The following is a 54,272-nucleotide window of genomic DNA, read 5'->3' as shown; positions in this document are numbered from 1 at the left end:
GACCAAGCTGACCTTCATCGCCCATGACGGCACCCGTTTCGATGTCGAAGCCGAAAATGGTTCGACCGTCATGGAAAGCGCCATCCGCAATTCCGTGCCGGGCATTGAAGCTGAATGCGGCGGCGCGTGCGCCTGCGCCACCTGCCATGTTTATGTCGACGAGGAATGGACGGATATCGTCGGCGAACCAGAGGCGATGGAAGAAGACATGCTGGACTTCGCCTATGATGTCCGCCCGACCTCGCGCCTCTCCTGTCAGATCAGGGTCCGGGACGAACTCGACGGTCTCGTCGTATCGGTCCCGGAACGCCAAGGTTAGAGCATCGGGGACCGAAAAGCGGACGCGGTTTTCGGATTATTCCGACAGTATGCACGGCGCTCCAGTTTCTCACTCCGGCATGATCGGGGCTTTCGCAGCATCGTACCCGCGCAAAGGCTTCTGCGGCATGAAGGCGAAGGTCAAAAGCGCGGCGGTGATCATCACGCCTGTGGCGATGAATATTGTCGAGAAAGATCCGTGCGTTCCGGCCATTTCGGCAGTCATCGCGCCTTCGCCCGCAAGTGGAAGGTCGTTGCCGAGCGCGATGGCGCCCAGAGCGGCGACCCCCATCGCGCCGCCCAGAGACCGCAGGAAGGTCAGCAGCCCCGTCGCGATGCCGAGATCCTTCTTGTCGACGGCGTTTTGCACGGCGACGGTCGAAACCGGAAAAATCGTGCCGATGCCGATGCCGATGACGGTGGTGGCGAGTTCGACCTCCATAATGTGTGCCTGATCGGCAATGTAAGCCAGCACGCCAAGGCCCAAAATGGCGCAAGCGAGGCCGACATGCGCTATGCGCTTGTAATTCACCATACGCGGAACAAGCCGGCCGCTCAGGCCAGCGCCGGCCGTCATGCCCAGCAGGAGGCCGAGCATCGCAAGGCCCGTATCGCCCGGAGACAGGCCCAGTGTGGCCTGCATATAGACCGGAAGGTAGACGGCTAGCCCGATACTGCCGCCCTGCAGCAGAAACATGGTGACGGTGCCGGTCAGCACGATGCGATTGCCCAGCACCTCCAGAGACACCAAGGGCTCGTCGGCAAGGCGCAGTCGCAGCCCGAAGAGGAACCAGAATGCGGCCGAACCCGCCAGAAGCCCCACGATTTGCGGGTCGCTCCACGCGTAGTTGTTACCGCCCCAGTTGACGGCAAGCAGCAGCAGGGAGGTTGCGGTGATGAGCAGCAGCGCGCCCCAGCCGTCGATGTTGTGCCTGGCGCCGGCTATGGCGAGTTTCTTCAGCGGATTGCTGATGAAGGCTATGGCGATGAGCCCGAGCGGCAGGTTGATCCAGAAAATCAGCGACCAGTGCAGATGCTCCGCGAACCCGCCGCCGAGCAGCGGGCCGGCGACGCTGGCGATTGCCCATGTGCCGGAAATCCAGGCGGCATAGCGCGCGCGTTCGAGCGGCGGCACCAGATCGCCGATCACCGTCTGCGTCAGCGCAAACAAGCCGCCGCCGCCGAGCCCTTGCACGGCGCGGCCGGCTATCAGAACCAGCATATTGGGCGCGAGCGCGCAGATGACGGAACCTGCCAGAAAAATCAGGATCGCCGCGAAAATGACCGGGCGGCGGCCGTAAATATCGGACAGCTTCCCATATAAGGGAGCCACCGCGGTGGCGGTGAGCAGATAGGCCGTGACCACCCATGACAGATATTCGGCATGACCGAGCGTGGCCGCCATGGTGGGCAGGGCAGGCGCGACGATGGTCTGGTCGAGCGCGGCCAGCAGCATAGATAGAAGCACGCCTGCGATGATGACGTTCTTTTCCCGATCACTCAGCGAGAAACCGGGAACGGCCCCTTTCGGCTGGCCGCCAATCGGCTGGTCCATTGTTGTTTTTCTCCGATTTCGAAACGATGGTTGGGCGGGCCGCGCCTCAACTCTGCTTTCCGGCCTTGTCCAGGCGGTCGATGCGGTGGAGCAACAGGCGCAGGAGCCTGTTCTCGAAGTTGATGCCTTCGACACGGTCGAACTCGATCTGGGCGCGATCATGCTTTGCAAGCACCCGTGCCGAAATCTCTCCGGCTCTGGCTGCGGCTTGCTCGCAGGTCTTGTATCTTGCCGGCCTTCTCAAGGTCTGTTCGAGTTCGCGGGCATGCGCCTTTGCGATTTCCACATGGCGCTCCTCATGCCTTTTTATGTCGGCGAACAGTGTATCCCAGAAAATGCGGACTTCTGCGTTCGCATGGCGGCGCTGCCGCCATTTCGGCAGCACGATGCTGGCTTTTACGGTCGTATCCGCCGATACGATGCGGCAATGGCGGCCGTCATTGGCGTAGCCGACCTTTGTGGTGAAGTTCATGCGCGTTGCGCCCGGATGACGCAGGCCGGTCGATTTCACATGTGGCCCGCGCTTGAAGAGCTCGCTTTCGATCTGCTCGAACGTAGTGCCGCCGACGCCGAAATAGCTGTAGCTTTTGGAAAGGGTCTCCGCTGCGGCGGGCGCCGCGGCAGCGGCCGCTATGATCAGGGGGAGGAAAATTTTCTTCATCATGTTGTCTCTGGCGGCACCTTGCGTTACGGCGGCATCCGGCGCAACGAAAAAGCGGTCAATCGCCACAGGCTGAACGGCAGGCATGATGGGACAGTGGCATCTGGCGCATGGACGCCATATCGATCTCGGGGCGCGTTCCGTGGTGATGGGCATCCTGAACGTGACCCCGAACAGCTTTTCGGACGGGGGTCTGTTCACCACGCTCGATGATGCGGTGGCGCAGGCTCGCCTGATGGTGGAGCAGGGCGCGGCGATTATCGATGTCGGCGGCGAGTCCACCCGTCCCATGGCCATGCCTGTCAGCGCCGCCGAGGAGCAGAAGCGCGTTCTGCCGGTGATCGAGGCGTTGGCCTCGCTCGATGGCGTGCTTCTTTCCGTGGATACATACCGGGAAGAGACGGCGCGGCTGGCTGTGGCGGCAGGCGCGCATATCGTCAACGATGTGTGGGGGCTCCAGCGCGAGCCGGGCATCGCAAAGGTCGCGGCGGACACCGGGGCAGGGCTGGTGATCATGCATACGGGCCGGGAACGCCAGAAACTGGCCGACGCGATCGAGGATCAGTTCCTGTTCCTGCGCAGATCGCTGGAAATCGCCCGTGAGGCGGGCATCGACGACTCGCGCATCGTGCTCGATCCCGGCTTCGGTTTCGCCAAGGAGACGCCGGAGGACAATCTCGACCTGATGGCGCGATTCGAGGAACTGCACCGGCTCGGCTTTCCGCTGATGGCGGGAACATCGCGCAAGCGGTTCATCGGGACGATCACCGCACGCGAGGCCCCGCATCGCGATGCGGGAACGGCAGCCACGAGCGTCATTCTTCGCCTCAAGGGCGCCCAGCTTTTTCGCGTCCACGATGTCGCAATCAACATGGACGCCCTGGCCGTGGCGGATGCTATGCTGGCGCGCCAGTCCTCTCTCGCCGCCCGGCCGGAAGAATAGAACATGTACACCATTCGCATGAAGAATTGCGCCTTCTTCGCAAGGCATGGCCTGCTGGAGGAGGAGGAGCGGCTCGGCCAGCGCTTCTACGTTGATGCGGTGATGCATGTTGAGCCGAGCAAACCGATCGAATCGGACTCCATGGAGGCGACCGTTGATTATGGCGTGGCCTTTCAGGTGATCGAGGAAATCGTCACCGGCCGCCGGCATTTCCTGATCGAGACGCTTGCGCATGAGGTGGCGAAGGCGCTTGCAGCGCGATTTCCGCAGATTCAACGTTCGGAAATCACGGTTCGCAAGCCGAATGCGCCGGTGCGCGGCGTTCTCGACTATGTCGAGGTGACCGTTGCCTGGCCGCAATAGCCGCGTTTTCCTGAGTCTGGGCGGCAATCTGGGCGATCCGGAAAAGTCGATGTCCGCCGCGCTGCGGACCCTTGATGCCCATCCCCATGTGGAGGTGAGCGGGGTATCCTCGCTTTACCGCACGCCGCCATGGGGAAAGCTGGATCAACCGTCTTTCCTGAATGCGGCCGCGGAGCTTTCAATTTCGCTGCAGCCGCAGCAGCTTCTGGAACTTTGCCTCGAAACGGAGCGCCGCCTGAAGCGGGTGCGCGAGGAGCGGTGGGGGCCGCGCCTCATTGACATCGATATATTGATGTTCGACGCCCGCATCATTCAGGAAACGGGGCTTGAAGTGCCTCATCCACGCATGCTGGAGCGTGCTTTCGTGCTGGCGCCTCTGGCGGAGCTTGCGCCCGGTCTCGACATCGGCGGTGAGCCGATCGAGCAACGACTGGCGGCGGTGGACACGAGCGGAATCGAGCGCCTTGCTTCCGGACGAGAGTGGTGGCGGGCCTGAGCGGCTGCTTCAGCCGGCGAATCCGCCGCCATCGAGGAAGGCTTTTTCTTCTGGTGTCGTTTCGCGGCCAAGCGGGCCGTTGCGGTGAGGGAAGCGGCCGAAGCGTTCAATGATGTCGTGATGGTCCACGGCATATTCCAGATAGCTGGCGGCGTTGGCCTTGTGCAGTTCTACCGACCGCTTCTGGTCGGCAAGGTCTTCGGAGTGCTCGAACGGCAGATAGAAGAACACGCGTATCTGCTCGTCGAGCGCAAGATCGTGACCGGCTTCCACCGCCTTGGTCGCGTAGTGGCGCGCCAGCGGATCGGTCGCGAACATGTGGCCGGTGCCCCGGAAGCAGTTGCGTGGAAACTGGTCGAGCAGGATCATGAGCGCCAATGCGCCCTCCGGATTCTCGATCCAGCGATCAAATTCGCGTCGCGCCGCTGCATGGTGAAGGTCGAGAAAACGCGACCTGAAGTCGGTGTCGAACGCCTCATCCTTGCGGAACCATGCTTCGGGACCGGATTGACGCCAGAAGTCGGTTACAATGCGGGGATCGATGCTCGAAATGTCCATGTCGGCTCCTTTGTGTTCAGTCGCGAAGCACCATACTGTCGCCGCGCACGTCAAAGCCGGACAGCGAACCGATGAAATTCATGCCGAGCAGGCTTTGGCGAAGCGCGCCGGGCGCGGCCACCAATACCGGCATGTCGCGGCGTGTGATGTTGCCCACGGTGATTTCGTCGGCCCGAACGGCGGCGGCGCCGGTGGTGCCGTTCGCGGTCGAGACACGCACCGTATAATTCAGGGATTGAGGATCGAAGCCTGCCACGCGCGCATCTTCCGCGCTCAGAACGGTGGTCGTGGCGCCGGTGTCGACTATCGCCTGCACCGGCCTGCCATTGATCGCCATGCGCACCTCGAAATGGCCGCCGCGCCCCTTGTCCAGCGCGACGGTGGCGCGGCCATCCTCCATGCCGAGCATCAGAGGGCTTCCGGGGATCAGCCCGGCCGTGACGCGATTGCCGAAGTCCTGCAATTCGTAGCGATACTGGTAGCCCGCCACCAGCGCCAGCACGATCAGCCCCCACAGGCCGAAGCTGCGCGCCATTTCGCCGAAGCGATGGCCCGACCGCAGCAGCCCCGCGCCGATGACCGCGGCAAGCACGCCAAGCCAGATCAGGCCGGCGAAGTCGTCATTGAGGAAACCGAGCGTGGTTCCCGACTCATGGTTGATCGTCAGCAGGACCGCAGCCACACCGATGACCGCCAGTATGATCCAGAGCGTGCGGTTCACCGCGAAGCCTCCGCGCGTTCACGCGCCATGCGGGCGCGTCGGGTTTCGCGGCGGGGCTTGCGCTCGACGGTTTCAAGACGGGCGGCGAGCTGCCCCATGATTTCCCGGCGCTGCTGCGAAGTCATGGAAATCCAGTCCGAAATCTCGTCGCGCGTGCGCCCGCAGCCGAAGCAATAGCCGGTTTTCAGGTCTATCGAACAGACGAGGATGCAGGGGGATTCGATCGCAGTCATGGTGTTTCCCTGAACATGGGGACGAAAAACGAAGCAGGTTTCAGGTTCCATGCCCAAACAAAGAAGCTGGACTCCATCCCACATGGTGCACCCTGGAAGATGATGCAAGCTTTTCCACCGCCGCCGGGTTGTGCCGTTTTTGGCGATGGCGGTTGTCAGTGAGGCGCTGGAGGGCTATGCGGACGGCAGTTTTGCAAGGAGCCGGCGCACATGGTCAGCGCATTGCCGTTTGAGGATTTCCGTGGCCTTCTGGACAAGTTGCCGGAGCCCGATGAGAAGGTCGAAGCGGGCATCCGTCAGGTCTTCGCCAAAGCCGCGCTGGCTCAGGGGCCGCTCGGCGTCATGGAGGACCTCGCCGCGTGGTTCGCGGGCTGGACCGGCCGTGCGCGCCCGCAGGTGTCGCGTCCGCTGGTTGCGATCTTCGCCGGTACGCACGGAGTGGCCGCGCACGGCGTTTCGCCGCGCCCGGTCACGGCCACGGCGGAAGCGGTGGAACTGTGCGCGGCCGGAGGCGCGGCCATCAACCAGGTGTGCCTGACCTACGATCTCGGCCTCAAGGTGTTCGATCTCGCGCTCGACCTGCCGACAGGAGACATCACCCGCGAACCGGCGCTGGATGAGCGCGGCTGTGCCGCAACCATGGCTTTCGGCATGGAGGCCATCGCCGGCGGTTCGGACCTGCTTTGCCTCGGTGATATGGGCGTAGGCAATTCCACGGTGGCGGCGGTGCTTCTGGCAGCGCTGTTCGGCGGTGCGGGCAGGGACTGGGTCGGTCCGGGAAGCGGGGCCGACGAAGCCGCCGTTGCGCGCAAGGCGGCGATCGTCGATCAGGCGCTCGAACTTCACGGACCGCATCTTGACGACCCTCTGGAGGCGCTGGCGCGTGTGGGCGGTCGCGAATTTGCGGCTATCGCCGGCGCCATTCTGGCCGCGCGCATGGAGCGTATCCCGGTTCTGATCGACGGGTTTGCAGCAACGGCGGCCGCCGCCGCCTTGCACAAGGCCAAGCCGGGCGCGCTCGACCATTGCATTCTGGCGAGCCTGTCGCCCGAGCCCGGCCACCGACGCGCGACGGAGTTCATCGGCATGACGCCGCTGCTCGATCTCGGCATAGGGCACGGCGAGGGCGTTGGAGCAGCGCTTGGCGCAGGGCTGGTGAAGGCTGCGGTGCAGATGGCTTCGGGAATGGCGGCGGCGCAACGCTAGAGCATTTTGCAGTCAGACGAAATCGTCTGACGTTGCACAAATGCGGCCTGGAAAAGAAGCTGGAGCAACGGAAGCTGCGTTCGTCAGAACGCCCGCTGCTCAGAAACGCAGGATAGACCTTACCAGCCTGCGTTCGCCGCCATTCTTGTGGGCAGGGCCGGAAGCTCTTCCATGACGCGTGACGGCGGGAAGATGACGATCGCCTCCGTTCCTTCGCGCAGTCGCGAATGGAGTTCGAACTCGCCGCCATGCATGGCCACGAGCCCCTGCACGATGGGCAGGCCAAGGCCCGTTCCCTGCTCCGCGCTCTTGATGGCGATTGTCCCCTGACCGAATGCCGACAGGACAACCGGAATCTCGTCCTGCGGAATGCCGGGCCCATTGTCCTTGACCGAAATGTACTGTCCGCCGCCGGCTGTCCAGCCGACACGCACGCGGATTTCGCCGCCGGTGGGCGTGAACTTGATCGCGTTCGACAGCAGATTGAGCAGAATCTGGCGAATAGCGCGCTCATCCGCAAACAGGCGCGGCAGCGTCGGCTCGAACTGCGGATTGATGCGGATGCCCTTGTTGCGCGCCCGAAGCTCCATCATGTGGCAACTGTCCTCGGCGAGAAACGCCAGTGTGACCGGCTCCTCCTGAAGCTGGTAGCGGCCAGCCTCGATGCGGGACAGATCGAGTATCTCGTTGATGAGATTGAGCAGATGCTGGCCGGATTGATGAATGTCGCCGGCGTAATCCTTGTAGGTCTCGTTACCGACGGGACCCAGGACCTCGTCGGCCATCACTTCCGAAAAGCCCAGAATGGCGTTCAGCGGTGTGCGCAACTCGTGGCTCATGGAGGCGAGGAAGCGCGACTTGGCCAGATTTGCTTCTTCGGCGCGGTGGCGGGCTTCATCCGACATCGCCTTGGCTGTTTCCAGTTCGGCGATCAGCGCATCCTTTTCGGAACGGAAGGAAAGCAGCATGATCGATGAGCGATGCAGATGGCGTGCGACATAGGACAGGAAGGGCAGGGCGACGGCCAGCAGCGCCAGCATCATCATGTCGATGGGCGCCATTGGCCATTTGGAAGCGTAGGCATAGGCTGCGACGGGCAAGGCGAAGGTCGCGACCAGAGCTCCGCTGAGCGAGGAGGTCATGATCGCGGTGGCGGCCATGGCGAGCAACAGCGCGACCGCCTTCACTACGTGGAACTGATCGACGGCGCAGGACGCGCAGCTTAGCATGGCGAAAAGCGCCCAGCCAAAACCGGAAAGCGCATGCGCGAACAGGAAGTTTCGCTTTGCAGAGCCCGGCTTGATCAGGGCCGCGTCCGTCTTGTCGATGCGCTGGGCCACGACAAGCAGGGCGGCGTTGAACAGCAGGGTGACGCCTCCCCAAACGAGAATCCGGCTGCCGACGCCGGCGGCCGCTCCGGCGATTGTGACGAGAAGTATCAGCCCCGGAAGGAAAAGCGCGCCGCCCACTACGGCGCGGGCATGCAGCTTCAGCATCTCCCGGTCGAAATCGGGATTGCCGGCCTGTTGCGCCAGACGGTCGCGGGTCTTGCGTACAGCGCGCGCCACATCGCTGTTGCGATGCGGTTTGCGGCGGTCCACAATATTCTTGTCCGCTGTGGTTGAGCGTTGCAACGGCATGAAAGGGTTCAATCTATGCGGCCAGCATCTACAGCCGATACGCTACGGGCGAATGCTTAAGACTTTGTTTGCCATATGAGCAGATTGCGTTCGCGTGACGGAAACCGCTACCGCAGCCAGCGGCGTCGCAGCCCGGCAAGGCGGGCGCTCGACTATGGAATGACCATCGCACTGTTCGCTGTGCTGGCTTTTCTTGTGGCTCGGCTCGATCAGGCGAATACGCGCACGGAGCAGGGCTCCGCGAAGATCGTTGATGGCGATTCCATAGAACTTGATGGCCAGCGCATACGCCTGCGGGGCATCGATGCGCCCGAGTACCGGCAGAACTGCGTTCGCGAGGGGCGCGAATATCCGTGCGGCCGGCAATCGCGCGAGGCCTTGTTGCGGCTCACCCAGAACAAGACCGTGGCGTGCAGCGGCTGGCGCAACGATCAGTATGGACGCCTGCTCGCCGATTGCACGTCCGGCGGCGTGGACCTCAACCGGGCGCAGGTGGCGCAGGGCTGGGCCGTGGCCTATGGCGACTTCGAGCGGGACGAGGCCGCCGCCCGTTCGGCGGGGCTCGGCGTATGGGCCGGCGAGTTCGAGCGCCCGCGCCAGTGGCGCGACCGGCAAGGCGCAAAGGTGGAACCCGAACATGACGCGCTTGCCGCAATCGGTGACTGGTTGCGGCAACTGCTTCGCTTCTGGTGAAGGCGGACCTATATTTTCATTCACACAGGCGGCAGGGAGAAATTCATGAAATTGTATGATGGCGGGAAGGCGCCCAATCCACGCAGGGTGCGTGTGTTTCTTGCGGAGAAGGGCATCGAGGTGCCACTCGTGCCGGTCGATATGGGGGCGATGGGGCACCGTTCCGAAGAGATACGGTCGCGCAATCCCTTGCAGCGTCTGCCGGTTCTCGAACTGGATGACGGAACGGTGCTGTGCGAATCCGTGGCCATCTGCCGCTATTTCGAGGAGCTTCACCCAACTCCGCCGCTATTCGGGGAAGGAGCGCTGGGCAAGGCGCTGGTGGAGATGTGGCAGCGGCGCATGGAACTGGACCTGCTCATGCGCGTGGCCAACGCGTTCCGCCATATTCACCCGGCGATGAAAGATTGGGAGGTGCCGCAGATTCCCGAATGGGGTGAGGCCAACAAGCCGAAGGTCATCGACTTCCTGCATTTTCTCGACAGCGAGCTGGCCGGCCGCGAGTTCGTCGCCGGCGACGCCTGTTCGATTGCCGACATCACCGGGCTGGTCGCCGTCGACTTCATGAAACCTGCCCGTATCGAGCTTCCGGAGGAACTGACCCATGTGCGGCGCTGGCATCAGGCGATGAAGGCGCGGCCCAGCGCGGCCGCCTGATCCCTGGTGTCCGAAATCTGGAAACCGGAACCGGACGAAGCTCTTGCGCTCCTGACGCGCAAGGTGCGGGCCTGCCGCATCTGCGTGGAGCGACCCATCGGGCATCCGCTGCCGCACGAGCCGCGCCCGGTGCTGGTGACGTCCTCGACTGCCCGCATCCTCATCGCCAGCCAGGCGCCGGGGACGAAGGTGCATCTCAGCGGCGCGCCCTTCACCGATGCTTCGGGCGACCGCTTGCGCTCGTGGCTGGGTGTGACGAGCGCCGAGTTCTACAATCCGGAAAAATTCGCCATCGTGCCGATGGGGTTCTGCTTTCCGGGACAGGATGCCAAAGGTGGCGATCTGCCGCCGCGCCGTGAATGCGCACCGGCATGGCGTGAGCGGTTGATGGTCCTGATGCCGCAGATCGACCTGATCCTGACCATCGGCATCTATGCCCAGAACTGGCATATGGGGGCCTTGCGCAAGGCGTCCCTGACCGAGACTGTGAAGGACTGGCGGGCTGTCTGGGAGGCGGAAGGCAGGGTCAAGGTTCTGCCGCTCCCGCATCCTTCCTGGAGAAATACGGGCTGGCTGAAGAAGAATCCCTGGTACGAAATGGAATTGCTGCCCTTCCTCCAGGCGGAAATCCGCCACCGGTTAAGCTGAGGTTTTGAGAATTTATCACTTGCAATTCGTGTTTTGACCGGAATTTTTTTCTTGTTTAATGGGCTTCCTTATCTGAAAATTGGACAAGTTTTCTACAAGGAGCGCCCATGGACCGCCTCGACCGAAAAATTCTGCGCCTCTTGCAGGAGGACGCCACGCTGGCCGTGGCCGATGTCGCCAAGAAGGTGGGCCTGTCGACCACCCCGTGCTGGCGGCGTATCCAGAAGCTGGAGGAGGAGGGCGTCATCAAGCGCCGCGTGGCGCTTCTCGACCCGACGAGGATCAACGTTCGCGTCAACGTGTTCGTCTCGATCCGCACCAATTCGCACAGCCACGAATGGCTGCGGCGCTTTTCCGAGGTGATCCAGGAATTTCCGGAAGTGGTCGAGTTCTACCGCATGAGCGGCGATGTCGACTATCTGCTGCGCGTTGTGGTGCCGGATATCGCTGCCTATGACGCCTTCTACAAGCGGCTGATCGCCAAGATCGAGATTCGTGACGTGTCGTCGGCTTTCGCCATGGAGCAGATCAAGAGCACGACCGAGCTGCCGCTGGACTACATGGTGCTCGACAAGGAATCGGGCGCGAACGCCGCCTGACGGGATTTGGGCAGGCTCGTCAGTTCTTGGCGAGCTTGCCCACCGGTGCGCCATCCACGCGCTTGAGGTTCATGCCGATCACCGGCACCACCTGCTTGTCGACCTTCACCGAAACGGTCACGATCATCGAATCGTCATTGGGGATGCGCGCCTGCATCACGCCGTTGAGTTGATTGCGGTTGATGGCGAAGACAACCTTGCGCGGGTCCACCACGTTGCCGGCGACGATGTCGAGTCCTTCGCCGGACGAACCGCCCATGAAAGAACCCTTGTAGCCGCTGCGGCCCTTGTGTTCGACGGTGGCTGTCATCTGCTGGGTGAACACGCCAACGCGGCAGGAGCCATCGAGAGTCATGCCGGTCTTAAGTTCAGGCGTCGAGCCGGTGAAGGTGCAGGTGAACCGGGTGCCCTTGTATTTGCCCGCGACGATTTCGCCGGGGCCAACCCATTTGCCTTCGACAGTCTGGAAGAACTGCTTGTCGCGCTCGCCGGCGGAAGCGGTTGCCGGAAGGATTGCGGTTGCCGAAATGGCCATCGCCAGCGGCAGCACGGAAGACACGATCACGCTTTTCATCGAGGATACCCGGCAACAAAATACTGAGAGGAACCTTGGCCGAACCATGAACAAGAATGGTTAACGGTTTCTGACCATATGCCGGACAAATCGCCTTTTCACCAGCTTCCGTCGCGTCACAAAGTGTATCAGCCCGAGGTTTCTTCTTGTGGTTTCCCACGGCTTTCCTTGCCGGCGAAGGAGGTCAGGGCGGAGAGGAAATCGCCCATGCCGGGCCTCCTCAAAGCCTGAAACGGCAGCGGACGGGTGGTGTCCATGGCGGCGAGACCGATACGCGCGGTGAGCATGCCGTTGATGACGCCTTCGCCCAGCTTGGCGGAAAGCCGGGCTGCGAGCCCATGGCCAAGTATCTGCTGAACGAAGCCGTCGCCAAGGGCGATCGAGCCGGTGATGGCCAGATGGGCAAGCACGCCACGCGCCAGCCGGAAGAAACCGAGCGTGCCCGGGCGTCCACCATACAACTGCGAAAGCCGGCGGATGAGTCGCGCCGATTCGAAAGCGACATAAGCGATGTCGACGATGGCGCGCGGGCTGACCGCCGTCACCAGCGAGACGCGTTTGGCGGCGTCGAGCACCATGATTTTGGCGCGGGCGTCAAGGGGAGCGAGGATTTCGGTTTCCGCCAGGCGCACGAGGTCGGCGCCGTCGATGATCTCGCCACGCAGTTCCTCCAGCGCGCGGCGACCGGCGGCGGTTTCCGGTCTGGAAGCCAGGAAGGCGGAGAGTTCGTCCACCACCGCGCGCGCGGCCTTGGGATCGTTGCGTGCGAGGGCGTCCAGCGCACGCTTCTGCATCTTTTCGACCCCGGCAAGGCGGGCGACGGCCCGGAGTTCGCGGGCAAGCACGACGAAGAGGGCAACCGCGCCGATCACGGCGACGCCGGCGGCCAGCCAGCCGAGCCATTGGGTGCGTTCAAAAAGCGAGCGGATGAGATTGTCTATCCACAGGCCGATTCCCAGCGAAATGAGAACGCCGACAGCGCCCAGCAGAATGCGGGCCGCCAGCGAATGTCCGCGTGGTGCAGTTGCCGGCGGCGGTAATGCTTCGGAAATATCCGGCGCATGAAAGACGTCCTGCTCCAGGGGTGTCGCCACCGCCATTTCGACGGGCGCGGCGCGGGGCTTGCGTGGGGTCGAAGCTTCCGGCGGAAGCTGATCCTTCACCTTGTGGCCCACTCCGGCTTCGATTGCCTCGGGCGAGATGGGGAAGGCTGATGGCCTGCGAGGCGTATTGCTCATGCCAGCCGGTCTCCGATCAGAAACTGAAGGGCGCGATCGAGCCTGATATGCGGCAGGGACAGCGTAACACCTTCGGCGGTGCGTTCCAGCCTTGGCGGGCGAAAGCGGACAAAGCGGATCGTCGGATCGGCGTCATTCTGCCGATGACCGTTTCCTGTCTCAAAAACAGAGTCAGCTTTTTCCGGCAAGTCACCGGGAAATATGGCTGTTTCCGTTTCACCATCGAATGACTGGCCGCCAATGGTTTCGCCCGCCAGAGGCGTGCCGAGAATGACAGGCAGGATTTCGCGGCCCTGCTTTACCGTGCCTTCGCGGGTGGCCCTGACAGCGGCCATGGCCACCACGTCGACATCGGCGCCGGTGAAATTGGCGCGCGCGATAGCGCGATCCGCAAGCCGCCGCACGATTGCCTGCAAACGATCATGACTTTCATGATGCAGATGGTCGGCCTTGGTGGCGGCGATCAGGATACGGTCGATGCGCCGCGATACCAGATCGGTCAGGAAATTGCCCCGGCCGGGGCGGAAGCAGGCAAGGATTTCAGTGACGGCGCGTTCCAGATCGGCCATTGCGCCGGGGCCGGCGTTCAGCGCCTGCAAGGCGTCTATCAACACGATTTGCCGGTCGAGCCGGGTGATGTGCTCGCGGAAGAACGGCTTCACCACATGGGTTTTGTAGGCTTCGTAGCGGCGTTCCATCATTGCACGCAACGATCCGGGCCGCGCCCGGCGTCCCCCATTTGCCGGCAACGGCGCGAAGGTGAGCGCGGGCGAGCCTTCAAGATCGCCCGGCATCAGGAACCGCCCGGGCGGCAAGGTGGAGAGGGCGCGCTCATCGAGCTTGCAAGCCCTCAGGTAAGCCGCGAAGCTTTCCGACAGGCGTCGCGCAGTGATTTCGTCGCTATCGGCATCGGAATCGACGGATGCGGAAAGGGAGCGCCAGTCCTGAGAAAGGTCTGCACGAACCGGAAGCTCCGCCATTTCAAAGGCTTCGCGAGAGAAATCAGAGTAGGATTTTCCAAGCAGCGGCAGATCGAGCAGCCATTCTCCGGGATAGTCGATGATGTCCAGCGACAGCTTCCCGGCGGAGAACATACGGCTCCAGCCCGAAGCGGATTCATATTCTATGGTGAGCCTGAGTTCCGAGACGGCGCGGGTCGAATCCGGCCACAGGCGCTCTTCGACGAGCGTGGCGATATGGTCTTCGTACTGGAAGCGCGGCACCGCATCGTCCGGCTGTTCCTCAAGATACGCCCGGGCGATGCGGCCTGATTTCCTGGCTTCGAACAGGGGCAGGCGGCCGCCATGCAGCAGATTGTGGACAAGGGCGGAAATGAAGACGGTCTTGCCGGCGCGTGAGAGGCCGGTGACGCCGAGCCGCAAGGTGGGTGCGAACATCCCGGCGGCCCGGCCGGAAAGCGTGTCCAGCGCAATGCGTGCTTCGTCGGTGAAGGTGGTCAGCGAAGATGCCAATTCGGTTACAGAACCTTATGCAACTGATTGAAACCAAACGACCTGATTTGATCCGTTTCCGGCCCGTTTCCCGACCGATATAGGGCGTTGTCCTGCCCAATGTAATAGGCGCGAAGTTCAGATTCCCGCAGGCGTAAGAAATGCTTCCAGATATCCCTTGCCGGGAGCGGCCTCCGACAGGCCGCCTTCAAAGTTCAGCACGGCAAGGCCGGCCGTTGGAAAGCCGTGGTGGAGCGCGGCGAGCGCGCCATCATCGCCTTCGCCTGATACGGCGACTGTGAGATCTTCCATCATGGGGTTGTGCCCAATGACCAGCAGGGAGCCCAGATGGCCATGTTCGCGGATGGCGTCGAGATAGAAGGCGGCGTCTTCCGTATAGAGCGTGTCGAGGAACACGACGCGGCCGGTGTCCACGCCGCCGGCGACGCCTTCAAGCGTTTCCCTCGCGCGGCGGGCGTTGGAGCAGAGGGTCAGATCTGGCTGATATCCACACGCCCGCATGGCCGCGCCGGTGGAGACGGCTTCTTCCGCGCCGGGGGGATCGAGCGGCCGGTCGAAATCACGCATTCCGGGCTGCGCCCAGCCGGCTCTGGCGTGCCTCAGGAGATAAAGTCTGGCCACCAGCCCTCCCGTGTGTCCCTTACTCGAAGGATTATCGATTGCTGCGGCCGAGCGCAACAACGGGCGGGGTGGGAAAGTGTCCGTCTTATACGTTCGTGTGATGAGGCGAGTACAGGCTTGTGCAGGCTTGCTCCCGCGAATATATAGGCGCCAATTCTTGGGGCTGTCGGGTGAGTCGAATGAATCAAAACCTTGCTGCCGATTACATACCCTCCGATGACGAGCCGTTCATGAACGAACGGCAGAAGTCTTACTTCCGCAACAAGCTCATCGCCTGGAAAAACGATATCCTGCGTGAAGCGCGGGAGACGCTTGAAATCCTTCAACAGGAAAATGCCAATCTTCCCGATCTTGCGGACCGCGCCTCTTCGGAGACCGACCGGGCCATCGAACTCAGGGCGCGCGATCGCCAGCGCAAGCTGATTTCGAAGATCGATTCGGCATTGCAGCGGATCGAAGAGGGCACGTACGGTTATTGTGAAGAAACCGGGGATCCGATTTCTTTGAAAAGGCTCGATGCGCGGCCGATCGCGACTTTGTCGATCGAAGCGCAGGAACGCCATGAGCGCCGCGAGAAAGTATATCGCGACGACTGAATGGTCCGTTTCCGGGCAGACAAAAAGGCCGCCGGCAGGCGGCCTTTTTTATTTTTGGCGTCGGCAAGGTCCCGAAAAGCGAACCCTGCTTGTCGGGAGGATTATTTCAGCGCTTTCCGTTGGACAATTCACCCAGCAGCCTCGACATCTCGTCGTCCAGTGTCGGGCTGGGAGGCGGGGATGCCGGGGCCGGTTCGCCCAGCGACAGGGCCAGTTCGCTGGCCAGCGAATCGTCCAGCGCCTCGTCAACGGACTGCACCGGACGGGGTGGCATGGGAGCGTTCATGCGCGAGACGGGCGCAGGCACAGGCGGCGCCGACTCGGCGGGTCTTGTCGCCGGCGGCTGCGCCGGAGCCGGCGCCGACCTGTGGGGCGCAGCAACGGGTGGTGGCGGCTGAACGGGCGGCGCCGGCGCCCTTGCCGGTGGCTGCGCCATTGCGGGTTCATTGCCGGGGGCGGCGCGCCTGGGGCCGGCCAGCCGGATGTCGCGTTCAACCACCACGTCGGTCGGTCCGCCAATCAGAATAAGATGCTCCACGTCGTCGCGGCGAACCAGCACCAGACGCCTGTGGCTGTCGACGGCCGTGGCGTCCATGACCGCCAGTCTCGTCTTTCGGTTGCGCCCGCCTGAAACAAAGGTTCCAAAACGCATACTGCGAACCATCTTCACGACGATCAGCGCCACAAGGAGCAGAACCAGTGCGGCAAGGGTCCATAGAATGGCCGCGCTATAGCCGGACCCGCCAGCGTTATCGAGAAACTCAGACATCGGCACCCCCAGGAGCACACAGTAGAATCCGCGGGACAGTAGAACGCCGGCCTGCGCCACTGCAAGTTGCCTTTGCCCGCTTCAACGCTTCCCAACGGATGCATTCGCCACGGCGAGCGCGCAGGCCGGCGTCATTTTAACCATAGAGTTGCCCATCGGGCCTTTTCGGGGCAAGGAGAATGTGATTCAACCGGCTCGGGTCGGCAAGGGGCAGGAATCGTAAGCAGGGGGCAAATGGCCAAGGAAGTGCGCGGCGATTTCTATCCGGTTCCGATGGTGGACCACAATACGCGACCGGGAACGGTGACGCGGCTCATCATCTTCATCCTGGTCCTCATTGCTTCGGCGGTCGCGTTCGGGCTTTTCCGGGAACGCTTCGGTGATCCGTTCCTGCTTGGCATGCTTGGCGTGCTCGCCATGATCGGCGTCGGGTTCCTGTTCGCGACGGCCATCGGTTTCATCCAGATTGCGCCGCGCTCGACCGGCGACGAGCTTTCCAAGGCTTTCGTCGATTCTATGGCGCAGGGCCTTGTGGTCACGGATGCGAAGAATCGCATCGTCTACGCCAACCGCGCTTACGCCGAGATGACGGGCGCGGCGTCGGCCGCGGACATCCGCACGGTCGAGGGTCTGTTGTCGGATGCGCCCGAAGCCTCATCCATCATTTATCGTCTTGCATCGGGCTTGCGCGACGGTCAGCAGGGCGATGGCGAATTCCGGCTCAACCAGGCAATTCGTCCGGGAGCCGGCCCCGGCGCATGCTGGTATCGTGTGGAGGCGCGTTCGTTCCGCATTCCCGGACAGCGTCAGCCGTTCCACGCCTGGAAACTGGCGGAAATCTCCCGCGAGCGTGAGGAGCAGGAGCGCTTCTTCCTCGATCTGCAAAAAGCCATCGACCATCTGGACAATGCGCCGGCGGGTTTCTTCTCCACCGATCAGGACGGGCGTGTCACCTATGTGAATGCGACGCTGGCCGGATGGCTGGGCATCGATCTGGCGAGCTTCACGCCGGGAGCCGTGGCGCTCTCCGATATCGTGGCTGGCGACGGCATGGCGCTGGTCCGTTCCGTGCGCCCCGATCCGGGCGCCGTGCGCAACGCCGTCATCGATCTCGACCTGACCACGATGAAGGGCGAGGCTCTGCCGGTCCGCTTCCTGCACCGTGTGACGGCGACGCGGGACGGCCATGCCGGCCCTACGCGCACCATCGTGCTCAATCGCAATGAAGGCGAGGATTCGTCCGCGGATCTGAGGGCTTCCGAGGTTCGCTTCACCCGCTTTTTCAATTCGACTCCCATGGCGATCGCCGGGGTCGACAAGGATGGCAGGATTCTGCGTACAAACGCGCCGTTCCTGTCGCTGTTCGGTTCGGCGGTGGATCGCGATGCGCTGGACAAGCGCGTGCGGCTGGACACAGTCATCCACGAACGCGATCGTCCGGCCTTCGAGACCGCTCTGGAGAAGGCGCGCCAGCGGCAGGCGGATATCGCGCCCATCGACACTGTGCTGCCGGACAATGAGGAGCGGCACATCCGTTTCTACGTCAATGCCGTGGCCGACGGAGATGGAGCCGAGGAAGCGGCGATCGTCTACGCCGTCGACACCACCGAGCAGAAGGCGCTTGAATCCCAGATGGCGCAGAGTCAGAAGATGCAGGCGGTCGGCCAGCTTGCCGGCGGCATCGCGCATGACTTCAACAACGTGCTCACCGCCATCATTATGGCGTCCGACCTTTTGCTGACCAACCATCGGCCGTCCGATCCGTCCTTCCCGGACATCATGAATATCAAGCAGAACGCAAATCGGGCCGCTTCGCTGGTGCGGCAGTTGCTGGCGTTCTCGCGCAAGCAGACGCTGCGTCCCGAAGTGCTGACGCTGACCGACGTGCTGGCCGATCTGCGCATGTTGCTCGCCCGTCTTGTCGGCAATGACATCAAGCTCAGAATCGACCATGGCCGTGACCTGTGGCCGGTGAAGGTGGATATCGGCCAGTTCGAGCAGGTGGTCGTCAATCTGGCGGTCAACGCCCGCGACGCCATGCCTGGCGGTGGCGAACTGACGGTGCGCACGCGCAATGTGGCGGCTGACGAAGCAAAGGCCTTCCAGTATCGCGAGCTGGAAGCCGGCGATTATGTCCTGGTCGAGGTTGAGGACACCGGCAGCGGCATTCCGCCGGATGTGCTGAAGAAGATATTCGAGCCGTTCTTCACCACCAAGGAAGTGGGCAAGGGCACCGGGCTCGGACTTTCAATGGTCTATGGCATCATCAAGCAGACCGGCGGCTTCATATTCTGTGATTCGGAAGTCGCCAGGGGAACCACCTTCCGCATCTTTCTGCCGCGACACGTGCCCGCTGTGGCCGCGCAGCCTGCTCTGGGCGTCGAGGAAAAGCCGGTGGCCAATGGAGCGGACGCAAGTGCGACGCCTGCAAAGCCGGCCGATGCCGCCAGGGATTTGTCCGGCTCGGCGACCGTCCTTCTTGTCGAAGACGAGGACGCGGTGCGCATGGGCGGGGTGAGGGCGCTGACCTCGCGCGGCTACACCGTGCATGAGGCGTCGTCCGGCGTCGAGGCGCTGGACCTGTTCGAATCGCTGGAGGGTCAGGTCGACATCGTCGTTTCCGACGTGGTGATGCCCGAAATGGATGGCCCGACCTTGCTCGGTGAATTGCGCAAGCGCCAGCCTGACATCAAGTTCGTCTTTGTGTCCGGTTACGCCGAGGACGCGTTCGCGAAAAATCTGCCGGAGGACGCGCAGTTCGGTTTCCTGCCAAAGCCATTTTCGCTCAAGCAACTGGCGACGGTGGTCAAGGAAGTGCTGGAAGGCTGAACCCGTGCCGGCCCCGCTTCCAGCGGGGGCGTTATCTTATCGTGCAGGTCGAAGCGGTGAACGCGCCATGCGGCTGGCGCATGATGATGTCGAAGGAGGCGTCAGCCGGGTCAAGCGAGGTCACCTGTGTCAACGAAACGCTGTTGCCGCCTGAACTGAACCCTCCAAGCGGGCCCAGCCAGGAGATTTCGCCATTGGCTTCGATCTGGTAATTGTAGCCCTGCTGCGGCATCGGGAAATAGGTAGGCCCGGTATAGATGTCGCCCTTGATGGTGATATCGCCGAGGCTCAAAAACTGCCCCAGAAGATAGACTTCGCAATGATAAACGCCATCCGGCAGCCGTTCGGCGGCGTTCGCCGATGAGGCGGGCGCGCACATCATGGCGATGCTGGCTGCAAGCGGCAGAATGCTTTTCATTGCGTCTTCCGGCTGTTCCTCCTCCTGAATAGCAGCGTCGTCGGCTGCGGCCAAAGTTTATCTGCTTCATGCGCGGAAGGCGATGCGAGGGTCGAATGCAACCGTGGCGTGTCGGCAGATGCATGTTATTATTCATCCGCGCCAAGTGAGTCGGCCGGCTTTTCGGGTTGATCGGGAAGGGGTTGAAGGAGACGCCGACGGCGTCTGCAAGTTCCGCGCAAGCAAGTCTGCCTAGGGTTCGTTCCGCGTCTGAGTGTTGTTCATGGGTTGGGCAATCGATCAGGGGGAAGGAATGGAGCGGTTTCTCGAAGATTATCAAAAACGGCGGTTGACCGAGCGCTTCGACATACTGACGGCTATCAATATTTTGAAATCCCAAGGCTATGACGACGATGAAGTGATCGGGGAGATTACGCGCGTCTTTTACGTCGACCTGGATACCTATCAGGAAGTTCTGGAGCAGGCGCGCGCGGCCTGAACATTTCCGGGAGTTTGTGCGGTGCCGTCCGAAGCGTCGTCTTGAACGACAGGGCAGAATGGGGCACACCGCCAGCAATGACGCGTCCGCTCGACCATCTCGTTTTACCCACCGCCGATCTCGATCTGGCGCGCGGGCGATTGACTAGTCTCGGCTTTACCGTCGCTCCCCGTGGCGTGCATCCTTTCGGTACGGAAAACCGCTGCCTCTATTTTTCGGACGGTACGTTCATCGAGCCTCTCGCCGTTGCGGATCAGGCTGCAACCGATGCGGCGGCGACCGTGGGAAACGTCTTTGTCACGCGCGACCGCATGTACCGCGAAAATTTCGGTTCCGAAGGATTTTCCGCCGTCGTCTTCGGCAGCGAGGATGCCGACGAGGATCATCGCCGCTATGTGCAGGCCGGTGTTTCAGCGGGCGACCGGCTGGATTTCTCACGGCCCTTCGTCGATGCCTCGGGGCGAAGCGATACAGCCTCGTTTCGCCTGGCCTTCGCAGCGATGCCGCAGATGCGTGGGACCTTCGTCTTCGCCTGCCAGAGAGTGAATGCGCCGCGTGTCGACCGTTCCGCTCTCGAAGCCCATGCGAACGGCGCGAAACGGATCGCGCAAATCGTAGCGGTCGCGCCGGAGCCCGCGGCGATTACGGATTTTCTGAGCACCGGCGCCGAAGCAGGCGCAGCCGGACAGGCTGGCGAGCTCGATCTGCCCAATTCGCGCATCGCCGTGATGACGCCGGATGGATATGCGAAGCATTTCGGCCTGCCGTGCGATACCCGCGAACCCCTCGCATTTTCAGCCGTGGTGTTTTCGGTATGCAATCTCGATGCTGCGCGCCGGCATCTTGTATCGACCGGGGTGGATCACGACATGCGGGCTGATCGCATCATTGTCCCAGCCGCGCCGGGGCAGGGCGCGATCTTCATTTTCGAGGAGAATTCATGACCATCCCCAACGCCGCGGTGAAAGCCGGAGCCGTCACATTCGACAATCGCGCGCCGCTGGCCCTGATTGCCGGGCCTTGCCAGTTGGAGACGCGGCAGCACGCTTTCGACATGGCGGGCGCGCTCAAGGAAATGACGCAGAAACTCGGCATCGGCCTCGTCTACAAGTCCAGCTTCGACAAGGCCAACCGCACCTCGCTTTCGGGCAAGCGCGGCGCGGGACTGGAAACGGCCCTGCCGATCTTCGATGACATCCGCAAGGAATTCGGCCTGCCGGTGCTGACCGATATCCACACCGAGGAGCAGTGCGCCATCGTTGCTCCGCATGTCGACATCCTGCAAATCCCGGCTTTCCTGTCCCGTCAGACCGACCTGCTGATTGCGGCGGCCCGCACCGGCAAGGTGGTGAACGTCAAGAAGGGGCAGTTTCTTGCGCCCTGGGACATGAAGAACGTGGTCGCCAAGCTGGTGGCGTCCGGCAATCCCAACGTGCTGGTGACGGAGCGCGGCGCTTCGTTCGGCTACAATACGCTGGTGTCGGACATGCGCGCGCTGCCGATCATGGCGGAACTGGGCGCGCCGGTGATCTTCGACGCCACCCATTCCGTGCAGCAGCCGGGTGGGCAGGGTGGTTCATCCGGCGGCGAGCGGCGTTTCGTGGAGACGCTGGCGCGGGCGGCGGTGGCGGTCGGCGTCGCCGGCGTGTTCATCGAAACCCATCAGGACCCGGATAATGCGCCGTCCGATGGCCCGAACATGGTGCCGCTGAAGGATTTGCCGCGTCTGCTCGAAAAGCTGATGTCCTTCGACGCCATCGCCAAGGCTTGAGGCGTTTCACCCAAACGGGCGGGATGACAAAGCGCGTCGCGATCTTTCAGAGTCGCTCTTTGCGCTTCAGGTTATTGTTTTTGCGCATGCCATTATCCCGAAACCGGTTCCCACTTTCGGGCGACATGCTTTAAGGAAGCGATTGCCTTTTGGCCCGCTCATTGGCTATGACGTGGCCCATCTCTTCAACAGCCGGAACGGGGATTTCGAATGACCGCTATTGTCGATGTCGTAGGCCGCGAAATTCTCGATAGCCGGGGCAACCCGACTGTCGAAGTCGATGTGGTGCTCGAAGACGGCTCCATGGGCCGCGCAGCCGTCCCTTCCGGCGCGTCCACCGGCGCGCATGAAGCTGTGGAACTTCGCGATGGCGGTCCGCGCTATCTCGGCAAGGGTGTCGAAAAGGCCGTAGAGGCGGTCAATGGCGAGATTTTCGAGGCTATCGGCGGCCTTGAGGCGGAGGACCAGATCCACCTTGATCGCACTATGATCGAGCTGGACGGCACGCCGAACAAGGGGCGTCTCGGCGCCAACGCCATTCTGGGCGTATCGCTCGCCGTCGCCAAGGCGGCGGCCGAGGCCACCGGCCTGCCGCTCTACCGCTATGTCGGCGGCGCGCAGGCGCATGTGCTGCCGGTGCCGATGATGAACATCATCAATGGCGGCGCCCATGCCGACAATCCGATCGATTTCCAGGAATTCATGATCATGCCGGTCGGCGCATCCTCGATCCGCGAGGCTGTACGCTGGGGCTCGGAGGTCTTCCACACGCTCAAGAAGAGCCTCAAGGATGCCGGCCACAACACCAATGTCGGCGACGAGGGCGGCTTCGCGCCGAACCTGAAGAGCGCGCAGGCCGCGCTGGACTTCGTCATGGCTTCCATCGAGAAGGCCGGCTTCAAGCCCGGAGAAGAAGTGGCGCTGGCGCTCGATTGCGCTTCGACCGAGTTCTTCAAGGAGGGCAACTACGTCTACGAGGGCGAGAAGAAGACCCGCGATCCCAAGGCGCAGGCCAAATATCTGGCCCGGCTGGCTGCCGACTACCCGATCATCTCGATCGAGGACGGCATGGCCGAGGACGACTGGGAAGGCTGGAAATACCTGACTGACCTTATCGGCAAGACGGTTCAGCTTGTGGGCGACGATTTGTTCGTGACCAATTCCGCACGCCTGCGCGACGGCATCCGCATGGGCGTCGCCAATTCGATCCTCGTCAAGGTCAACCAGATCGGCACGCTGTCGGAAACGCTGGATGCGGTCGAGACCGCGCACAAGGCTGCCTACACGGCCGTCATGTCGCACCGTTCGGGCGAGACCGAGGACGCCACCATCGCCGATCTTGCGGTCGCCACCAACTGCGGCCAGATCAAGACCGGCTCGCTGGCGCGCTCCGATCGTACGGCGAAGTACAACCAGCTCATCCGCATCGAGGAAGAGCTTGGTCGCCAGGCCCACTACGCCGGAACCTCGATCCTCAAGGGGTGACCGGCCGAAGCAAACGAAAATCGCATCGAAAGGGCGGGGCAACCCCGCCCTTTTTCTTTGTCTCGTTCGGGGAGCGGGTATGAGCGTAACCGTCCATTAAGCACAATCGGCGACAAGGGAACGAAAGGATTCCGGGCCGAACCATGTGGACGCGTCAGTACAAGCAGAGAAAGACCGGGCGGCTGATCATCCCCGTCCTGTGCGCGGTTTTTGTCGCCTATTTCGGCTTCCATGCCTATCATGGCCAGTACGGCATCAATTCCCGCGAGCGTTTGGAGGAGCAGACCGCGCGCCTGCAAATTCAACTCGGGAAATTGCAAGCCCAGCGCAGCGAACTTGAGAAGCGCGTGCGTCTGCTGCATGATGGAACCTTGGAAAAGGACATGCTGGACGAGCTGGCCAGAAAGGCGCTCAATATGTCCGATCCGGATGAAGTGATCATCATGCTGCGGTGATCGGGCGGTTAACCAAAATCAGGTTAATCGCTATAATTTTCAATGAATATAACTGCTTAGCTGCATGTCAGCTATGCATTTTCTACATGGCGAAATGCAAATATGCATGGTAGCTTCCCTCTCCGTCAGTGGGGAGGAAAATCTCCCGCAAGTCCGAGAAGAGACGCTCACAGGGAGAGTTGCATGGCCACCGCAGCCAGAAAAGCGCCTGCAAGATCGAAGGCTGACGCCAAGTCGCCGAACATAGCCGCGCCCAAGCCCGCGGAATTCACCAGGGAACAGGAACTCTCGGCCTATCGCGAAATGCTGCTTATCCGGCGCTTCGAGGAGAAGGCCGGCCAGTTGTACGGCATGGGCTTCATCGGCGGCTTCTGCCACCTCTACATCGGGCAGGAAGCCGTTGTCACCGGCATGAAGATGGCGATGTCGGAAGGCGACCAGATGATCACCGCCTATCGCGACCACGGTCACATGCTGGCCATGGACATGTCGCCGCGCGGAGTGATGGCCGAACTGACCGGGCGGCAGGGCGGCTACTCCAAGGGCAAGGGCGGCTCCATGCACATGTTCTCCAAGGAGAAGCAGTTCTACGGCGGCCACGGCATCGTCGGCGCGCAGGTGCCGCTCGGAACCGGCCTCGCATTCGCCAACCGCTATCGCGGCAACAAGAGCGTGTCGCTGACCTTCTTCGGCGATGGCGCCTCCAATCAGGGCCAGGTCTATGAAAGCTTCAACATGGCCTCGCTGTGGAAGCTGCCGGTGATCTACATCATCGAGAACAACCGCTACGCCATGGGCACCTCCGTGACCCGCTCCTCAGCCGAAACCGATTTCTCGCATCGCGGCGCGTCGTTCAAGATACCTGGCGTGAAGGTGGACGGCATGGATGTTCGCTCCGTGAAATCCGTGTCCGACATGGCGCTGGAATGGTGCCGCAGCGGCAACGGCCCGATCATTCTCGAAATGAACACCTACCGCTATCGCGGCCACTCCATGTCCGATCCGGCCAAGTATCGATCGAAGGAAGAAGTGCAGAAGATGCGGTCCGAGCATGACCCGATCGAGCAGGTGAAGGCGCGCCTTCTCGATAAGAAGTGGGCGAACGAGGACGATCTGAAGGTCATCGACAAGGAGGTGCGCGACATCGTCGCGGACGCCGCTGAATTCGCACAGAATGATCCCGAGCCGGATGCATCCGAGCTCTGGACGGATATCGTTCTCTGAGGGAGGGAGCACATGCCCATTGAAATTCTCATGCCTGCGCTCTCCCCGACCATGGAAGAGGGCAACCTGTCCAAATGGATGAAAAATGAAGGCGACAAGATCGTCGCCGGCGATGTGATCGCCGAGATCGAAACCGACAAGGCGACCATGGAGGTCGAGGCTGTCGATGAGGGCACGCTGGGCAAGATCCTCGTTCCCGCCGGCGCTGAAGGCGTAAAGGTCAACACGCCGATCGCGGTTCTGTTGCAGGACGGTGAAAGCGCCGATGACATCGGTAAAGCTGCTGCTCCGAAAGCCGATGAACCCAAAGCGGAAGAAGCCAAGCCTGAGCCGGAATCTGCGAAGCCCGCGCCGGTCCCTGCCGCGCCGAAGACGGAAGTGGCCGCCGATCCGGACATCCCGGCCGGCGTCGAGATGGTGTCGACAACCGTGCGCGAAGCGCTGCGCGACGCCATGGCCGAGGAAATGCGTCGCGATCCCGACGTCTTCGTCATGGGCGAGGAAGTTGCCGAATATCAGGGCGCATACAAGATCACGCAGGGGCTGCTGCAGGAATTCGGCGACCGTCGCGTCGTCGACACTCCCATCACCGAGCACGGTTTTGCAGGCGTTGGCGTGGGCGCCGCTTTCGCGGGCCTGAAGCCGATCGTCGAGTTCATGACCTTCAACTTCGCCATGCAGGCGATCGACCAGATCGTCAATTCAGCGGCGAAGACACTCTATATGTCTGGCGGCCAGATGGGCGCGCCTATCGTGTTCCGTGGTCCGAACGGTGCGGCGGCGCGCGTGGCGGCCCAGCACTCGCAGTGCTATGCCGCCTGGTACAGCCATATTCCCGGTCTCAAGGTGGTGATGCCCTATACGGCGGCTGACGCCAAGGGCCTGCTCAAGGCGGCGATCCGCGATCCCAATCCGGTGATCTTCCTTGAGAACGAGATTCTGTACGGCCAGCACTTCGACGTGCCGAAACTGGACGATTTCGTGCTGCCCATCGGCAAGGCGCGCATCCACAAGAAGGGCGACGACGTGACGCTGGTGTCTTTCGGCATCGGCATGACCTATGCGGTCAAGGCCGAGGAAGAGCTGGCGGCGATGGGCATAGATGCCGAGATTATCGATTTGCGCACCATTCGCCCGCTCGATTTCGACACGATCATCGAGTCGGTGAAGAAGACCAACCGGCTGGTGGTGGTCGAGGAGGGCTTCCCGCAAAGCTCGGTGGGCGATCACATCGCCGCCCAGGTGTCGCAACGCGCCTTCGATTTCCTCGATGCCCCCGTCATCACCATTGCCGGCAAGGACGTGCCGATGCCTTACGCGGCCAATCTCGAAAAACTGGCCTTGCCGAATGTCGGCGAAGTCGTCGAGGCGGTGAAAGCCGTCACCTACCGGTAAAGGCGCGAGGGAGGACGATATGCCAATCAACATCACAATGCCGGCCCTTTCTCCGACCATGGAAGAGGGCAATCTGAGCAAGTGGCTGGTCAAGGAGGGCGACAAGGTTTCGCCCGGCGACGTGATCGCCGAGATCGAAACCGACAAGGCGACCATGGAGGTGGAGGCGGTTGACGAGGGTACGGTCGCGAAGATCGTCGTGCCGGCCGGAGCCGAGGGCGTGAAGGTCAATGCGCTGATCGCGGTTCTGGCTGAAGAGGGCGAGGATACGCAAGCGGCCGCCAAGGCTGCCGGCAGCGCGCCGGCCAAGGCTGAATCTGCGAAGATGGAAACCAGGCCGGAAAGCGCGCCCGCACCTGCCGAAGCGCCTCGGTCGGAAGCTCCTGCGCCTGCAAAACCCGAAGCGAAAGCTGCAGCCGGCGAGACGGATCGCGTTTTCGCTTCCCCGCTCGCGCGCCGCATCGCAAAGGATGCCGGGCTCGACCTTTCGGCGGTTTCGGGGTCTGGCCCGCAGGGTCGGGTGGTGAAGGCCGATGTCGAGGCGGCGATCGCCGGCGGCGGGGCCAAGCCTGCTGCTGCGCCGGCAACTGCTGCGGCCGGAGCGGCGCCCGCCGCCGCGCCGGCGGTCAAGCCGATGTCGGACGATGCGGTGCTGAACCTGTTTGAGGAAGGCTCCTACGAGCTGATCCCGCACGACAATATGCGCCGGACCATCGCCAGGCGTCTGGTGGAGGCGAAGTCGACGGTGCCGCACTTCTACCTCACCGTCGATTGCGAGCTGGACGCTTTGCTGGCGCTGCGCAAGCAGCTCAACGACGCCGCCCCGGTGAAAAAGACCGACAACCCGGCCGGTGGGGGCGCGGAGCCGGCCTACAAGCTTTCCGTCAACGACCTGATCATCAAGGCGCTGGCGCTGGCGCTGAAAGAGGTGCCGGACGCCAATGTGTCGTGGACCGAGGGCGCGATGGTGAAGCACCGGCACGCCGATGTGGGGGTGGCGGTGTCGATCCCCGGCGGGCTGATCACGCCGATCGTGCGCAAGGCGGAGGAAAAGAGCCTGTCTTCGATCTCCAGCGAGATGAAGGATCTGGCGGCGCGGGCGCGGATGCGCAAGCTGAAGCCGGAAGAGTATCAGGGCGGCACCACGGCGGTGTCGAACCTTGGCATGTTCGGCATCAAGGACTTCGCCGCCGTCATCAACCCGCCGCATGCGACGATCCTGGCCATTGGCGCGGGCGAGCAGCGGGCGGTGGTGAAGGACGGCGAGATCAGGGTCGCCACCGTGATGTCGGTGACCTTGTCGACCGACCACCGCGCCGTGGACGGGGCGCTGGGGGCCGAACTGGTCGGCGCCTTCAAGCGCCTCATCGAAAACCCGATGGGACTGGTGGTGTAGGCGCATGCGCACGGTCCTCTGCTACGGCGACTCGTTGACCTGGGGCTACGACGCCTCGGGCCCGCGCCGCCATGCCCTGGAGGACCGCTGGCCGAGCGTGTTGCAGCGGGAGATGGGCGACGGCGTTCATGTCATCGCCGAAGGCCTGAATGGGCGAACCACGGCGTTCGATGACAATCTGACGAGCGCCGATCGCAATGGCGCTCGCTTCCTGCCGACATTGCTGTCCTCGCATGGCCCGCTCGATCTGGTGATCATCATGCTGGGCGTCAACGACATGAAGCCGTGGATACACGGTGATCCATTCGTCGCCCGGCAGGGCATGCGCCGTCTCGTCGCCATCGTGCGCGGCCATGACGATCCGCTGGGGTTTCCCCAACCGCAGATTCTCATTGTTGCGCCGCCTGTTTCGGTTCCGGGCCAGAAGGGTGCGGGCGAGCTTGCCGGTTATTACGAGAATCTCGCCGATGAAGCCGGCTGCGGTTTTCTGGATGCTTCGAATGTGTGCGGCGTCACGATCGATGGCATACATATGGATGCTGAAAACACGCGCAAACTGGGAGAGGCGCTCGCTCCGGTCGTACGGGTGATGCTGGAGCTTTGAGCATCTCTTTGATAACGGAAAGCAATATGATTGGCTGCTGCTGACGCGCAGCGCCGCTTGAGGAAAGGCAGATATCTATGGCCGACACCTACGACGTCATCATCATCGGCTCCGGCCCCGGCGGGTATGTCACCGCCGTGCGCGCCGCGCAACTCGGCCTCAAGACGGCGATTGTGGAGCGCGAGCATCTGGGCGGCATCTGTCTCAACTGGGGCTGCATTCCCACCAAGGCGCTGCTGCGCTCGGCGGAGATCAAGCACTATGCCGAAAACCCCGCCGCCTATGGTTTGAAGATCGACGGCAAGGTCAGCGCCGACATCGACGCCGTGGTGGAGCGCTCGCGCGGCGTGTCGCGCCGGCTGAACGGCGGCGTCGCCTTCCTGATGAAGAAGAACAAGGTCGACGTCATCTGGGGCGAGGCGAAGCTTTCCAAACCCGGCGAGATCGTGGTCTCAAAAAGCTCCAAGAAGCCGATGGAGCCACAGAACCCCGCGCCCAAGGGCGTCAAGGGCGAAGGCACCTATCAAGCCAAGCATATCATCGTCGCCACCGGCGCCCGCCCGCGCGCCCTCCCGGGTATCGAGCCGGACGGCAAGCTGATCTGGAGCTATTTCGAAGCCATGGTGCCGAAGGAAATGCCGAAGTCGCTGCTGGTCATGGGCTCGGGCGCCATCGGCATCGAGTTCGCTTCCTTCTACCGCGCCATGGGCGCGGAGGTGACCGTGGTCGAGGTGATGCCGCAGGTCATGCCCGTGGAGGATGCGGAAATCTCCAAATTCGCTCAGAAGCAGTTCGAGAAGCAGGGCATGAAAATCCTGCTCGACGCCAAGGTCGCCAAGGTCGAGAAGGGTGCGAATTCGATCACGGCCCATGTCGAGACAAAGGACGGAAAGGTCGAGAAGATCACCGCCGACCGCATGATCTCGGCAGTCGGCGTTGTCGGCAACATCGAGAATCTGGGGCTGGAGGCGCTTGGCGTGAAGACCGATCGCGGCTGCGTGGTGGTGGACGGCTATGGCAACACCAATGTATCGGGCATCTATGCCATCGGCGATGTCGCCGGCCCGCCCATGCTCGCCCACAAGGCCGAACATGAAGGTGTGATCTGCGTGGAGAAGATCGCCGGCGTTCCGGGCGTTCATGCTCTGGACAAATCGAAGATTCCCGGCTGCACCTATTGCAGCCCGCAGGTGGCGTCGGTCGGCCTCACCGAAGCCAGGGCTAAGGCGGAAGGCCGCGTCATCCGCGTCGGCCGTTTCCAGTTCGCCGCCAACGGCAAGGCCATCGCGCTGGGCGAAGACCAGGGTCTCATCAAGACCATCTTCGACAAGAAGACGGGCGAGTTGCTTGGCGCGCATATGGTCGGCGCGGAAGTGACCGAACTGATCCAGGGCTTCGTCGTGGCGATGAACCTGGAAACCACCGAGGAAGAACTGATGCATACGGTCTTCCCGCATCCGACCCTTTCCGAAATGATGAAGGAAAGCGTTCTCGACGCCTATGGGCGCGCCCTGAACGCCTGAGCCAGCCTCTCGGAGGCAGCGAAGACCCATCCGGAATCTTCGCTGCCGGGCCCGAGGCCAGCCATGGAACCAGATGAAAGGTTCGAGCGTTGCATGTGAATTCTAATCCTTTGCGGAAGGACCATTCATATGGACGTCAATGGTGTGGGCTGGATCGCGGCGATAGTGGTCGGCGGGGTTGCCGGCTGGCTGGCCGAAATCGTGATGAAGAGCAATATGGGTCTCCTCATGAACATCGTTCTGGGGATCGTCGGCGCGGTGGTGCTGAACGCCATATTGCAGGCTCTCAACATCGGTTCTTTCGGCGTGGGCTGGCTTGCCTATCTCATCACGGGCTTTGTCGGCGCGTGCATTCTGATCTTCGTGGGGCGGATGGTGCGCCAGTAGCGCTTCGCTTCGCTCTGCATTTCACCAAGGCCGTGGCGGCAGGTTCCGCCACGGCCTTTCTTATTCCGGCAAAACGTCCTAGATGACAGTGAGGGCGCGACACCATCCGCGCCCGCGAAAAAATTGGATCGGACATGGTCACTGTTCTTGACAATATCGCAAATCCGCCGCGGGTGAGGCACCCCGAAAAGGCGCATCGCCCCGATCAGGAGGTGCTGCGCAAGCCCGAGTGGATTCGCGTCAAGGCTCCGGTTTCAAAGGGCTATGCCGAAACCCGGGAGATCGTGAAGTCGAACAAGCTGGTGACCGTGTGCGAAGAGGCGGGTTGCCCCAATATCGGCGAGTGCTGGGAAAAGAAGCACGCCACCTTCATGATCATGGGAGAGATTTGCACACGCGCCTGCGCCTTCTGCAACGTCGCCACCGGCATTCCGACCGCGCTTGATCTGAACGAGCCGGAGCGCGTGGCGCATGCCGTGCGCCAGATGGGCCTTACACATGTCGTCATCACCTCGGTCGACCGCGACGATCTCGCCGATGGCGGCGCGCAGCATTTCGCCGATGTCATCCACGCCATCCGCGCCGCGACGCCCGCGACGACCATCGAGATCCTGACGCCGGATTTCCTGCGCAAGGACGGCGCGAAGGCTCTTGAGATCGTGGTGGCGGCGAGGCCGGATGTCTTCAATCACAATCTGGAGACGGTGCCGTCCAACTATCTGACGGTGCGCCCCGGCGCGCGCTATTTCCACTCGATCCGTCTGTTGCAGCGGGTGAAGGAACTCGATCCGTCCATCTTCACCAAGTCCGGCATCATGGTGGGGCTGGGAGAAGAGCGCAACGAGGTGCTGCAACTCATGGACGACCTGCGCACCGCCAATGTCGATTTCATGACCATCGGCCAGTACCTTCAGCCCACCCGCAAGCACCATCCGGTCAAGCGTTTCGTAACGCCGGAGGAATTCAGCTCCTACGAGACCATCGGCAAGACCAAGGGCTTCCTTCTGGTGGCGTCCAGCCCGCTGACGCGCTCGTCTCACCACGCCGGCGAGGACTTCGCAAGATTGCGGGCGGCCCGTGAGGCTGTGCTGCGGAAATCGGCCTAAGCCTTTCGTTTCATGCCAAAGTTCGAGGCCACCCGCCAAGTCGCCCATTCGCCGGATAAGATGTTCGCGCTCGTGGCGGATATCGAGCGCTATCCGGAGTTCCTGCCTCTGTGCGAGGCGCTGACGGTGCAGTCGCGCCGCGAGCGGGACGGCAAGACCTTGCTCGTCGCTTCGATGAGCGTCGGCTACAAGGCCATTCGCGAGACGTTCACCACGCAGGTACTTCTGAAACCGGAGAACCGGGCGATCGACGTCAAATACATCGACGGTCCGTTCAAATATCTCAGCAATGTCTGGGAGTTCGAGGAAGACGGGGCGGGTTGCCTGGTGCGGTTCTTCATCGACTATGAATTCAAGAGCCGGCTGCTTGGGGCGGTGATGGGGTCGATGTTCGACCGCGCCTTCCGCATGTTCGCCGAAGCCTTCGAAAAACGCGCGGATGCGATCTACGGGCGTTCGGCGGAGACGGCCTGAATGTCTGCAAGCGCGCTGAGGCCCATGCGCAGCGCGTGCGTGACCGTTTCGCGGCGGATGTAATCCCGGCCGCGATTGTCGAAGATGCATTTCTCCACAAGGACGGGCTTGCCCTTCAACGCCAGCCCGAACCATACCAGACCGACCGGCTTGTCCGCGCTGCCGCCATCAGGGCCGGCGACGCCGGTGACGGCGAGCGCGATGCCGGCGCGCGAGTGTTTGAGCGCGCCTTCGGCCATCTCGCCGGCGGTTTCGGGCGATACTGCGCCGTGCTCACCCAGCGTCTGTTCAGAAACGCCTAGCATCTCCATCTTGGCTTCGTTGGAATAGGTGACGAAACCGCGGTCCACCATGGACGAGGAGCCCGGAATATCGGTCATGGCGGCGATGATCAGCCCGCCGGTGCAGCTTTCGGCGGTGGCGGCCAATATTCCGCTGCGTTTGCACGCTTTCAGGAAACGATCCGCCAGTTCTCCGACATCGGCCTGTTTGACCTCTCCGACGCCTGCCTCCGTCATGCGGGAACCTCCCCGGGATAGATGACGCTTGCTGTCGCGATGGCCGCAATGCCTTCTTCGCGGCCGACGAAACCCAGCCTTTCGTTGGTGGTGGCCTTTATCGAAATGCGCTCACCCGAAATGCCCAGCATGGAGGATAGTTCCGCGACCATGGCCTCGCGATGGGGCCCGATTTTGGGAACCTCGCAGATCAGGGTTACGTCGGCATTGGCGATCCGGCCACCGCGCGCCCGCACGATCGCCACCGCATGTTCCACGAATTGCCGCGATGCCGCGCCCTTCCATTGTGGATCGGAGGGCGGGAAGTGCGTTCCGATATCGCCGGCTCCGCAGGTGGCGAGCAGGGCGTCGGTCAGAGCATGGAGGCCGACATCGGCGTCGGAATGGCCGGACAGCTTGCGGGTGTGGGGAATGGTGACGCCGCACAGCACGACATGATCGCCGGCCTCGAAGGAATGGACATCGTAGCCATTGCCGGTGCGGACATCCGGAAAACTTGAAGCCGTTCCTTTAAGCCGTTGGTCCGCCATTGAAATATCCCTTGCCCAAGTAAGCTTGACATTGTCAGGTGAGCCCGGCACCAGCTTTACCGGGATGCCTGCCCATTCCGCGATCGCCGCGTCGTCGGTGAAGTCGTGGCGGCCGAGCGCATGCGCACGGTCATGCGCCTGAAGAATCGGTGTGTAGGGGAAACCCTGCGGCGTCTGGGCTCCATGCAGGCCGGCACGCGGCACAGTCTCGCTGACCATGCCGCCGAAGGCTTCCCGCTTCAACGTGTCCGCCACCGGCAAGGCCGGCAAAGCGCCCTGGTCGCCTGTGATCGTGTCGATGGTGCGGCTGATCAGCTCCATATCGCAGAAAGGGCGAACCGCATCATGAATCAACACCTTGGCCGGGGCGTCTTCGTGGAGCGCCAGAAGGCCGAGGCGGACGGATTCCTGTCGTGTCGGGCCGCCGATCACGATGGTGATGCGCTCATGATAATCTCCTGCGGCCTTGCGCAGTAATTCACGGTCATCCCCATGAATCGCGACGACAACCGTATCCACTTGCGGATGCGAGAGGAACGTTTCCAGCGTGTGCGCAATGACCGCCCGGCCGCCGATATGGCGATATTGCTTGGGGCCGTCGGCCTGTCCGGCGCGCTCACCGCGCCCGGCGGCCACAATCACGGCCCCGATCCGGTACGTCCCTTTCGTCACAGAAATGTCGGTTCGCTCAGCCATGGCGGTGGCTTAGTCGCGCGGCGTCGCGAAGGCCAGCCTTTTCAGCAGTCCGACGTGAATGTGACATGATTGTGCATTGCGTCATTTTCTGAGATTGTTTAAACAATGTGCATAGAAAATATCTGCATGGTTTTTATGCATGTCTGATCACGCGATCCTGTCCACACCTTTGGATATAGGCGGCGTCGAAATTCGCAATCGCGTGTTTCTGGCGCCGATGTCGGGCGTCACCGACGAGCCTTTTCGCAAGCGGGCCTATGCCCACGGCGCGGGGCTCGTTGTCTCCGAAATGGTTGCAAGCGGCGAGCTGGCCAAAGGGCGTGCAGGGTTCGACCTGCGCATCCGCCATTCCGGGTTGCCGGTGCATATGGTGCAGCTTGCCGGGCGGGAGGCTGCGCACATGGCCGAGGCTGCGCGCATCGCAGTTGGCGAGGGCGCCGACATCATCGATATCAATATGGGTTGTCCCGCCAAGAAGGTGACGGGCGGCTATGCCGGTTCCGCCCTGATGCTCGACCTTGATCACGCGCTTTCGCTGATCGAAGCGGTCATCGGTGCGGTCGAGGCGCCCGTCACCGTCAAGATGCGGCTCGGCTGGGACGAGAATGTATTGAATGCGCCCCTTCTGGCGCTGCGCGCCGAGCAGGCCGGTGTCAGGATGGTGACCGTGCATGGGCGCACGCGCTGTCAGTTTTACAAGGGGAAGGCCGATTGGCGGGCGATTGCGCGCGTCAAGTCCGTTGTTTCCATCCCCGTCGCGGCCAATGGCGATGTCGGGTCGGTGGAAGACGCCGGCGTCATCCTCCGGCAATCGGGGGCCGATGCGGTCATGGTTGGGCGCGCGCACTACGGCGCGCCATGGAAGGCCGGTGAACTCGTTGCCGGCGTGTCCGGTGCGGTCGCGCCCGGAATTCCTCCATCCGGTGCTGGACTGGCCGGCTATGTCACCGCCCATTACGAGGACATGCTGTCGCTTTACGGCACGGAAAGCGGCTTGCGGCAGGCGCGCAAGCATCTGGGCTGGTATCTGGACCGCCATGCGTCGAACGTCGCGGCCGGGCAGCGAAAGGCATTGCTGACTTCAGGCGATCCCAAGGAGGTCGTGTCCCTTTTGAGCGAGATTTTTGGCGGGCAGAGCGGCGATGTGAGGGATGCGGCATGAGTTCGATACCGATCAAATCCGCCAATGCGGGCGATGCTGCGCAGATTCTGCTCAATACGATCCGGCGACCTGTAATCATGGTCGATTGCGAGGGGTACATTTCATTTGCCAATGTGGATGCGGAAGATTTTTTCCGCTCCAGCGCGTCCGTTCTGGCGCGAAGCACGCTGTCGAAGCTCATTCCGTTCGGCAGCCCGTTGCTGGCGCTGGTGGATCAGGTGCGGGAGCGTCATGCGCCGGTCAATGAGTATCGTGTCGACATTTCCTCTCCGCGGCTTGGTATCGAAAAGGTGGTGGACCTGTACGTCGCGCCGGTGCCGGAATTTCCGGGCTCGGTTGCGGTGATGTTTCAGGAGCGGTCGATGGCGGACAAGATCGACCGGCAGATGACCCATCGTGGTGCTGCGCGCTCGGTGACGGGGCTCGCAGCCATGCTGGCGCATGAGATCAAGAACCCGCTTTCGGGCATACGCGGCGCGGCGCAACTGCTCGAACAGTCGGCGTCGGATGAGGACAGGGGGCTGACGCGGCTGATCACGGAGGAAACCGACCGCATCGTTGCGCTGGTCGATCGCATGGAGATCTTCTCGGACGAGCGGCCGATTGACCGGTATCCGGTTAATATCCATGTGGTGCTCGACCGCGTGAAGGCGATCGCGAAAAACGGTTTCGCCAGAGGCGTCACCATTGCCGAGAACTACGATCCGTCGCTGCCGCCGGTCTACGGTAATCGCGATCAACTCATTCAGGTGTTCCTCAATCTGATCAAGAATGCCGCTGAAGCGGTGGGAAGCGATCCGCTGGGCGAGATCGTTCTGACGACCGCCTTTCGCCCGGGCATTCGCATGTCCGTGCCCGGCACTCAGGAGCGTGTGTCGCTGCCGCTGGAATTTTGCGTGCGCGACAATGGGCCGGGCGTGGCCGAGGATCTTTTGCCGATCCTGTTCGATCCTTTCATTACGACGAAGCCGAACGGCTCCGGGCTCGGGCTGGCGCTGGTCGCGAAGATCGTGGGCGAGCACGGCGGCATTGTCGAGTGTGAGTCGAATCCGCGCGGAACAACCTTTCGCGTGTTGATGCCGGCATGGAAGGAGACGACGCCGGACGAACAGGTTCCCAATGAAGGAAGGACCCGATGAGCGTGCATGGACAAATTCTTGTCGCCGACGACGATGCGGCGATCCGCACCGTCCTCACCCAGGCCTTGTCACGGGTCGGGCATGACGTGCGGGTCACCTCCAACGCCGCGACCTTGTGGCGTTGGGTGGCGGCGGGCGAGGGCGATCTGGTGATCACCGACGTGGTGATGCCGGACGAGAACGCCTTCGACATGCTGCCGCGCATCCGTAAGGCGCGCCCCGAACTGCCGGTGGTGGTGATGAGTGCGCAGAACACTTTCATGACCGCTATTCGCGCCTCGGAGGCGGGAGCGTACGAATATCTGCCGAAGCCATTCGATCTCACCGAACTGCTTGCCATCGTGCAGCGCGCTCTGGCGGAGCCGAGCAAGCCAAAGTCCGAGCAGAGGCCGGAAGACCAGCCCGACGCCATGCCGCTTGTTGGCCGCTCCGCAGCGATGCAGGACATCTACCGCATGCTGGCGCGCATGATGCAGACGGACCTCACGGTGATGATTTCTGGCGAATCCGGCACCGGCAAGGAACTGGTGGCGCGTGCGCTGCATGAATATGGCCGCCGCCGCAACGGACCTTTCGTCGCCATCAATATGGCGGCGATCCCGCGCGACCTGATCGAATCCGAGCTTTTCGGCCACGAGAAAGGGGCCTTCACCGGCGCCCAGAACCGATCGACAGGCCGCTTCGAGCAGGCCGAGGGTGGCACGCTGTTCCTCGACGAGATCGGCGACATGCCGATGGAAGCGCAAACGCGGCTTCTGCGCGTGCTCCAGCAGGGCGAGTACACCACAGTTGGCGGCCGCACCCCGATCCGCACCGATGTGCGCATCGTCGCCGCCACCAACAAGGATTTGCGCGCGCTCATCCATCAGGGCCTGTTTCGCGAGGATCTCTTCTACCGCCTGAATGTGGTGCCGCTGCGCTTGCCGGCGCTGCGCGAGCGCTCGGAAGACATTCCCGATCTGGTGCGCCATTTCTTCAAGCAGGGCGAGAAGGAAGGCTTGCAGACCAAGCGCATCGCGCCGGGCGGCGTCGAACTGATGAAGCGCTATCCCTGGCCGGGCAATGTGCGCGAACTGGAGAACTTGGTGCGCCGTCTGGCGGCTCTCTATGCGCAGGACGAGATTTCTACCGATATCATCGAGGCCGAGCTCGGCGCGGGCGAAAGGCCCGATCCGGTCGCCGCCGCCACGCTCATTCCGGAAAATCTCTCCATCGGACAGGCGATGGAGCACTACCTGCAACGCCATTTCGCTTCCTACGGGCCGTCGCTGCCGCCGCCCGGCCTCTACCAGCGGATTCTTGCCGAGGTGGAGCATCCGCTGGTGCTTGCGGCCATGACGGCCACGCGCGGCAACCAGATCAAGGCGGCGGAGCTTCTCGGGCTCAACCGCAACACGCTGCGCAAGAAGATTCGTGACCTTGGCGTCAGCATCTATAAATCGGCGGGCTGAGAACGCCGTCCGCTGATGCAAATGACAATCGGGCAAGCCACAATCTCGCCCGTTTTGTTGCATATTCGCCACAATGTTGCATACATGTAACGCGATTCATGATGCCATAGGGCGGTATGACGACTCACATACTCACCAGCGGCCGTTTGCGCCTGCCAAAAGGCCGCGCCCATGAAGGGCGACGCTTGCTGGCGCTGCCCGGCATCCTCGCGATATTGGGCGCGCTGCTCGCGGCGGGGGTGTCGTTCGCTATCCTTGTAGGCGCAACCCCGATTGCGCCTGATGGCAGGATTACGCTGCTTCTCATCTGCGTGAACGCCGCCTTCATCCTTGTGCTCGCCGCCTTGATCGGGCGCGAGATTCACCGCATCGTGATGGCGCGGCGCATCGGAAAAGCGGCGTCACGGCTGCATGTGCGCATCGTGGCCATGTTCGCGCTGGTGGCCGCCATTCCGGCCATCATGGTCGCTATAGTTGCATCGGTGACCCTCAATATCGGTCTCGACCGCTGGTTCGAAATCCGCACCAAGACCATTATCAACTCGTCGCTGTCCATTGCGGATGCCTATGTGCAGGAAAACGCTCGCAACCTGCAGGGCACCACTTTGTCGATGGCCTATGACCTCGACAATGCGCGAACGCTCTACGGACTCGACCGCACCGGCTTCCTGGACCTGATGAACAAGGAAGCGGCGGGCCGGGGCCTCGCCCATGCGGCGCTTCTGAAGTCGGACGGATCCTTCGTCATGAGCGCTCAAACGCCCGTCGATTTCGCCATGCCCGAACCGCCGGAAGGGGCCATACAGGAGGCCGAGAACGGGCCGCCGCTGCTGATCGAGCCGCGCACCCGCAACATCATGGGCGCCATCGTCAAGCTGCGGGAACTGGAAGGATTGTTTCTCTATACGATCCGCGTGATCGACCCTGAGGTGATCAAGGCCCGCGAGATCGTCCGCGCCAATGTCGACGAGTATCGTGGGCTGGAATCGAACAGGCGACCGTCGCAGATCGCCTTCGCGCTGCCCTATCTGTCGATGACGCTCATCATCATCCTGTCGGCGGTCTGGACCGGTATCGCCGTCGCTGACCGGCTGGTCCGGCCGATCCGCCAGCTCATCGGCGCGGCCGACGAAGTGGCCACCGGCAATCTCGACGTTGCGGTTCCGGTGCGGCCCTCCGACGGTGATGTCGCCTCGCTGGGCTCCACCTTCAACTACATGTTGCTGGAACTGAAATCGCAGCGCAACGAATTGCTGACGGCCAAGGACCAGATCGACGAGCGCCGGCGCTTCTCCGAAGCGGTTCTGGAGGGCGTGACGGCAGGCGTCATCGGCGTCGATGCGGACGGCATCGTCACCATCGTCAACCGGTCGGCGGAAACCATGCTGGCGATGGACGCCGAGACGGCCATCGGCCAGAACCTTTCCGTGTTGTTGCCCCTGGTGGGCCGCGCGTTCGAGATTGGCCGCAAATCCGACAGGCCGGTCTATCGCGAACAGGTGACATTCTATCGGGCGGGGGCGGAGCGCACCTTCAACATTCAGGTCACGATGGAAGAGGAAGACAATGAAGACGCTTCCAAATCCTACGTCGTGACGGTGGATGACATTACCGATCTCGTTCAGGCGCAGCGTTCTTCCGCATGGGCCGATGTGGCGCGCCGCATCGCCCACGAGATCAAGAACCCGCTGACGCCGATCCAGCTCTCGGCCGAACGCATCAAGCGCCGTTATGGCAAGGTCATCATCGAGGACCGCGAAGTGTTCGACCAGTGCACCGACACGATCATCCGTCAGGTCGGCGATATTGGCCGCATGGTGGACGAGTTCTCGTCCTTTGCCCGCATGCCGAAGCCGGACATGAAACAGATGGACCTGCGCGAGCCGTTGCGCGAGGCGTCCTTCCTGGTCGAAGTCAGCCGCCCTGATATCAGGTTCGAACGCGATTTCGGGAGCGAGCCGCTCCACGGCACGTTCGACAGCCGGCTTCTGGCGCAAGCCTTCGGCAACGTCATCAAGAATGCGTCGGAGGCCATGGAAGGCGTGGAGCGTGAGGACGGGGCCCCCGGCGTGATCCGTATTCGCGCTCTCCGGCAGGGCGATAGCATTCGCATCGATGTGACCGACAACGGCAAGGGGCTGCCGCGCGAGCATCGCCAAAGGCTGCTTGAGCCCTATATGACGACGCGCGACAAGGGCACGGGCCTTGGCCTCGCTATCGTCAAGAAGATCGTGGAAGACCATGGCGGTTGCCTGGAGCTCCACGACGCGCCCCAGGATTTCCATGGCGGAAAAGGCGCCATGGTCAGCATCATTCTCCCCGCCGCCGGAGGTTCGGCCCCCGCTTCCAGCGGCTCACCGTCTGAAAAAGAAACTGTAAAGGTCGAAAATGGCGTCTGATATTCTCATCGTCGACGACGAAGAAGACATTCGCGAACTGGTTGCGGGCATCCTTAGCGATGAAGGTCATGAGACCCGGACAGCGCATGATGCCGACAGCGCGTTGGCGGCGATCCAGGAGCGGGCGCCGCGTCTGATCTTCCTCGATATCTGGTTGCAGGGGTCGCGGCTGGACGGGCTGGCTTTGCTGGATGAGATCAAGACGCTCCACCCGAACCTGCCGGTGGTGATGATTTCCGGTCACGGCAATATCGAAACGGCGGTGTCCGCCATCCGGCGCGGGGCTTATGATTTCATCGAGAAGCCCTTCAAGGCGGATCGCCTGATCCTCGTGGCTGAACGGGCATTGGAAACCTCCAAGCTGAAGCGCGAGGTCTCCGATCTCAAACAGCGCAGCGGCGAAACATTCGATCTGATCGGCATGTCTTCCGCCATGAGCCAGTTGCGCCAGACAATCGAACGGGTGGCGCCGACCAACAGCCGGATCATGATCATCGGGCCTTCAGGATCCGGCAAGGAACTGGCGGCGCGCGCCATCCATGCGCTGTCGTCGCGCAAGAGCGGGCCCTTCGTGACGCTGAATGCAGCCAGCATCACGCCCGAACGCATGGAGATCGAGCTGTTCGGCACCGAGTCCAACGGCACTGAGCGCAAGGTCGGCGCGCTGGAGGAGGCGCATCGCGGCATACTCTATATCGACGAAGTGGCGGACATGCCGCGCGAAACGCAGAACAAGATCCTGCGCGTGCTTGTCGAGCAGCAGTTCGAGCGGGTTGGCGGCACCAAGCGTGTCAAGGTCGATGTGCGTATCATTTCCTCGACCGCCCAGAATCTCGAAGCCATGATCGCCGACGGCCGTTTCCGCGAGGACCTCTATCACCGTCTCGCTGTCGTGCCGGTGATGGTGCCGGGTCTGGCTGAACGTCGTGAAGACATTCCCTATCTGGTCGATCACTTCATGAAACAGGTGGCCCGGCAACTTGGCGTGAAGACCCGCCGTATCGGCGATGATGCGCTGGCCGTCCTTCAGGCTCACAATTGGCCCGGCAACGTCCGCCAGCTTCGCAACAACATCGAACGGCTGATGATCCTGGCGCGTGGCGACGACGCCGAAGCTCCCATTACCGCAGATCTGCTGCCCTCGGAGATTGGCGACGTGATGCCGCGCACGCCCGGACAGTCCGACCAGCACATCATGGCGCTGCCCCTGAGGGAAGCCCGGGAGCAATTCGAAAAGGATTATCTTATCGCCCAGATCAACCGTTTCGGGGGCAATATCTCGCGCACAGCCGAGTTCATAGGCATGGAACGTTCCGCGCTACACCGGAAGCTTAAATCGCTGGGGGTTTGATAGTTTTCCGGAACAGTTTTTCAGGGTCAAATATTTCCGGAAGAAAGACCAACGTCTCAGGAGTTGCTTCTTCGTGAATTGTCGGAGGTGATCATCGGAAGTTTCGCCCGATGCTCCTGACAAACTGTTTCCACAGGAATCCAAATGTGTGCCCGAGAGGCGAATCAGGGGCTTGAGCGCCTTATTTGTCTCATCATTCCTTGTCTAGTCGCTCCGTACGATCAACGGAGCAATTTTTATGAGACGAGTGAGCGGGCTGGCCGTGGCCCTGGCTGCTGCTGCCGTCGGTGTAACGATGGGCGCTTCCACAACCGACGCTTCCGCAAGCATACAATGTGGCAGGGCCTCATGGTATGCGTTGCATTCCAAAACGGCCTCCGGCGAGCGCATGAACCCTGCGGCTTTGACCGCCGCGCATCGCACGCTGCCTTTCGGCACGCGCCTGAAAGTCACCAACAAGAAGAACGGCAAGAGCGTGGTCGTGCGCATCAATGATCGCGGGCCGTTCGTGAAGGGCAGGGTGCTCGATCTGTCGAAGGCCGCCGCGAACGAACTCGGTTTCATCCGTTCCGGCCACACCTCGATCTGCATGGCGAAAGCCTGATCTGCGCTGTTCACGTATTCAAGGCCGCCGCGGCTCAGGTCACGGCGGCCCTTTTTGTCACCAGTTTCCGGTGTTGGGCATCGAGGCCCAGGGCTCGGCCTTTTCCTGCGCCGCACCTTTTTGCAGCAATTCGATTGAAATGCCGTCCGGCGATTTGATGAACGCCATGTAGCCGTCGCGCGGCGGGCGATTGATCGTGACACCCTTGTCCATAAGGCTCTGGCACGTCTGGTAAATATCGTCCACCTCATAGGCGAGATGGCCGAAGTTGCGGCCACCGGAATAGCTTTCCGGATCCCAGTTGTAGGTGAGTTCAAGCAGCGGCGCACTTTCTCCGCGGCCACGGCTTTCGTCCTGGCCAGCGGCAAGGAAAATCAGGGTGAAACGTCCCTGTTCGTTTTCTTGCCGCCGCACTTCCTTCATGCCAAGCTTGTCGCAATAGAAATCAAGTGAAGCGTCGACGTCGGCGACGCGGACCATTGTGTGCAGATAACGCATGGAAACCTCCTGAACGGAGCCGCAACATAGGGTCGCACAGCCGATGCGGCAACCACGGGAATTTGCAATGCAACTCAATGATAGGTGCAAAATGCATCTCGGGTCTTGCGTAACCGCGAAGCGGCAATGCTATCCTCCGGTTGAAGAATCAGTTGCGTGTTGACGAAAAGGGGGCGGTCTTATGGGGGAAAAGGCCTCTTTCATGGGGCGGGATGTGGAGCGGGGCGACATGATTTCCCGTGAGGATGAGGCTGCCCGCGAAGGACGGAACGAGAGCGCCGATCTGACCGAGGTTTCCGGCGCGATCAAGTGGTTCGATGTCGCCAAGGGGTATGGCTTCATCCTGCCTGATGAGGCGCATCTCGGGGATATTCTTCTTCACGTCACCTGTCTGCGCCGCGACGGTTTCCAGACCGCGCAGGAGGGCGCCCGCGTGGTTTGCCTCGTGAAGCAGGGCGAACGCGGTTTGCAGGCGTTCAAGGTGCTGTCGATGGATATGTCGACCGCCGTGCATCCGACCGAAATGCCGGCGCAGCGCACGCATGTGACTGTAACGCCCGAGAGCGGTCTCGAACGAGCCCTGGTGAAGTGGTTCAACAGGACCAAGGGGTTCGGCTTTCTCACACGTGGCGAAGGCACGGAGGATATTTTTGTCCATATGGAAACGCTGCGTCGTTTCGCCGTGACCGAACTCCGGCCGGGGCAGGTGGTTCTGGTGCGTTTCGGGCGCGGGGAAAAAGGGCTCATGGCCGCCGAAATCCATCCCGATATGGGAACGCTGCCGATTTCGCACTGAAGCCTGAAGCAGCGCGTCGCGATCTTCAGGCACGCTTGCCGCGCATCAAGCTGTTCTTTCGATGGTTATCCCGAAACCGGCTTTGGCGTTCAGGCAATTCTTTCCGACAGCATCCGTATCGCCTGCAATCCCGTCGAAACGGCCAGCGGTCGGACCTTTTCTCCATTCCTGTCGCCTTGCCCGGAAAGCCGCTCAGGGCATAAGGTGCGGCCAGCAACCGTTCCAGTGAGGCGAGTCATGAAAGCAGGCCGGTGGGGTTCGGCAGCCGCCGCGATTTTTCTGGCGGCGACCATGACGGCTGCGCCACAATCATGTTTTGCCCGGAATGATGACGCCTCTATCGAGCAACCGATGCTGCTTCCGATCGACACTGCGCCTCTGGTGATCGTCACAAAATCCGGCGCGCGCGCCTTCAACATCGAGATTGCCGATGACGCCGTCAAACGATCTGCGGGATTGATGTATCGTCAGTCCATGCCCGATGACCGGGGCATGCTGTTCATTTTCGAGGAAGCGCGGCCGGTGAGTTTCTGGATGAAGAACACGCCGATGGCGCTCGATCTTTTGTTCATCGCGGAAGATGGGCGCATCGTCTCGATTCTCCCAGGCGAGCCCTTTTCGCCGGCCATCATCTCCCCGGGCGAACCTGCCCGATATGTGCTTGAACTGAAGGCCGGAACGGCCGAAAGAGAGGGCGTCACGGAAGGCGACCTTGTCGAACATCCCAGGATGAAGGCGACCGGAGCAACAGGCGGCTCATCAAGCCGGGGCGGCTGAACAAAACGGAAAATGGCATGCAGTTCTTTACGCACGATGGTTTCGATCTGGCCTTTCTCGATCGCCAGCCGACGCGGGGAAAAGGCGATCCTGTGCTGCTCATTCACGGATTTGCCTCAACCCACCATGTGAACTGGGTATCGCCCGGCTGGTTCAAGACGCTCAATGATGCAGGTTATCGGGTGATCGCGCTCGACAACCGCGGCCATGGCGCCTCGACCAAGAGCTATGATGGGGCGGATTACACGCCTTCGGCAATGGCGTCGGACGCGGTCGCCCTGCTCGATCACCTCGGCATCGAGAAGGCCCATGTCATGGGGTATTCGATGGGGGCTCGCGTTTCGGCTTTTCTGGCGCTTTCGGAGCCGGAGAAGGTCGCCACCCTGGTGTTCGGCGGTCTGGGCATAGGCATGGTGGACGGTGTAGGCGACTGGGATCCGATCGCGGCCGCTTTGCTGGCTGACGATCCGAGCAAAATCACGCATCCGCGCGGACGGTCTTTCCGCGCCTTCGCCGACCAGACGCGCAGCGACCGCAGGGCGTTGGCCGCCTGCATATCCAACTCGCGCGAAATCCTCAGCGAAGAGGATATGGCGCGCATCACCCAGCCGACGCTGATTGCGGTCGGCGACAGGGACGATATTGGTGGCTCGCCCGGGGAGTTGGCGGCCCTGATGCCCAACGCCACGCCTTTCGCCATTGAAGGCCGCGACCATATGCTTGCGGTGGGCGACAAGACGTTCAAGCAGCGGGTGCTGGAGTTTTATGCCGAGCACGCGCTGGATTAAAGCATCGGACCGAAAAGTGGAATCCGGTTTTCGGAAAATCCGACGCCCAATCAAAATGTTAGCGGCTCCTTATTAATTCAGAAACCGAGCGCCATGGCGATTTTGGGGGTCGCGTCGTGCCAGTCATGCACGGCGGTGATGTCGTCGGGCAATGGTGGCATGAATTCGCGCAGGCTGTTATCCGCCATCAGGTGAAAGAGGCTGGCGTCCGACACGAATTCACGCGCCGAAATCAGGTTCGGCGGCTGATCGTCGACAAAGGCGACAGGTCGGTTGCCGGGGCCGCGCAAGCGAGCGACGGCAGGGCCTTTCGCCATTTCGGTGGTCAGCAACGGGTAGGGCAAGCCGAGCGCCCCGAGATGAGCGCGCCGGGTTTCGCGGTGCTTGTGCGGCATGGCCGTCAGCAGGACGATCTCGGCCCGATCCTCGAAACTGGCGAGCGCTTCAGGCGCGCCATCGGTAATGCTCTGCCAATCGGCCTGGCCGGCGAAGAAGTCGTCCAGCAGCGCCGTCACTTCGGGTTGCTCAACCAGCCTGCCTGTAGCCGTTTCGGCTATATTGCCGGTCAGCCTGAAGGAGGCCATGGTCAGCCTCAGGCCACGCTGTTCCAGAAATCGCGGAAATGGACGGATGAATTCCAGCAGCACGTCATCCACGTCCAGGATGAGAAGCGGCCTGTCATCGGAGGATAGTTCCTCAATTTGGCGAAGGGTTTCGGGGTCGACGCTCATATCGAACTTTCATAACTGGTGTCGCCTGACGGCAGATGCCGCAGGGTCTCACCGACGGTGGATGGAGGTATCCCTGACGCTTCGCAGAAACGCATCAGGGTGGGTTCATGCGCCAGCAGGAACTGAAGGACCCCGGCCAGAAAACCCGGCTCACGCGCAGCAAGGCGGATGGAACCGGCATCGATGCCGGTGATCGCAAGAAAACGTGGCAAAAGTTCGGGATCGGACGCAATGAAGCCGAGAGCCTGAACGGCCACGGCTTCCGCCTGTTCACGCATTGACCCTGCGCCCGTCATCGTTAACCTCTTGCCTGTCTGTCGTGTATGCTCGAATCGCAACGGCAGGGTATGTCAATTGCCGGACACGGCAAGTTTCGTATGCTGCCTGTGGACAGCAGACCGGATCATGCGCAATTTTCGAAGGTTGGTTTCCGTTTCATCAATCATCTTCGCGTAGCGTATCGGTTGGGTTTGATGCGGTCCGACCAGATTGCAGGGGGCGATGTCATTCGGCCGAATGACAATCGCGACGGGAAGTCGATGCCGAAAAAGGTAATGATCGTCGAAGATAACGAGCTCAACATGAAGCTCTTTCGCGACCTCATCGAGGCCAGCGGTTACGAAACCGTGCGCACGCGGAACGGTCTGGAGGCGCTCGATCTGGCGCGCACGCACAAGCCCGACCTGATCCTCATGGACATACAGCTTCCCGAAGTGTCCGGACTGGAAGTGACCAAATGGCTGAAGGAAGACGATGAACTCCATGTCATTCCGGTGATCGCCGTCACCGCCTTCGCCATGAAGGGAGATGAGGAGCGCATCCGCCAGGGTGGCTGCGAAGCCTATATTTCCAAGCCGATTTCGGTGCCGCGCTTCATAGAGACGATAAAATCCTATCTGGGGGATGCATGACTGCGCGCATCCTTGTCGTTGACGACATTCCTGCAAACGTTCGCCTGCTCGAGGTTCGCCTTCTGGCCGAGTATTTCGAGGTCGTCACCGCCAATTCCGGAGCCGAGGCGCTGGAGATCTGCGAGACGAGCAAGGTCGATGTGGTTTTGCTCGATGTGATGATGCCGGAAATGGATGGTTTCGAGGTTTGCCGCCGCCTCAAGAGCGATCCGGCAACTGCGCATCTGCCCGTGGTCATGATCACAGCGCTCGATCATGTGGCGGACCGTGTTCGCGGGCTTGAAGCCGGCGCTGACGACTTCCTCACCAAGCCGGTCAACGATCTGCAACTCATGACACGGGTGAAGAGCCTCGTCCGGCTCAAGATGCTGACCGATGAACTGCGGCTTCGCACGTCGACAGCGGCGAACATCGGCCTTGAGAATCTTCTGGACCGCGGCGGCGGGGCCGAGCAGGAGCCGGCAAGGGTCCTGCTTATGGACGCGCGCACGGAGACTTACGAAAAGATCCGCTCCAGGCTGAAAGGCGGCATCCAGCTCGATCTGGCGACCGATCCGAACGCGGGGCTCTTCCAGGCGGCGGAAGGCGGATATGAATGCGTGATCGTGTCGACCGCGCTGCCGGACGTCGATCCGTTGAGGCTTTGCTCGCAACTGCGATCGCTGGATCGCACCCGTTTCCTGCCAATCATCCTGCTGGCGGATCGGGATGATGATGCGCGCATCATCCGGGGTCTCGAACTTGGCGTGAACGACTTTTTCGTCAGGCCGATCGAACCTCACGAGCTGACGGCGCGGCTTGTCACGCAAATCAGGCGCAAGCGCTACAACGACCGCCTGCGCGCCAGCGTCGCCCAGTCGATAGAGATGGCGGTGACGGATGCGCTGACCGGGCTGCATAATCGGCGCTATCTGGATAATCACCTGCAGACCCTGTTCGAACGGGCGGTGGTGCGCCGGCGGCCTTTGTCCGTGATGATCGTGGATCTCGACCGTTTCAAGTCGATCAACGACAGCTTCGGCCATGACGGGGGCGACGACGTGCTGCGCGAATTTGCACGCCGCCTGCGCCAGAACATGCGTGGCATCGATCTGATCTGCCGGTTCGGCGGGGAGGAATTCGTCGTCGTCATGCCGGATACCGACGGGCCGGTTGCCGAAAAGGTCGCCGAGCGGATACGTGCGGAAATTGCTCGCACGCCCTTTGCCATCGGCAAGGAAGGGCAAGCGGTCAACGTGACGATCAGCGTGGGGGTTTCATCCCTCAGGGGCCAGGCCGACGATGCGGGAGCGCTGCTGAAACGAGCCGATATGGCGCTTTACGAGGCCAAGAGAAGCGGCCGCAACAAGGTGGTTGGCAAGGCGGCATAAGCCTGCCGCTCCGGCAATCCGCCAACTGCTTAAGGTTGACGGTTTACGTTAATTACGCCACGTCGATAATCGTGGTTAAGAAATGGTTGATTTTCGGTTCCCCTTGCGCGACGTTGCAGGCCATGGGCATGGAAGAAATATCCGCGTCCGAAGGAATACCCCATGTTTCTCAGGTCCGCCGCATCTCCTGGGTTCCGTGGGGTCGGCCGGCCGGCCTTGGCAATAGTGGCCTCCTCGTACCGCTGCCATCGCCGACCGGCCCCCGATCCTCCAAAATCATAACCATGCTGCAACGGGCTTTTGCTTTCACAGCGAAAAGGCGAGCGTGACGATGTCGACCATCGGCCGGCGCACCATGCCCCAATCCTCGAAAGCAGGCTTCTCGATCGTGCTGATATCGAGTTCAACCACACCGTAATGGCGCTGGTCGCGCTGAATGGATTCGAAAAGCTGTTCCACCGCCTCCCTCGGCCCTTCAAGGATCTGGCAGACCCGCTCGCCCTCGACGGCGAGAATACCGGTAATGGAATGCCGCCTATTGAAAGCGGCAGCCTTTTCGGTGATCCCGTCGATGTCAGCATCGGTGATATGGGGACGAAAGGTGGAGGTGTAGGTAAGGCGGATGAGCATACGTACAGGCCTTTCGGTCTGGATCATGGCGCGCGGGAAGTGTTTCTTAAATGGGGAAAAAAGTCACGCTGAGAGAAGTGAGCGCAAACAAAAAATGCCGCCTGAAAGGCGGCATTTCGAAAATCCGGAATATGAAGATTACTTGATCTTCGTTTCCTTGAATTCGACGTGCTTCTTCACGACCGGATCGTACTTGCGGAAGGAGAGCTTGTCCGTCTTCGTGCGGCTGTTCTTGCTGGTCACATAGAAGAAGCCGGTGTCGGCGGTCGAAAGAAGCTTGATCTTGATGTTCGCGGCTTTTGCCATGATGCTCGTCCGTTTATGTTCCTGGGGTTAAGCCGCAACAATACGGGGCGGCGCCCGGAAGCGGAAACTTGGCGCGACACATACTGGATGCGCCCGGAATGTCAAGTCTCCGCTCGCCTTTCGTCCAAATCCCGTCTCAGCTTGCGTGTGCAATGATGTCGCCGATCGTCTCCGGGAAGAAGCCCGGCGCGGCGTGATGCTTGCCGAACATCATGTCGTACTGGAGATAGCGGAAATCACGGATCGCGGGATCGATCTCCTTCTGCCGCGCCCACTCCAGCGAGGCTTCGCCATCGCCCGAAAGAAGCAGGGAGCGCTCCACCACATGATAGCGCTGATGAAGATCGCCGAGGAAACCGGTGTAATAGGGGTGGCTGATGCCGGCCACGTTGAACACATGCAGTGGTAGGAAGGCCGGGCTGACCGCGCCCAGCCCATCTGCCTTGCCGGAACGATTCGACCACACGACCAGCGGCGTCGAGCGGTGCAGGAGCATATTTTCCGGCGTGTCCTTGCGCGGCGCGACATTGGTCTTGAGGAAACCCGTCTCGACATAGACCGGTCCCAGCGGCGGCAGATGATCGCCGAAGAAGGCGATGACGGTCGGCCGCTCCCGCTTCTGCGCCCAGTCGATCAGGCGCTGCAGCTCACGGTCCGAATCGGCTGCGCCTTCGGCAAAACTGGCGAGAGAAGCGCGCGCCCATTCACTGGTTTGCGCATGAACATCATGAACGACGTTGCCGTACCGATTCGGCTCGTAGGGCCCGTGATTCTGGAGGCTTACGGCGAAAAGAAACAATGGGTTCTCAGCAGCATCGGCTGAGGCGATGATCTCGTCGGTCATCGATTCGTCGGAGACGAGGGGGCCACGCTTTACCGCGCTCGCCATCGTCTTTTCCGAGCGGAATTCGTCAAAGCCGAACGCCTTGTAGACATTGCTGCGATTCCAGAACCAATCGGTGCCCGGATGGATGGCCAGCGTCTGATAGCCTTCGGCGCGCAGGAAGGTGGCCATGGACGGCAGCGGCTTGCGCACATATTGCTGGTAGGGAATGCTTCCTGCCGGAAGGAAAGCGTTGGAGAAGCCGGTCAGCGCCTCGAACTCGACATTCGCCGTCATGCCGCCGAATTCCGGCGAGAACATTTCACCCGACTGAAGTGCGCGGGTGGAGGCAATCGGATCGGGCGTAATGGTGACGCCGGTCAGCTTGCCGGCATCCCAGAACGATTCGCTCATCACCATGATGATGTCGGGCCGCTCGTCCGGAAGCGCGGTGTCCACTGCGGGCTTCGGCACGGAATCGATAGCCTTGTCGGAATAGCCGTTGGGCGCGGCCACATGGGCCATCGGCACATTGAGCGCGAAGGCGAGGGTGAAGCCGTTGCTCGCGTAATTTTCCTTCTGGTCCCACATCATCGGGATGATCTGGAGCCGGTCGCGCGTCCAGGAGAAGGTGGCGTAGTCCATCAGCGAGACGAAAAAGGCGAGGGCCGGCAGCGCGAGCACGAGACGGGCTGCGCGGCCCTTGTAGCTCATGCGCGGCACCCGACGCTGAACGAAGCGCCATGTATAGAGCAAGGCGGTTATCGCCAGAACGAGCCCCAGAACCAGCGCTGCGCCCGTCCACGGGCGCTCGCCCACCAGCAATGGCAGCAATTCAATGATCTGGCGTGCAAAAAGAATGTCGGTCGGAAACAGCGGATCGCCCAGATAAAGCGATTTCTGGTAGCCTACGAAGGCAAGTGTCAGGGTCAGAGGCGCGACAGCTAGCAATGCGAGCCAAGCGCGACCGAGGATGGCGTCAAGCCCGAGTAAAACGAGAGCGAACACCAGAACCGTGGTCCAGCCGGGCTTGTAAGGTTGCGCGAAGAAGGCCACGGCGCCGGCAAAATCGCCCCGGAACACCCATTCGATGGCGAAGACCAGCGCGGCGGATGCAAGGACCATCAGCACCGCATGACGGATGCCTGTAACCATCGCCGCACCGCGCTTGCGGGAGGCGATTTCACCCGCCTGCAGCGCTTTTTCCGCAAAATCTGGTCTGCCGTTCGCCAACTCACATTTCCCTGTGGAACGCCTTGTCATGCAACTGTCATGCTTATGTCACGAAAAGCTATGGCGTGTGGCGAAATTGGGAAGAGCCGGCCAAAGAATCGTGTTCCGTTTTAACGATACGTGATCCCTTGCAACCCATAGGAAGCAGGGGCGAAAGCCGCCTCACGGTCCCGCAAAATGGGCCTGGGCTTGACTTGGCGGGCTGCAATGCGCGACACGCTGGGCCAAAGCGCAAAGCGAGGCGGATAATGACGATCGCATTCACCTTTCCGGGGCAGGGTAGCCAAACCGCAGGCATGGGCAAGGAACTGGCGGAAGCCTTTCCCGAGGCCCGTCAGGTGTTTGAGGAAGTTGACGAGGCGCTTGGCGAGAAGCTCTCCAAGCTGATCTTCGAGGGGCCCGAGGACACGCTTACCCTGACCGCCAATGCGCAGCCCGCGCTGATGGCGGTATCGCTGGCGGCCATGCGCGCGCTGGAATCGCGCGGCTTCTCTCTTAAGGACAAGGTCGCCTATGTGGCCGGTCATTCGCTCGGCGAATATTCAGCGCTCGCCGCGGCCGGTTTCGTGTCCATTGGCGATGCGGCGCGTCTGCTGCGCATTCGCGGCAACGCCATGCAGGCTGCGGTGCCTCCCGGCGAAGGCGCCATGGCCGCAATCATCGGTCTCGAACAGCGCGACGTTGACGCCGCCTGCACGGAAGCCGCGCAGGGAGAGGTCTGCCAGATCGCCAATGACAATGGCGGCGGTCAGCTCGTTATTTCGGGCAGCAAGGCGGCTGTCGAGCGCGCGGCCGCGCTCTGCACCGGCAAGGGCGCCAAACGCGCGCTGATGTTGCAGGTCTCCGCGCCCTTCCACAGCGCGCTGATGACGCCGGCGGGAGACGCCATGCGCGAAGCGCTGGCAGGCGTGCAACGCAGCGCTCCGGTCGTTCCGGTGGTGTCCAATGTATCGGTGGAGCCGACCAGCGACCCCGATCTGATCACCGCGCGTCTGGTCGAACAGGTGACGGGCAGGGTTCGCTGGCGGGAAACAGTCGAGTGGTTCGGGGCCAATGGAGTCGCCACTCTTTATGAAATTGGCGCTGGAAAGGTGCTTTCCGGACTTGCGCGTCGTATAAATCGCGATATCGCTGTCAGTTCCGTCGGAACGCCGGCCGATGTGGATGCGGCGCTCGCCGCTCTCGGCTGAGTTCGGGCGAGTTGCTTCGCGGCGTTGAAGGAGAGGCAGGAATGTTTGATCTGACTGGCCGCAAGGCGCTGGTTACGGGCGCGACAGGCGGCATCGGCGAAGCCATCGCCCGCTTGCTGCATGCGCAGGGCGCTGTTGTCGGCCTGCACGGCACGCGCGTCGAAAAGCTTGAAGCGCTGGCTGGCGAGCTTGGTGACCGCGTGAAGCTGTTTCCGGCCAATCTTTCGGACCCTGCCGGGGTCAGGGAGCTTGGCCAGAAGGCGGAAGCAGAGCTGGAAGGCGTGGATATTCTGGTCAACAACGCCGGCATAACGCGCGACGGGCTTTTCGTGCGCATGAGCGACGCGGACTGGGATGATGTCATCAACGTCAATCTCTCGGCCGTGTTCCGGCTGACGCGGGAACTGACCCATCCGATGATGCGCCGTCGCCATGGTCGCATCATAAACATCAGTTCGGTGGTGGGCGTCACCGGAAATCCCGGCCAGGCCAATTACTGCGCCTCGAAGGCAGGCGTTATCGGCTTTTCCAAGTCGCTGGCGCAGGAGATCGCCACTCGCAACATCACGGTCAACTGCGTCGCGCCCGGCTTCATCGAATCGGCGATGACCGACAAGCTCAACGACAAGCAGAAGGAAACCATCATGTCGGCCATCCCTGCCAGGCGCATGGGAACCGGCGAGGAGGTCGCCGCCGCCGTTGCCTATCTTGCTTCGAACGAGGCTTCCTATATCACCGGCCAGACCATTCATGTGAATGGCGGCATGGCGATGATCTAGGGGAATGATCCAGGGCTACGACCTGGTGATAGTCGGCATTTCATCTTGGATACGGGCTGGAATTCGTGTAATGCGGCCCGCAATTCCTTGGCGTTCGCCGGAAGCGGCCTGCTTCGTAGCGTTTCTTGCAGGACCATCTTTTCAACTTGATTAGCGTCATTGTGACCGCTAACGAAGACAGACCTAACCTGAAGACGAGGATGCCCAAATGAGTGACACCGCAGAGCGCGTCAAGAAGATCGTTATCGAGCATCTCGGCGTCGACGCCGACAAGGTGACCGAGCAGGCCAGCTTTATCGACGATCTCGGCGCAGACAGCCTCGACACGGTCGAGCTCGTGATGGCGTTCGAGGAAGAGTTCGGCGTAGAGATTCCTGACGACGCAGCCGAGACGATCCTGACCGTCGGCGACGCCGTCAAGTTCATCGACAAGGCTTCCGCCTGATTTCTCCGGCGGATATCGATTTCTGACATGCGGCGCGTTGTCGTTACGGGTCTTGGCCTGCTTTCGCCTTTCGGTATGGGTTACGAGCACGGATGGAAAGAGCTTCTGTCCGGCCGGAGCGCAGCGCGCCGTGTAACGGAATTCGAGGTGAGCGATCTTGCTTCAAAGATCGCCCACGTCATTCCCCGTGGCGACGGAACCAACGGAACCTTCAATCCGGAATCCGTTCTCGAAGCCAAGGAACTGCGCAAGATCGGCGAGTTCATCCTGTACGGAATCGCGGCCGCCGATGAAGCCCTCAGGGATTCCGGCTGGGAGCCGAAGACCGAGGACGAGCGCTGCGCCTCCGGCGTGATGATCGGTTCCGGCATTGGCGGTATCGAAGGCATCGCCGATAACGCCATCACGCTCAGGGAGCGCGGTCCCCGCCGCATCAGCCCCTTCTTTATTCCCGGCCAGATCATTAATCTGGTTTCCGGGCAGGTGTCGATCCGCCACGGCCTCAAAGGCCCCAACCATGCTGTGGTCACGGCCTGTTCGACTGGCGCGCACGCCATCGGCGATGCCGCGCGGCTGATTATGCTCGGCGATGCCGACGTCATGCTGGCCGGCGGCGCCGAAGCGCCGGTGACGCGCCTTTCCCTGGCCGGTTTCGCCGCCTGCCGGGCGCTTTCCACCGAGCGCAACGACACGCCTGAAAAAGCGTCGCGTCCGTATGATCGCGATCGCGACGGGTTCGTCATGGGCGAGGGTGCGGGCGTTGTGGTTCTCGAAGAACTGGAACACGCGCAAGCCCGTGGCGCGCACATCTATGCCGAAGTCACCGGCTACGGACTGACTGGCGATGCCTATCACATCACCGCGCCGTCCGAGGATGGTGACGGCGCGTTCCGTTGCATGACGGCGGCGCTGAAGCGTGCGAATCTCAAGCCGTCGGACATCGATTACATCAACGCCCATGGCACCTCGACCATGGCCGACACGATAGAGCTTGGCGCGGTCGAGCGTCTGGTCGGCGATGCCGCCCAAAATATTTCGA

At 61.9% G+C, this 54,272-nt stretch carries 59 protein-coding genes (2 of these 59 running past the window's edge); 39 read left to right on the top strand and 20 right to left on the bottom strand.

From position 1 onward, the window contains the following. Nucleotides 1–319, top strand: partial view of a 2Fe-2S iron-sulfur cluster-binding protein gene (locus tag ABID44_RS02270; RefSeq protein ID WP_354150046.1) — the 3' portion only. Its footprint begins 2 nt before the window's first position; 319 of the gene's 321 nt are visible here — the last part of the coding sequence; only part of the start codon is in view: it crosses the left edge, with 1 base visible at nucleotide 1; its stop codon occupies nucleotides 317–319. 69 nt (nucleotides 320–388) lie between these two features. On the opposite strand, the gene ABID44_RS02265 is transcribed toward ABID44_RS02270, so the two are convergent. Both ABID44_RS02265 and ABID44_RS02260 read right to left on the bottom strand, forming a co-directional pair. Beyond that, nucleotides 389–1,873 carry an MDR family MFS transporter gene (locus ABID44_RS02265; protein ID WP_354150045.1) on the bottom strand — a complete coding sequence of 495 codons (1,485 nt, stop codon included), beginning with the start codon at nucleotides 1,871–1,873 and terminating at the stop codon, nucleotides 389–391. 46 nt (nucleotides 1,874–1,919) lie between these two features. Next, a complete protein-coding gene (locus tag ABID44_RS02260) occupies nucleotides 1,920–2,537 on the bottom strand; it encodes a DUF922 domain-containing Zn-dependent protease (protein ID WP_354150044.1) in 618 nt (205 codons plus the stop codon). Nucleotides 2,538–2,619: 82 nt separating this feature from the next. On the opposite strand from ABID44_RS02260, the gene folP reads away from it, so the two are divergent. The 3 genes from folP to folK are packed head-to-tail and all read left to right on the top strand — an operon-like array spanning nucleotide 2,620 to nucleotide 4,336. Then, nucleotides 2,620–3,477: a dihydropteroate synthase gene (gene folP, locus ABID44_RS02255; protein ID WP_354150043.1), complete on the top strand. Its 858-nt coding sequence runs from the start codon at nucleotides 2,620–2,622 to the stop codon at nucleotides 3,475–3,477. Nucleotides 3,478–3,480: 3 nt separating this feature from the next. Further along, nucleotides 3,481–3,840: a dihydroneopterin aldolase gene (folB, locus tag ABID44_RS02250; protein ID WP_354150042.1), complete on the top strand. Its 360-nt coding sequence runs from the start codon at nucleotides 3,481–3,483 to the stop codon at nucleotides 3,838–3,840. Between the two features lie 49 nt (nucleotides 3,841–3,889). Beyond that, the gene (gene folK, locus ABID44_RS02245; protein ID WP_378226757.1) at nucleotides 3,890–4,336 is read left to right on the top strand and encodes a 2-amino-4-hydroxy-6-hydroxymethyldihydropteridine diphosphokinase; all 447 of its coding nucleotides are present in this window, start codon (nucleotides 3,890–3,892) and stop codon (nucleotides 4,334–4,336) included. 9 nt (nucleotides 4,337–4,345) lie between these two features. Here folK and ABID44_RS02240 read toward each other — a convergent pair whose 3' ends face one another. The 3 genes from ABID44_RS02240 to ABID44_RS02230 are packed head-to-tail and all read right to left on the bottom strand — an operon-like array spanning nucleotide 4,346 to nucleotide 5,848. Continuing rightward, nucleotides 4,346–4,894 (bottom strand): DUF924 family protein, encoded by a 549-nt coding sequence (locus tag ABID44_RS02240; protein ID WP_354150040.1) that lies wholly within the window; start codon nucleotides 4,892–4,894, stop codon nucleotides 4,346–4,348. Nucleotides 4,895–4,910: 16 nt separating this feature from the next. Further along, nucleotides 4,911–5,615: a TIGR02281 family clan AA aspartic protease gene (locus tag ABID44_RS02235; RefSeq protein WP_354150039.1), complete on the bottom strand. Its 705-nt coding sequence runs from the start codon at nucleotides 5,613–5,615 to the stop codon at nucleotides 4,911–4,913. Continuing rightward, nucleotides 5,612–5,848 carry a DUF1289 domain-containing protein gene (locus ABID44_RS02230; protein ID WP_354150038.1) on the bottom strand — a complete coding sequence of 79 codons (237 nt, stop codon included), beginning with the start codon at nucleotides 5,846–5,848 and terminating at the stop codon, nucleotides 5,612–5,614. Before ABID44_RS02230 ends, ABID44_RS02235 begins: the two co-directional genes overlap by 4 nt. A 210-nt stretch (nucleotides 5,849–6,058) precedes the next feature. Between ABID44_RS02230 and ABID44_RS02225 the strand changes: the two genes are divergently transcribed. Beyond that, nucleotides 6,059–7,054 (top strand): nicotinate-nucleotide--dimethylbenzimidazole phosphoribosyltransferase, encoded by a 996-nt coding sequence (locus ABID44_RS02225; protein WP_354150037.1) that lies wholly within the window; start codon nucleotides 6,059–6,061, stop codon nucleotides 7,052–7,054. 119 nt (nucleotides 7,055–7,173) lie between these two features. Here ABID44_RS02225 and ABID44_RS02220 read toward each other — a convergent pair whose 3' ends face one another. Further along, entirely contained in the window at nucleotides 7,174–8,694 is a 1,521-nt protein-coding gene (locus tag ABID44_RS02220; RefSeq protein WP_354150036.1) for a sensor histidine kinase, read from the bottom strand. A 75-nt stretch (nucleotides 8,695–8,769) separates the two neighbouring features. On the opposite strand from ABID44_RS02220, the gene ABID44_RS02215 reads away from it, so the two are divergent. The 4 genes from ABID44_RS02215 (at nucleotide 8,770) to ABID44_RS02200 (ending at nucleotide 11,291) form a co-directional block, all read left to right on the top strand. Further along, nucleotides 8,770–9,387, top strand: a complete 618-nt coding sequence (locus ABID44_RS02215; protein ID WP_354150035.1) for a thermonuclease family protein — start codon at nucleotides 8,770–8,772, stop codon at nucleotides 9,385–9,387. 45 nt (nucleotides 9,388–9,432) lie between these two features. After that, entirely contained in the window at nucleotides 9,433–10,044 is a 612-nt protein-coding gene (locus tag ABID44_RS02210) for a glutathione S-transferase (protein WP_354150034.1), read from the top strand. A gap of 6 nt (nucleotides 10,045–10,050) precedes the next feature. After that, nucleotides 10,051–10,692: a uracil-DNA glycosylase family protein gene (locus tag ABID44_RS02205; RefSeq protein WP_354150033.1), complete on the top strand. Its 642-nt coding sequence runs from the start codon at nucleotides 10,051–10,053 to the stop codon at nucleotides 10,690–10,692. 107 nt (nucleotides 10,693–10,799) lie between these two features. Next, entirely contained in the window at nucleotides 10,800–11,291 is a 492-nt protein-coding gene (locus tag ABID44_RS02200; RefSeq protein WP_354150032.1) for an Lrp/AsnC family transcriptional regulator, read from the top strand. A 19-nt stretch (nucleotides 11,292–11,310) separates the two neighbouring features. Here ABID44_RS02200 and ABID44_RS02195 read toward each other — a convergent pair whose 3' ends face one another. From ABID44_RS02195 to ABID44_RS02180, 4 genes are all read right to left on the bottom strand, one after another. Beyond that, the gene (locus ABID44_RS02195) at nucleotides 11,311–11,865 is read right to left on the bottom strand and encodes a hypothetical protein (protein ID WP_354150031.1); all 555 of its coding nucleotides are present in this window, start codon (nucleotides 11,863–11,865) and stop codon (nucleotides 11,311–11,313) included. A 128-nt stretch (nucleotides 11,866–11,993) separates the two neighbouring features. Then, nucleotides 11,994–13,103, bottom strand: a complete 1,110-nt coding sequence (locus ABID44_RS02190; RefSeq protein ID WP_354150030.1) for a YcjF family protein — start codon at nucleotides 13,101–13,103, stop codon at nucleotides 11,994–11,996. Next, the gene (locus ABID44_RS02185; RefSeq protein ID WP_354150029.1) at nucleotides 13,100–14,575 is read right to left on the bottom strand and encodes a YcjX family GTP-binding protein; all 1,476 of its coding nucleotides are present in this window, start codon (nucleotides 14,573–14,575) and stop codon (nucleotides 13,100–13,102) included. The genes ABID44_RS02190 and ABID44_RS02185 overlap by 4 nt, the downstream gene beginning before the upstream one ends. A 117-nt stretch (nucleotides 14,576–14,692) precedes the next feature. Further along, nucleotides 14,693–15,196: a SixA phosphatase family protein gene (locus ABID44_RS02180; RefSeq protein WP_354150028.1), complete on the bottom strand. Its 504-nt coding sequence runs from the start codon at nucleotides 15,194–15,196 to the stop codon at nucleotides 14,693–14,695. Between the two features lie 179 nt (nucleotides 15,197–15,375). Between ABID44_RS02180 and dksA the strand changes: the two genes are divergently transcribed. Beyond that, on the top strand, nucleotides 15,376–15,792 hold the full coding sequence (dksA, locus tag ABID44_RS02175; protein ID WP_354150192.1) for an RNA polymerase-binding protein DksA: 417 nt from the start codon (nucleotides 15,376–15,378) through the stop codon (nucleotides 15,790–15,792). 106 nt (nucleotides 15,793–15,898) lie between these two features. Here dksA and ABID44_RS02170 read toward each other — a convergent pair whose 3' ends face one another. Then, complete coding sequence (locus ABID44_RS02170; RefSeq protein WP_354150027.1) at nucleotides 15,899–16,561, bottom strand: hypothetical protein; 663 nt, start codon at nucleotides 16,559–16,561, stop codon at nucleotides 15,899–15,901. Between the two features lie 234 nt (nucleotides 16,562–16,795). Here ABID44_RS02170 and cckA point away from each other — a divergent pair, with 234 nt between their 5' ends. Then, nucleotides 16,796–19,390, top strand: a complete 2,595-nt coding sequence (cckA, locus tag ABID44_RS02165; protein ID WP_354150026.1) for a cell cycle histidine kinase CckA — start codon at nucleotides 16,796–16,798, stop codon at nucleotides 19,388–19,390. Nucleotides 19,391–19,421: 31 nt separating this feature from the next. Here the strand turns inward: cckA and ABID44_RS02160 are convergent, their stop codons facing one another. Beyond that, nucleotides 19,422–19,772, bottom strand: coding sequence for a hypothetical protein (locus tag ABID44_RS02160; RefSeq protein ID WP_354150191.1), 351 nt, complete (start codon nucleotides 19,770–19,772; stop codon nucleotides 19,422–19,424). Between the two features lie 328 nt (nucleotides 19,773–20,100). Between ABID44_RS02160 and ABID44_RS02155 the strand changes: the two genes are divergently transcribed. The 13 genes from ABID44_RS02155 (at nucleotide 20,101) to ABID44_RS02095 (ending at nucleotide 32,106) form a co-directional block, all read left to right on the top strand. After that, complete coding sequence (locus ABID44_RS02155; RefSeq protein WP_354150190.1) at nucleotides 20,101–20,286, top strand: hypothetical protein; 186 nt, start codon at nucleotides 20,101–20,103, stop codon at nucleotides 20,284–20,286. 41 nt (nucleotides 20,287–20,327) lie between these two features. Next, a complete protein-coding gene (locus tag ABID44_RS02150) occupies nucleotides 20,328–21,230 on the top strand; it encodes a VOC family protein (protein WP_354150025.1) in 903 nt (300 codons plus the stop codon). After that, complete coding sequence (kdsA, locus tag ABID44_RS02145) at nucleotides 21,227–22,057, top strand: 3-deoxy-8-phosphooctulonate synthase (protein ID WP_354150024.1); 831 nt, start codon at nucleotides 21,227–21,229, stop codon at nucleotides 22,055–22,057. The genes ABID44_RS02150 and kdsA overlap by 4 nt, the downstream gene beginning before the upstream one ends. Before the next feature lie 210 nt (nucleotides 22,058–22,267). Beyond that, a complete protein-coding gene (gene eno, locus ABID44_RS02140; protein ID WP_354150023.1) occupies nucleotides 22,268–23,542 on the top strand; it encodes a phosphopyruvate hydratase in 1,275 nt (424 codons plus the stop codon). Nucleotides 23,543–23,685: 143 nt separating this feature from the next. Next, nucleotides 23,686–23,997: an FtsB family cell division protein gene (locus ABID44_RS02135; RefSeq protein ID WP_354150022.1), complete on the top strand. Its 312-nt coding sequence runs from the start codon at nucleotides 23,686–23,688 to the stop codon at nucleotides 23,995–23,997. 183 nt (nucleotides 23,998–24,180) lie between these two features. Then, complete coding sequence (pdhA, locus tag ABID44_RS02130) at nucleotides 24,181–25,221, top strand: pyruvate dehydrogenase (acetyl-transferring) E1 component subunit alpha (RefSeq protein ID WP_354150021.1); 1,041 nt, start codon at nucleotides 24,181–24,183, stop codon at nucleotides 25,219–25,221. 12 nt (nucleotides 25,222–25,233) lie between these two features. Continuing rightward, nucleotides 25,234–26,616 (top strand): pyruvate dehydrogenase complex E1 component subunit beta, encoded by a 1,383-nt coding sequence (locus ABID44_RS02125; RefSeq protein ID WP_354150020.1) that lies wholly within the window; start codon nucleotides 25,234–25,236, stop codon nucleotides 26,614–26,616. 19 nt (nucleotides 26,617–26,635) lie between these two features. Then, nucleotides 26,636–28,012, top strand: coding sequence for a pyruvate dehydrogenase complex dihydrolipoamide acetyltransferase (locus ABID44_RS02120; RefSeq protein ID WP_354150019.1), 1,377 nt, complete (start codon nucleotides 26,636–26,638; stop codon nucleotides 28,010–28,012). Nucleotides 28,013–28,016: 4 nt separating this feature from the next. Further along, complete coding sequence (locus ABID44_RS02115) at nucleotides 28,017–28,616, top strand: SGNH/GDSL hydrolase family protein (RefSeq protein WP_354150018.1); 600 nt, start codon at nucleotides 28,017–28,019, stop codon at nucleotides 28,614–28,616. Between the two features lie 77 nt (nucleotides 28,617–28,693). Next, a complete protein-coding gene (lpdA, locus tag ABID44_RS02110) occupies nucleotides 28,694–30,139 on the top strand; it encodes a dihydrolipoyl dehydrogenase (RefSeq protein ID WP_354150017.1) in 1,446 nt (481 codons plus the stop codon). A 129-nt stretch (nucleotides 30,140–30,268) separates the two neighbouring features. Further along, a complete protein-coding gene (locus tag ABID44_RS02105) occupies nucleotides 30,269–30,526 on the top strand; it encodes a GlsB/YeaQ/YmgE family stress response membrane protein (RefSeq protein WP_354150016.1) in 258 nt (85 codons plus the stop codon). A 134-nt stretch (nucleotides 30,527–30,660) separates the two neighbouring features. After that, complete coding sequence (gene lipA / locus ABID44_RS02100; protein WP_354150015.1) at nucleotides 30,661–31,632, top strand: lipoyl synthase; 972 nt, start codon at nucleotides 30,661–30,663, stop codon at nucleotides 31,630–31,632. 12 nt (nucleotides 31,633–31,644) lie between these two features. Beyond that, nucleotides 31,645–32,106: a type II toxin-antitoxin system RatA family toxin gene (locus tag ABID44_RS02095; protein WP_354150014.1), complete on the top strand. Its 462-nt coding sequence runs from the start codon at nucleotides 31,645–31,647 to the stop codon at nucleotides 32,104–32,106. On the opposite strand, the gene ABID44_RS02090 is transcribed toward ABID44_RS02095, so the two are convergent. Beyond that, the gene (locus ABID44_RS02090) at nucleotides 32,079–32,624 is read right to left on the bottom strand and encodes a CinA family protein (RefSeq protein ID WP_354150013.1); all 546 of its coding nucleotides are present in this window, start codon (nucleotides 32,622–32,624) and stop codon (nucleotides 32,079–32,081) included. The two genes, ABID44_RS02095 and ABID44_RS02090, sit on opposite strands and share 28 nt — an antisense overlap. Then, entirely contained in the window at nucleotides 32,621–33,850 is a 1,230-nt protein-coding gene (locus ABID44_RS02085; RefSeq protein WP_354150012.1) for a bifunctional 2-C-methyl-D-erythritol 4-phosphate cytidylyltransferase/2-C-methyl-D-erythritol 2,4-cyclodiphosphate synthase, read from the bottom strand. Before ABID44_RS02085 ends, ABID44_RS02090 begins: the two co-directional genes overlap by 4 nt. Nucleotides 33,851–33,989: 139 nt before the next feature. On the opposite strand from ABID44_RS02085, the gene dusB reads away from it, so the two are divergent. From dusB to ABID44_RS02055, 6 genes are all read left to right on the top strand, one after another. Next, entirely contained in the window at nucleotides 33,990–35,012 is a 1,023-nt protein-coding gene (dusB, locus tag ABID44_RS02080) for a tRNA dihydrouridine synthase DusB (RefSeq protein ID WP_354150011.1), read from the top strand. Next, entirely contained in the window at nucleotides 35,009–36,151 is a 1,143-nt protein-coding gene (locus ABID44_RS02075) for a two-component system sensor histidine kinase NtrB (RefSeq protein WP_354150010.1), read from the top strand. The genes dusB and ABID44_RS02075 overlap by 4 nt, the downstream gene beginning before the upstream one ends. Then, on the top strand, nucleotides 36,148–37,602 hold the full coding sequence (ntrC, locus tag ABID44_RS02070; RefSeq protein ID WP_354150009.1) for a nitrogen regulation protein NR(I): 1,455 nt from the start codon (nucleotides 36,148–36,150) through the stop codon (nucleotides 37,600–37,602). Before ABID44_RS02075 ends, ntrC begins: the two co-directional genes overlap by 4 nt. A 116-nt stretch (nucleotides 37,603–37,718) precedes the next feature. Next, the gene (locus ABID44_RS02065; RefSeq protein WP_354150008.1) at nucleotides 37,719–40,001 is read left to right on the top strand and encodes a sensor histidine kinase NtrY-like; all 2,283 of its coding nucleotides are present in this window, start codon (nucleotides 37,719–37,721) and stop codon (nucleotides 39,999–40,001) included. After that, nucleotides 39,991–41,352: a nitrogen assimilation response regulator NtrX gene (gene ntrX, locus ABID44_RS02060; RefSeq protein ID WP_354150007.1), complete on the top strand. Its 1,362-nt coding sequence runs from the start codon at nucleotides 39,991–39,993 to the stop codon at nucleotides 41,350–41,352. The genes ABID44_RS02065 and ntrX overlap by 11 nt, the downstream gene beginning before the upstream one ends. 238 nt (nucleotides 41,353–41,590) lie before the next feature. Next, nucleotides 41,591–41,956 (top strand): septal ring lytic transglycosylase RlpA family protein, encoded by a 366-nt coding sequence (locus ABID44_RS02055; RefSeq protein ID WP_354150006.1) that lies wholly within the window; start codon nucleotides 41,591–41,593, stop codon nucleotides 41,954–41,956. Nucleotides 41,957–42,013: 57 nt separating this feature from the next. Here the strand turns inward: ABID44_RS02055 and gloA are convergent, their stop codons facing one another. Continuing rightward, nucleotides 42,014–42,454, bottom strand: a complete 441-nt coding sequence (gene gloA, locus ABID44_RS02050; RefSeq protein WP_354150005.1) for a lactoylglutathione lyase — start codon at nucleotides 42,452–42,454, stop codon at nucleotides 42,014–42,016. Between the two features lie 229 nt (nucleotides 42,455–42,683). Between gloA and ABID44_RS02045 the strand changes: the two genes are divergently transcribed. From ABID44_RS02045 to ABID44_RS02035, 3 genes are all read left to right on the top strand, one after another. Further along, a complete protein-coding gene (locus tag ABID44_RS02045) occupies nucleotides 42,684–43,250 on the top strand; it encodes a cold-shock protein (RefSeq protein ID WP_354150189.1) in 567 nt (188 codons plus the stop codon). Nucleotides 43,251–43,487: 237 nt separating this feature from the next. After that, nucleotides 43,488–44,027 (top strand): DUF192 domain-containing protein, encoded by a 540-nt coding sequence (locus ABID44_RS02040; protein ID WP_354150004.1) that lies wholly within the window; start codon nucleotides 43,488–43,490, stop codon nucleotides 44,025–44,027. A gap of 17 nt (nucleotides 44,028–44,044) precedes the next feature. Continuing rightward, nucleotides 44,045–44,815: an alpha/beta fold hydrolase gene (locus ABID44_RS02035; RefSeq protein WP_354150003.1), complete on the top strand. Its 771-nt coding sequence runs from the start codon at nucleotides 44,045–44,047 to the stop codon at nucleotides 44,813–44,815. A 77-nt stretch (nucleotides 44,816–44,892) separates the two neighbouring features. On the opposite strand, the gene ABID44_RS02030 is transcribed toward ABID44_RS02035, so the two are convergent. Together ABID44_RS02030 and ABID44_RS02025 are read right to left on the bottom strand one after the other, a co-directional pair. Further along, entirely contained in the window at nucleotides 44,893–45,546 is a 654-nt protein-coding gene (locus ABID44_RS02030) for a hypothetical protein (protein WP_354150002.1), read from the bottom strand. Continuing rightward, entirely contained in the window at nucleotides 45,543–45,842 is a 300-nt protein-coding gene (locus tag ABID44_RS02025) for a DUF3572 domain-containing protein (RefSeq protein WP_354150001.1), read from the bottom strand. The genes ABID44_RS02030 and ABID44_RS02025 overlap by 4 nt, the downstream gene beginning before the upstream one ends. A gap of 258 nt (nucleotides 45,843–46,100) precedes the next feature. On the opposite strand from ABID44_RS02025, the gene ABID44_RS02020 reads away from it, so the two are divergent. Together ABID44_RS02020 and ABID44_RS02015 are read left to right on the top strand one after the other, a co-directional pair. Beyond that, nucleotides 46,101–46,457, top strand: coding sequence for a response regulator (locus tag ABID44_RS02020; RefSeq protein ID WP_084496673.1), 357 nt, complete (start codon nucleotides 46,101–46,103; stop codon nucleotides 46,455–46,457). Continuing rightward, a complete protein-coding gene (locus ABID44_RS02015; protein ID WP_354150000.1) occupies nucleotides 46,454–47,827 on the top strand; it encodes a PleD family two-component system response regulator in 1,374 nt (457 codons plus the stop codon). The genes ABID44_RS02020 and ABID44_RS02015 overlap by 4 nt, the downstream gene beginning before the upstream one ends. Nucleotides 47,828–48,133: 306 nt before the next feature. Here the strand turns inward: ABID44_RS02015 and ABID44_RS02010 are convergent, their stop codons facing one another. The 3 genes from ABID44_RS02010 to ABID44_RS02000 form a co-directional block, all read right to left on the bottom strand. Then, entirely contained in the window at nucleotides 48,134–48,457 is a 324-nt protein-coding gene (locus tag ABID44_RS02010; RefSeq protein WP_354149999.1) for a BLUF domain-containing protein, read from the bottom strand. A gap of 138 nt (nucleotides 48,458–48,595) precedes the next feature. Further along, nucleotides 48,596–48,763, bottom strand: coding sequence for a 50S ribosomal protein L33 (rpmG, locus tag ABID44_RS02005; RefSeq protein ID WP_035033210.1), 168 nt, complete (start codon nucleotides 48,761–48,763; stop codon nucleotides 48,596–48,598). A 136-nt stretch (nucleotides 48,764–48,899) separates the two neighbouring features. Then, on the bottom strand, nucleotides 48,900–50,849 hold the full coding sequence (locus ABID44_RS02000) for an LTA synthase family protein (RefSeq protein ID WP_378226744.1): 1,950 nt from the start codon (nucleotides 50,847–50,849) through the stop codon (nucleotides 48,900–48,902). A 218-nt stretch (nucleotides 50,850–51,067) separates the two neighbouring features. On the opposite strand from ABID44_RS02000, the gene fabD reads away from it, so the two are divergent. The 4 genes from fabD to fabF all read left to right on the top strand — a co-directional run. Next, the gene (fabD, locus tag ABID44_RS01995) at nucleotides 51,068–52,009 is read left to right on the top strand and encodes an ACP S-malonyltransferase (RefSeq protein WP_354149998.1); all 942 of its coding nucleotides are present in this window, start codon (nucleotides 51,068–51,070) and stop codon (nucleotides 52,007–52,009) included. Nucleotides 52,010–52,050: 41 nt separating this feature from the next. Further along, nucleotides 52,051–52,788: a 3-oxoacyl-[acyl-carrier-protein] reductase gene (gene fabG / locus ABID44_RS01990; RefSeq protein WP_354149997.1), complete on the top strand. Its 738-nt coding sequence runs from the start codon at nucleotides 52,051–52,053 to the stop codon at nucleotides 52,786–52,788. A gap of 208 nt (nucleotides 52,789–52,996) precedes the next feature. Next, nucleotides 52,997–53,233, top strand: a complete 237-nt coding sequence (locus ABID44_RS01985) for an acyl carrier protein (RefSeq protein WP_035033204.1) — start codon at nucleotides 52,997–52,999, stop codon at nucleotides 53,231–53,233. Nucleotides 53,234–53,260: 27 nt separating this feature from the next. Continuing rightward, nucleotides 53,261–54,272, top strand: partial view of a beta-ketoacyl-ACP synthase II gene (fabF, locus tag ABID44_RS01980; RefSeq protein WP_354149996.1) — the 5' portion only. 251 nt of this gene lie beyond the right edge of the window; only the first 1,012 of its 1,263 coding nucleotides appear in the window; it begins with the start codon at nucleotides 53,261–53,263; its stop codon lies beyond the right edge, outside the window.

Source organism: Aquamicrobium ahrensii, from assembly GCF_040545755.1.
In the GTDB taxonomy this organism is placed as follows: domain Bacteria; phylum Pseudomonadota; class Alphaproteobacteria; order Rhizobiales; family Rhizobiaceae; genus Mesorhizobium; species Mesorhizobium ahrensii.
Note: the sequence above shows the minus strand (reverse complement) of the source record. Positions and strands in the feature narration are given on the sequence as shown.

What these genes read in the sequence shown, in the direction of transcription:
- ABID44_RS02200 (WP_354150032.1), top strand. Translation starts at nt 10,800, where the DNA reads ATGGACCGCCTCGACCGAAAAATTCTGCGCCTCTTGCAGGAGGACGCC.
- ABID44_RS02125 (WP_354150020.1), top strand. Translation starts at nt 25,234, where the DNA reads ATGCCCATTGAAATTCTCATGCCTGCGCTCTCCCCGACCATGGAAGAG.
- ABID44_RS02090 (WP_354150013.1), bottom strand. Translation starts at nt 32,624, where the DNA reads ATGACGGAGGCAGGCGTCGGAGAGGTCAAACAGGCCGATGTCGGAGAA.
- rpmG (WP_035033210.1), bottom strand. Translation starts at nt 48,763, where the DNA reads ATGGCAAAAGCCGCGAACATCAAGATCAAGCTTCTTTCGACCGCCGAC.
- ABID44_RS02190 (WP_354150030.1), bottom strand. Translation starts at nt 13,103, where the DNA reads ATGAGCAATACGCCTCGCAGGCCATCAGCCTTCCCCATCTCGCCCGAG.
- dksA (WP_354150192.1), top strand. Translation starts at nt 15,376, where the DNA reads ATGAATCAAAACCTTGCTGCCGATTACATACCCTCCGATGACGAGCCG.
- ABID44_RS02065 (WP_354150008.1), top strand. Translation starts at nt 37,719, where the DNA reads ATGACGACTCACATACTCACCAGCGGCCGTTTGCGCCTGCCAAAAGGC.
- ABID44_RS02020 (WP_084496673.1), top strand. Translation starts at nt 46,101, where the DNA reads ATGATCGTCGAAGATAACGAGCTCAACATGAAGCTCTTTCGCGACCTC.
- ABID44_RS02170 (WP_354150027.1), bottom strand. Translation starts at nt 16,561, where the DNA reads ATGTCTGAGTTTCTCGATAACGCTGGCGGGTCCGGCTATAGCGCGGCC.
- pdhA (WP_354150021.1), top strand. Translation starts at nt 24,181, where the DNA reads ATGGCCACCGCAGCCAGAAAAGCGCCTGCAAGATCGAAGGCTGACGCC.
- ABID44_RS02015 (WP_354150000.1), top strand. Translation starts at nt 46,454, where the DNA reads ATGACTGCGCGCATCCTTGTCGTTGACGACATTCCTGCAAACGTTCGC.
- ntrX (WP_354150007.1), top strand. Translation starts at nt 39,991, where the DNA reads ATGGCGTCTGATATTCTCATCGTCGACGACGAAGAAGACATTCGCGAA.
- ABID44_RS02025 (WP_354150001.1), bottom strand. Translation starts at nt 45,842, where the DNA reads ATGACGGGCGCAGGGTCAATGCGTGAACAGGCGGAAGCCGTGGCCGTT.
- ABID44_RS02260 (WP_354150044.1), bottom strand. Translation starts at nt 2,537, where the DNA reads ATGATGAAGAAAATTTTCCTCCCCCTGATCATAGCGGCCGCTGCCGCG.
- ABID44_RS02115 (WP_354150018.1), top strand. Translation starts at nt 28,017, where the DNA reads ATGCGCACGGTCCTCTGCTACGGCGACTCGTTGACCTGGGGCTACGAC.
- fabD (WP_354149998.1), top strand. Translation starts at nt 51,068, where the DNA reads ATGACGATCGCATTCACCTTTCCGGGGCAGGGTAGCCAAACCGCAGGC.
- folP (WP_354150043.1), top strand. Translation starts at nt 2,620, where the DNA reads ATGATGGGACAGTGGCATCTGGCGCATGGACGCCATATCGATCTCGGG.
- ABID44_RS02045 (WP_354150189.1), top strand. Translation starts at nt 42,684, where the DNA reads ATGATTTCCCGTGAGGATGAGGCTGCCCGCGAAGGACGGAACGAGAGC.
- folB (WP_354150042.1), top strand. Translation starts at nt 3,481, where the DNA reads ATGTACACCATTCGCATGAAGAATTGCGCCTTCTTCGCAAGGCATGGC.
- ABID44_RS02160 (WP_354150191.1), bottom strand. Translation starts at nt 19,772, where the DNA reads ATGATGTGCGCGCCCGCCTCATCGGCGAACGCCGCCGAACGGCTGCCG.
- folK (WP_378226757.1), top strand. Translation starts at nt 3,890, where the DNA reads ATGTCCGCCGCGCTGCGGACCCTTGATGCCCATCCCCATGTGGAGGTG.
- ABID44_RS02055 (WP_354150006.1), top strand. Translation starts at nt 41,591, where the DNA reads ATGAGACGAGTGAGCGGGCTGGCCGTGGCCCTGGCTGCTGCTGCCGTC.
- ABID44_RS02155 (WP_354150190.1), top strand. Translation starts at nt 20,101, where the DNA reads ATGGAGCGGTTTCTCGAAGATTATCAAAAACGGCGGTTGACCGAGCGC.
- ABID44_RS02225 (WP_354150037.1), top strand. Translation starts at nt 6,059, where the DNA reads ATGGTCAGCGCATTGCCGTTTGAGGATTTCCGTGGCCTTCTGGACAAG.
- ntrC (WP_354150009.1), top strand. Translation starts at nt 36,148, where the DNA reads ATGAGCGTGCATGGACAAATTCTTGTCGCCGACGACGATGCGGCGATC.
- ABID44_RS02240 (WP_354150040.1), bottom strand. Translation starts at nt 4,894, where the DNA reads ATGGACATTTCGAGCATCGATCCCCGCATTGTAACCGACTTCTGGCGT.
- ABID44_RS02135 (WP_354150022.1), top strand. Translation starts at nt 23,686, where the DNA reads ATGTGGACGCGTCAGTACAAGCAGAGAAAGACCGGGCGGCTGATCATC.
- eno (WP_354150023.1), top strand. Translation starts at nt 22,268, where the DNA reads ATGACCGCTATTGTCGATGTCGTAGGCCGCGAAATTCTCGATAGCCGG.
- lipA (WP_354150015.1), top strand. Translation starts at nt 30,661, where the DNA reads ATGGTCACTGTTCTTGACAATATCGCAAATCCGCCGCGGGTGAGGCAC.
- ABID44_RS02210 (WP_354150034.1), top strand. Translation starts at nt 9,433, where the DNA reads ATGAAATTGTATGATGGCGGGAAGGCGCCCAATCCACGCAGGGTGCGT.
- cckA (WP_354150026.1), top strand. Translation starts at nt 16,796, where the DNA reads ATGGCCAAGGAAGTGCGCGGCGATTTCTATCCGGTTCCGATGGTGGAC.
- ABID44_RS02215 (WP_354150035.1), top strand. Translation starts at nt 8,770, where the DNA reads ATGAGCAGATTGCGTTCGCGTGACGGAAACCGCTACCGCAGCCAGCGG.
- ABID44_RS01985 (WP_035033204.1), top strand. Translation starts at nt 52,997, where the DNA reads ATGAGTGACACCGCAGAGCGCGTCAAGAAGATCGTTATCGAGCATCTC.
- lpdA (WP_354150017.1), top strand. Translation starts at nt 28,694, where the DNA reads ATGGCCGACACCTACGACGTCATCATCATCGGCTCCGGCCCCGGCGGG.
- ABID44_RS02040 (WP_354150004.1), top strand. Translation starts at nt 43,488, where the DNA reads ATGAAAGCAGGCCGGTGGGGTTCGGCAGCCGCCGCGATTTTTCTGGCG.
- kdsA (WP_354150024.1), top strand. Translation starts at nt 21,227, where the DNA reads ATGACCATCCCCAACGCCGCGGTGAAAGCCGGAGCCGTCACATTCGAC.
- dusB (WP_354150011.1), top strand. Translation starts at nt 33,990, where the DNA reads ATGTCTGATCACGCGATCCTGTCCACACCTTTGGATATAGGCGGCGTC.
- fabG (WP_354149997.1), top strand. Translation starts at nt 52,051, where the DNA reads ATGTTTGATCTGACTGGCCGCAAGGCGCTGGTTACGGGCGCGACAGGC.
- gloA (WP_354150005.1), bottom strand. Translation starts at nt 42,454, where the DNA reads ATGCGTTATCTGCACACAATGGTCCGCGTCGCCGACGTCGACGCTTCA.
- ABID44_RS02035 (WP_354150003.1), top strand. Translation starts at nt 44,045, where the DNA reads ATGCAGTTCTTTACGCACGATGGTTTCGATCTGGCCTTTCTCGATCGC.
- ABID44_RS02120 (WP_354150019.1), top strand. Translation starts at nt 26,636, where the DNA reads ATGCCAATCAACATCACAATGCCGGCCCTTTCTCCGACCATGGAAGAG.
- ABID44_RS02085 (WP_354150012.1), bottom strand. Translation starts at nt 33,850, where the DNA reads ATGGCTGAGCGAACCGACATTTCTGTGACGAAAGGGACGTACCGGATC.
- ABID44_RS02230 (WP_354150038.1), bottom strand. Translation starts at nt 5,848, where the DNA reads ATGACTGCGATCGAATCCCCCTGCATCCTCGTCTGTTCGATAGACCTG.
- ABID44_RS02000 (WP_378226744.1), bottom strand. Translation starts at nt 50,849, where the DNA reads ATGACAAGGCGTTCCACAGGGAAATGTGAGTTGGCGAACGGCAGACCA.
- ABID44_RS02105 (WP_354150016.1), top strand. Translation starts at nt 30,269, where the DNA reads ATGGACGTCAATGGTGTGGGCTGGATCGCGGCGATAGTGGTCGGCGGG.
- ABID44_RS02030 (WP_354150002.1), bottom strand. Translation starts at nt 45,546, where the DNA reads ATGAGCGTCGACCCCGAAACCCTTCGCCAAATTGAGGAACTATCCTCC.
- ABID44_RS02075 (WP_354150010.1), top strand. Translation starts at nt 35,009, where the DNA reads ATGAGTTCGATACCGATCAAATCCGCCAATGCGGGCGATGCTGCGCAG.
- ABID44_RS02265 (WP_354150045.1), bottom strand. Translation starts at nt 1,873, where the DNA reads ATGGACCAGCCGATTGGCGGCCAGCCGAAAGGGGCCGTTCCCGGTTTC.
- ABID44_RS02095 (WP_354150014.1), top strand. Translation starts at nt 31,645, where the DNA reads ATGCCAAAGTTCGAGGCCACCCGCCAAGTCGCCCATTCGCCGGATAAG.
- ABID44_RS02195 (WP_354150031.1), bottom strand. Translation starts at nt 11,865, where the DNA reads ATGAAAAGCGTGATCGTGTCTTCCGTGCTGCCGCTGGCGATGGCCATT.
- ABID44_RS02010 (WP_354149999.1), bottom strand. Translation starts at nt 48,457, where the DNA reads ATGCTCATCCGCCTTACCTACACCTCCACCTTTCGTCCCCATATCACC.
- ABID44_RS02220 (WP_354150036.1), bottom strand. Translation starts at nt 8,694, where the DNA reads ATGCCGTTGCAACGCTCAACCACAGCGGACAAGAATATTGTGGACCGC.